At 61.4% G+C, this 44074-nt stretch carries 37 protein-coding genes, 1 tRNA gene and 3 pseudogenes (1 of these 41 only partly in view); 22 read left to right on the top strand and 19 right to left on the bottom strand.

Translation table 11 applies throughout. From position 1 onward, the window contains the following. Positions 1–26: 26 nt before the first annotated feature. From ABLE85_RS14900 to ABLE85_RS14880, 5 genes and pseudogenes are all read left to right on the top strand, one after another. The gene (locus ABLE85_RS14900; RefSeq protein ID WP_348793516.1) at positions 27–347 is read left to right on the top strand and encodes a cupredoxin family copper-binding protein; all 321 of its coding nucleotides are present in this window, start codon (positions 27–29) and stop codon (positions 345–347) included. 162 nt (positions 348–509) lie between these two features. After that, positions 510–620 (top strand): annotated as a pseudogene (locus ABLE85_RS14895) (IS5/IS1182 family transposase); the annotation flags it as partial. Between the two features lie 22 nt (positions 621–642). Beyond that, positions 643–1062 carry a hypothetical protein gene (locus ABLE85_RS14890; protein ID WP_348793503.1) on the top strand — a complete coding sequence of 140 codons (420 nt, stop codon included), beginning with the start codon at positions 643–645 and terminating at the stop codon, positions 1060–1062. 661 nt (positions 1063–1723) lie between these two features. Beyond that, positions 1724–2365 carry a helix-turn-helix domain-containing protein gene (locus tag ABLE85_RS14885; protein WP_348793502.1) on the top strand — a complete coding sequence of 214 codons (642 nt, stop codon included), beginning with the start codon at positions 1724–1726 and terminating at the stop codon, positions 2363–2365. After that, entirely contained in the window at positions 2355–2807 is a 453-nt protein-coding gene (locus ABLE85_RS14880; protein WP_348793501.1) for a cupin domain-containing protein, read from the top strand. The genes ABLE85_RS14885 and ABLE85_RS14880 overlap by 11 nt, the downstream gene beginning before the upstream one ends. A 416-nt stretch (positions 2808–3223) precedes the next feature. Here ABLE85_RS14880 and ABLE85_RS14875 read toward each other — a convergent pair. The 3 genes and pseudogenes from ABLE85_RS14875 to ABLE85_RS14865 all read right to left on the bottom strand — a co-directional run. Further along, positions 3224–3823: pseudogene (locus tag ABLE85_RS14875) on the bottom strand (IS3 family transposase); the annotation flags it as partial. Between the two features lie 157 nt (positions 3824–3980). Beyond that, a tRNA-Gln gene (locus ABLE85_RS14870) sits at positions 3981–4054 on the bottom strand. A 139-nt stretch (positions 4055–4193) separates the two neighbouring features. Further along, positions 4194–5123, bottom strand: a complete 930-nt coding sequence (locus ABLE85_RS14865; RefSeq protein ID WP_348793500.1) for a YbhN family protein — start codon at positions 5121–5123, stop codon at positions 4194–4196. Positions 5124–5376: 253 nt separating this feature from the next. Here ABLE85_RS14865 and ABLE85_RS14860 point away from each other — a divergent pair, with 253 nt between their 5' ends. Together ABLE85_RS14860 and ABLE85_RS14855 are read left to right on the top strand one after the other, a co-directional pair. Continuing rightward, the gene (locus ABLE85_RS14860; protein ID WP_348793499.1) at positions 5377–6744 is read left to right on the top strand and encodes a Ppx/GppA family phosphatase; all 1368 of its coding nucleotides are present in this window, start codon (positions 5377–5379) and stop codon (positions 6742–6744) included. Then, positions 6741–7457 (top strand): RlmE family RNA methyltransferase, encoded by a 717-nt coding sequence (locus tag ABLE85_RS14855; RefSeq protein WP_348793498.1) that lies wholly within the window; start codon positions 6741–6743, stop codon positions 7455–7457. The genes ABLE85_RS14860 and ABLE85_RS14855 overlap by 4 nt, the downstream gene beginning before the upstream one ends. Positions 7458–7471: 14 nt before the next feature. On the opposite strand, the gene ABLE85_RS14850 is transcribed toward ABLE85_RS14855, so the two are convergent. Continuing rightward, the gene (locus ABLE85_RS14850) at positions 7472–8884 is read right to left on the bottom strand and encodes an MFS transporter (RefSeq protein ID WP_348793497.1); all 1413 of its coding nucleotides are present in this window, start codon (positions 8882–8884) and stop codon (positions 7472–7474) included. A 229-nt stretch (positions 8885–9113) separates the two neighbouring features. Here ABLE85_RS14850 and ABLE85_RS14845 point away from each other — a divergent pair, with 229 nt between their 5' ends. After that, on the top strand, positions 9114–9518 hold the full coding sequence (locus ABLE85_RS14845; RefSeq protein WP_348793496.1) for a group II truncated hemoglobin: 405 nt from the start codon (positions 9114–9116) through the stop codon (positions 9516–9518). A 48-nt stretch (positions 9519–9566) separates the two neighbouring features. On the opposite strand, the gene ABLE85_RS14840 is transcribed toward ABLE85_RS14845, so the two are convergent. The 14 genes from ABLE85_RS14840 to ABLE85_RS14775 all read right to left on the bottom strand — a co-directional run bounded on the left by ABLE85_RS14840 (position 9567) and on the right by ABLE85_RS14775 (position 26122). Next, positions 9567–9758 (bottom strand): hypothetical protein, encoded by a 192-nt coding sequence (locus tag ABLE85_RS14840; RefSeq protein ID WP_348793495.1) that lies wholly within the window; start codon positions 9756–9758, stop codon positions 9567–9569. Positions 9759–9832: 74 nt separating this feature from the next. Next, positions 9833–10669, bottom strand: coding sequence for an XdhC family protein (locus ABLE85_RS14835; RefSeq protein WP_348793494.1), 837 nt, complete (start codon positions 10667–10669; stop codon positions 9833–9835). A gap of 11 nt (positions 10670–10680) precedes the next feature. Next, positions 10681–11883 carry a VWA domain-containing protein gene (locus ABLE85_RS14830; protein WP_348793493.1) on the bottom strand — a complete coding sequence of 401 codons (1203 nt, stop codon included), beginning with the start codon at positions 11881–11883 and terminating at the stop codon, positions 10681–10683. Next, a complete protein-coding gene (locus ABLE85_RS14825) occupies positions 11880–12755 on the bottom strand; it encodes a MoxR family ATPase (protein WP_348793492.1) in 876 nt (291 codons plus the stop codon). The genes ABLE85_RS14830 and ABLE85_RS14825 overlap by 4 nt, the downstream gene beginning before the upstream one ends. 9 nt (positions 12756–12764) lie before the next feature. Then, positions 12765–15185, bottom strand: coding sequence for an aerobic carbon-monoxide dehydrogenase large subunit (locus ABLE85_RS14820; protein ID WP_348793491.1), 2421 nt, complete (start codon positions 15183–15185; stop codon positions 12765–12767). Beyond that, complete coding sequence (locus ABLE85_RS14815) at positions 15182–15685, bottom strand: (2Fe-2S)-binding protein (protein ID WP_348793490.1); 504 nt, start codon at positions 15683–15685, stop codon at positions 15182–15184. The genes ABLE85_RS14820 and ABLE85_RS14815 overlap by 4 nt, the downstream gene beginning before the upstream one ends. Positions 15686–15698: 13 nt before the next feature. Beyond that, positions 15699–16562 (bottom strand): xanthine dehydrogenase family protein subunit M, encoded by an 864-nt coding sequence (locus ABLE85_RS14810; protein WP_348793489.1) that lies wholly within the window; start codon positions 16560–16562, stop codon positions 15699–15701. A gap of 232 nt (positions 16563–16794) precedes the next feature. Then, positions 16795–18036, bottom strand: a complete 1242-nt coding sequence (locus ABLE85_RS14805) for an MHYT domain-containing protein (RefSeq protein ID WP_348793488.1) — start codon at positions 18034–18036, stop codon at positions 16795–16797. 147 nt (positions 18037–18183) lie between these two features. Continuing rightward, positions 18184–19173, bottom strand: coding sequence for a GDP-L-fucose synthase (locus ABLE85_RS14800; protein WP_348793487.1), 990 nt, complete (start codon positions 19171–19173; stop codon positions 18184–18186). Between the two features lie 58 nt (positions 19174–19231). Continuing rightward, positions 19232–20758, bottom strand: a complete 1527-nt coding sequence (locus ABLE85_RS14795) for an oligosaccharide flippase family protein (protein WP_348793486.1) — start codon at positions 20756–20758, stop codon at positions 19232–19234. Further along, positions 20755–22683 (bottom strand): glycosyltransferase, encoded by a 1929-nt coding sequence (locus tag ABLE85_RS14790; RefSeq protein WP_348793485.1) that lies wholly within the window; start codon positions 22681–22683, stop codon positions 20755–20757. The genes ABLE85_RS14795 and ABLE85_RS14790 overlap by 4 nt, the downstream gene beginning before the upstream one ends. Beyond that, positions 22676–23725 (bottom strand): UDP-glucuronic acid decarboxylase family protein, encoded by a 1050-nt coding sequence (locus ABLE85_RS14785; RefSeq protein WP_348793484.1) that lies wholly within the window; start codon positions 23723–23725, stop codon positions 22676–22678. Before ABLE85_RS14785 ends, ABLE85_RS14790 begins: the two co-directional genes overlap by 8 nt. Positions 23726–23772: 47 nt before the next feature. Next, on the bottom strand, positions 23773–25260 hold the full coding sequence (locus tag ABLE85_RS14780; protein ID WP_348793483.1) for a sugar transferase: 1488 nt from the start codon (positions 25258–25260) through the stop codon (positions 23773–23775). 22 nt (positions 25261–25282) lie between these two features. Beyond that, on the bottom strand, positions 25283–26122 hold the full coding sequence (locus ABLE85_RS14775) for a WecB/TagA/CpsF family glycosyltransferase (RefSeq protein WP_348793482.1): 840 nt from the start codon (positions 26120–26122) through the stop codon (positions 25283–25285). 271 nt (positions 26123–26393) lie between these two features. Here ABLE85_RS14775 and ABLE85_RS14770 point away from each other — a divergent pair, with 271 nt between their 5' ends. From ABLE85_RS14770 to ABLE85_RS14760, 3 genes are read left to right on the top strand one after another with little or no spacing between them, the layout of a single operon-like run. Further along, positions 26394–27320, top strand: coding sequence for a phytanoyl-CoA dioxygenase family protein (locus ABLE85_RS14770; protein ID WP_348793481.1), 927 nt, complete (start codon positions 26394–26396; stop codon positions 27318–27320). Next, complete coding sequence (locus ABLE85_RS14765) at positions 27320–28636, top strand: glycosyltransferase (protein ID WP_348793480.1); 1317 nt, start codon at positions 27320–27322, stop codon at positions 28634–28636. The genes ABLE85_RS14770 and ABLE85_RS14765 overlap by 1 nt, the downstream gene beginning before the upstream one ends. A 41-nt stretch (positions 28637–28677) precedes the next feature. Next, positions 28678–30033 (top strand): UDP-glucose/GDP-mannose dehydrogenase family protein, encoded by a 1356-nt coding sequence (locus ABLE85_RS14760; RefSeq protein WP_348793479.1) that lies wholly within the window; start codon positions 28678–28680, stop codon positions 30031–30033. Positions 30034–30043: 10 nt separating this feature from the next. Here ABLE85_RS14760 and ABLE85_RS14755 read toward each other — a convergent pair. Further along, positions 30044–30867, bottom strand: a pseudogene (locus tag ABLE85_RS14755) (right-handed parallel beta-helix repeat-containing protein); the annotation flags it as partial. 263 nt (positions 30868–31130) lie between these two features. Here ABLE85_RS14755 and ABLE85_RS14750 point away from each other — a divergent pair. From ABLE85_RS14750 to ABLE85_RS14700, 11 genes are all read left to right on the top strand, one after another. Next, positions 31131–32432, top strand: coding sequence for a polysaccharide biosynthesis/export family protein (locus ABLE85_RS14750; protein WP_348793478.1), 1302 nt, complete (start codon positions 31131–31133; stop codon positions 32430–32432). Between the two features lie 112 nt (positions 32433–32544). Next, entirely contained in the window at positions 32545–33495 is a 951-nt protein-coding gene (locus ABLE85_RS14745) for a glycosyltransferase family 2 protein (protein WP_348793477.1), read from the top strand. After that, entirely contained in the window at positions 33492–34595 is a 1104-nt protein-coding gene (locus ABLE85_RS14740; RefSeq protein ID WP_348793476.1) for a glycosyltransferase family 4 protein, read from the top strand. The genes ABLE85_RS14745 and ABLE85_RS14740 overlap by 4 nt, the downstream gene beginning before the upstream one ends. Further along, positions 34586–35728 (top strand): glycosyltransferase family 4 protein, encoded by a 1143-nt coding sequence (locus tag ABLE85_RS14735; protein ID WP_348793475.1) that lies wholly within the window; start codon positions 34586–34588, stop codon positions 35726–35728. Before ABLE85_RS14740 ends, ABLE85_RS14735 begins: the two co-directional genes overlap by 10 nt. Beyond that, entirely contained in the window at positions 35725–37935 is a 2211-nt protein-coding gene (locus ABLE85_RS14730) for an AAA family ATPase (RefSeq protein WP_348793474.1), read from the top strand. Before ABLE85_RS14735 ends, ABLE85_RS14730 begins: the two co-directional genes overlap by 4 nt. 60 nt (positions 37936–37995) lie before the next feature. Next, positions 37996–39087, top strand: coding sequence for a GDP-mannose 4,6-dehydratase (gene gmd / locus ABLE85_RS14725; protein ID WP_348793473.1), 1092 nt, complete (start codon positions 37996–37998; stop codon positions 39085–39087). Positions 39088–39227: 140 nt separating this feature from the next. Continuing rightward, positions 39228–39737 carry an acyltransferase gene (locus ABLE85_RS14720; protein WP_348793472.1) on the top strand — a complete coding sequence of 170 codons (510 nt, stop codon included), beginning with the start codon at positions 39228–39230 and terminating at the stop codon, positions 39735–39737. A gap of 39 nt (positions 39738–39776) precedes the next feature. Then, the gene (locus ABLE85_RS14715; RefSeq protein ID WP_348793471.1) at positions 39777–40805 is read left to right on the top strand and encodes a Gfo/Idh/MocA family oxidoreductase; all 1029 of its coding nucleotides are present in this window, start codon (positions 39777–39779) and stop codon (positions 40803–40805) included. Continuing rightward, a complete protein-coding gene (locus ABLE85_RS14710) occupies positions 40802–41917 on the top strand; it encodes a DegT/DnrJ/EryC1/StrS family aminotransferase (RefSeq protein ID WP_348793470.1) in 1116 nt (371 codons plus the stop codon). The genes ABLE85_RS14715 and ABLE85_RS14710 overlap by 4 nt, the downstream gene beginning before the upstream one ends. A 33-nt stretch (positions 41918–41950) precedes the next feature. Then, the gene (locus ABLE85_RS14705) at positions 41951–42943 is read left to right on the top strand and encodes an NAD-dependent epimerase/dehydratase family protein (protein ID WP_348793469.1); all 993 of its coding nucleotides are present in this window, start codon (positions 41951–41953) and stop codon (positions 42941–42943) included. Continuing rightward, positions 42940–44074: the 5' portion of a DegT/DnrJ/EryC1/StrS family aminotransferase gene (locus tag ABLE85_RS14700; protein WP_348793468.1), read on the top strand. Its footprint extends 35 nt past the window's final position; the window shows 1135 of its 1170 coding nt (coding positions 1–1135); its start codon is at positions 42940–42942; its stop codon lies beyond the right edge, outside the window. Before ABLE85_RS14705 ends, ABLE85_RS14700 begins: the two co-directional genes overlap by 4 nt.

Here is a 44074-nt window from a genome sequence, read left to right as displayed (position 1 = left end):
CGCTGAACTCAAGTAAGGATCAGATCATGTTGTCGATGCGGCATCTGTGGTTCGGCGCGATGCTGGTGCTAAGCATGAGTGCCGTTTCGGCCCATGCGGAAACCATTCAGGTCACGATCGCAGAGATGGCGTTCTCCCCGGCGGAGATCAGTGCCAGGGTCGGGGACACAATCGAATGGGTCAACAAGGACATCCTGGCTCACACCGCCACGGTGACGGGAGGTTGGGAGGTGATGATCCCGCCGAATAGGTCGGCAAGCATAGTGCTGGAGAAGGCGGGAGTGGTTGATTACTACTGCCGCTTTCACCCCAACATGAAGGGCCGCATCACCGCAGCCGTGCGGTAGGCCGCAACAGGAGCTAGAGTTTCCAGCTTTGAGACACTGTGCGCTTTAGACTTCCAGCATTGGTTCGACATGGCTGATCTCTCGGGCAACGTTGAGGTGATCTTCCTGCATTTGTCGGAAGGCCAGATGAGTGATCACAAGGGCACCGCCTTGCGTTAGAATCTTTTCGCAAAATTTAAGGACTGGCGCCGAATCGCGATTCGATATCACCGGTGTGCCCACACCTTCTTCTCGGCAGCCTGCATCGCAGCGGCCGTTATCTTCTGGCTGTGATCAATGAGTCCTGAGCATTGGCGTGGCATCCGTCTCGTCAACGCGATCCGCACCGTCGGCACCTTCATGGGCGATTGTCGGACTTCTCGGCTTCGTCTTCGGCGTGGTGCTTGGGGCGTCCGCCCTGAAGATCATGAGCGGGGGATCGGTTTCAGTGGAAAAAGTGATTGGCTGCGCTACTTCATTGAGCGCGCCCAGGGGCGTTTTCGAGGAGGCAATGATGATTAGCAAGATTGTGGTCGCGGCTTCACTCGTCGCCGCTTTCAGCATGCCCGCATTTGCCGCGACCGAGTATTGGGTCGCAAAGGATGCCGCGACGAAAAAGTGCCAGGTCGTCGACAAGAAACCTGACGGCAAGAAGATGACCGACGTCGGAACCAAGATGTACGCAAGCCAGGCGAATGCCGAAAGGGCGCTGAAGGAACTCGGCGCCTGCAAGTGAAAAAGCGACGGGCAATCGCCACGTCGTCTGCGTCGCTTATATCTCGAGGCGATGATCGGAATGAATTGATCGGCGGGCATTCGTCCGCCGGGGCAGTCAAAATGAAGGGGCAGAAGTCGGCATTGTTCTACAGCCCAAAGGTAGAGAGAACTGACGAGGAGAAAGCCAATCGAGGCGATCAAGAAAAATGAAGCCTTCTATGGAGATGCCGACATTCTCGGCAAGCCTTACGTCACGGGATATGACCCAATAAGGGATTCACAGGACCACGTGATCGGCATCTACTTTGTGGGCTGCTCGAAATAGTCCATTGGTTCGATCCCACCACGCCTGCTCAAGTTGCCGCCCGCTGCCTCACCTGAGGCGGCGGGCCATTTTCTGCGTTCGGCGAAGGCTGGGGTGGATGGCTTTAGCCGTCTGAGCGAAAAATGCTGCATTGGCAGAAGCCAGTCGCGCGTCACCCCCGATCTTGCCTGCCAGATGGAAGCCGATCTCGGCACGCCCCTCGACCCGGGCGCCGTCGATCACTGGAACGCCGACAACCCACATGTGCCCGGGCCGGAGCACCGGCCTGTGATATTTTGTGGCACCGGAAGTGACATCAATTGACGAGCGACGAATTTAATGTCATAAACAGTGACATTAAATCAGGAGGCCATCCATGGCAGACGCACGCAGCTACAACAGCCCGCTCCGGGAAGAGAAGTCGCGCGAGACCCGCGAGGCGATCCTCAAGGCCCTCTATCGGCTGATGAATGCCGCAAGCGTCCCGGACGAGATCAGCATGGAGGCGATCGCCAACGAGGCTGGCGTGCAGCGTCGCACGGTCTTCCGTCACTTCCCGGCAAAGGACGATCTCCTCACCGCCTTCTGGCCGTGGCTGAACGCCCATATGGGCGCGTCCACTGCACCGAAAAGCGTCAAGGATGTCGTCGCGGGCCCGAAGGAGGCCTTTCCACGTTTCGACGCGCATGAGGCCGCCGTCCGCGCCTCGCTGCATTCGCGCACCGGCCGCGAAATGCGCCTGGGCATGGTTGCCACCCGGCGCCTGCGCTTTGCGGGCGCGCTGGCGCCCGTCCTTTCCACTTTGTCACCCGCCGAGGCCCTCAGGGTCGAAGCGCTGGCGCACCTGCTCTATTCGGCCTCCGCCTGGGAGGTTCTGAAGGACTACGGCGGTCTCACCGGCGCCCAAGCCGGCGAGACCGCCTCTTGGGCGCTCGACACGATCCTGTCCGCGGTCGCTTCGGGTTCAGTCGCCGCGGACGTACCATCGACAGCCAAGGAGAATGGCAATGAGCATTGACGTCACCACCACGCAAAATGGCGAGACCCGCTGGGTCGTTGCCGATCGCATCCGCTTTCTGGGCGGCCTTGCGGGATCGAACCTCGAACTGGTCGAGGTGGAGGTCCCGCCGGGCTCCGGCACCCCGCCACACAGCCATGCCTCGCCCGAACTGTTTTATGTAATCGACGGCGAGATCACCATCCGGCATTTTGCAACCGATAGGCCGCCGACGACGGTCGCGGCAGGGGCCGGGACCTCGGTACGCATCGAACGCAACGCGCCGCACAACTATATGAACGAGAGCGGCAAGCCGGCGCGGATGCTGGTCATCGTCGAACCGTCGATGACCGCCTTCTTCCGGGAGATCGGGACAGCGGAACCGCAGGCGCACCCCGATTTCGCGCGCATCGGCGCGGCTATGCAGCGCCACGGTATCCAGACGCTGGAAATGGTTCCCTGACCCGCCCTCTCATCGCGCGGCGCCAGCCTCGGATCGCCGGCGCGGGCTGTTGCGCTTCAGGGGCAAACGGCACGTTAAGGGATTCTTGACCCAAGCCGGGTCACGATGCGGCGTCTACGGTTGAATATTGAGTACCGAGGCGTTGAGCGCCCAGGCAACAAGCCCGTCGCCGCACCCGAGGCGGCGGGCTCTTATTTGCTTTTGGCTTAGGCCACGCCTGCATTAGTCACCGTGATGCCCGCACCCTTTGATGGGAATCTCAGTTTCGAACCAAGTTCGCTTCGGCGGAGCCGTTGTACTTCGACCGATATGATGCGTATGCCGTGTTTTTGCCCGTCATCGTCAAGGAAATGCGATAATCCGAACCGAAAACAAGCGCCTTCCCAGTACGTTTGGTTGCTCCGACGCTCTGAGGGCTATGAACCGCACCGGGTTTGCCGGAGGCTGTTTGGTTTAAGTTGTGCGGCCAGAGCCGGTTCGTCCAGCATGGCGTAATGCTGCTCTTCAGCCTCGGCTGGCGGGATGTTTCCGATGGGCTCCAGAAGCCGTCGATGGTTGAACCCGTCGACCCATTCCAGGGTGGCGAATTCCACCGCTTCGAAGCTCCTCCATGGCCCACGCCGATGGATGACCTCGGCCTTGTAGAGGCCGTTGATCGTTTCGGCGAGGGCGTTGTCGTGGCTGTCACCGACACTCCCGACGGACGGCTCGATGCCTGCCTCCGCCAGGCGTTCGGAATACCTGATGGACACGTATTGAACGCCCCTGTCTGAGTGATGCACGAGGCCGCCGCCATGAACGGGACGCCGCTCATGAAGTGCCTGCTCCAGGACATCGAGGGCGAACCCGGCGTGTGCTGTCCGGCTCACCCGCCAGCCGACGATGCGGCGAGCGAAGGCGTCGATCACGAAGGCCATATAGACTAAACCCTGCCAGGTGGCGACGTAGGTAAAATCCGAAACCCAGAGCCTGTCCGGCGCGGGAGCCTTGAACTGTCGGTTCACGCGGTCGAGTGGGAGCTCCCGCTGGCCCAAATACGGGGAGCACTTCAGATGGACACCACCTGTGGGCATCAGTTGTGGGCACCACTGGGGCAAGGCCGATTCGGCATGGAACGGAGGCGCTCCCAAGAGACCGGAATTCCGCGGATTTCAACGATTTCTGGGAAGCGTTTGGCTGGGGAACCTGGATTCGAACCAGGACTAACGGAGTCAGAGTCCGCTGGTCTACCGTTAACCTATTCCCCAACAGCGACGACAAAAATCGGTCCGTCGCGTGTGGCCCCGAAGCGATGGAAGTTGTCCGGTGCGGGGTGCGTTTTAGCCATGGCGGGGAAATAGTCAAGGGCCCAACGCATTTCAATTCACGTTTGATTGGCGGTGCCGTTCAGCTGCGGCGCGAGAACTGCGTTTTCTCGAACACCAGCACCACCACCAGGGCCAGGGCCAGTGGCACGATCAGGTAGAGCAGGCGGAAAACCAGCAGCGCCGCCAGCACCGCGGCCTGGTCCATGTCGGACAGGCCGGCGAGGAAAACTACTTCAAGAACGCCCAGGCCGCCCGGCGCATGCGACAGCAGCGCCACCGAAAACGAGATGACGAACACGCCGAGGACGATGAAATAGCCCGGATTGCCCGTGGCGGGCAGGGCGAAATAGATGATTCCCGCCGCCGCCATCAGCTCGATCGGCCCGATGATCAGCTGCCGGAACACGATCGGCAGGCGCGGATAGACGATTTGCAGGCTGCCGAACTGCAGCGGTGCCAGCCTGAGCCAGCTGCCGAAGATGTAGAGGCCGATCAGCGCGAGAATCACCATGCCGGTGGTGCGCGATGCCGAGATCGGCAGCACGTCGACGAATCGGTCCAGCACCTGCGGCTCGGCAATGAGCAGGATCGCCCCCAGAAGCAGCGCGCCAAGCACGAAGGTGAAGGAGCACAGCGCCACCAATATGCCCACTTCCTGCGCGGTCAGGCCCTTGGTGGCATAGGCCCGATAGCGGATCACCGCGCCGGAAAGCACCGAGCCGCCGATATTGTGCGACAGCGCATAGGTCGTGAAGGAGCAGGCGGTGATGAAGGCGAAGGAGATCTTCTTGCCAAGATGGCTCAGCGCGATGTGGTCGTAGCCGGCCAGCGCCATGTAGGCGACGAAGGAACTCAGCACCGCCAGGACCCATCCGCGGATGGGGATAGCCGCCAGGCCGTCGCCGACATCCTCGATCGAGATGCCGCGCAATTCGTGATAGAGCAGCCAGACCGAGAAGCCGACCGCGCAGAGCCCGACGACGGGCCAGATGTAGCTCTTCCACTTCATCGCGTCGCGGCCATGCCTGCGAGGCTCCTTTCGGTCCGTCGGGGGGAGCGAGACCGGAGTCGGCCCGCAGCGCGCTACTGCATCAGGAATGCCTGATTGAAGCCGGCTGTTCAACCGTCATGGAAGCCACGCGGCTATTTTTCGCCGGCGGCCCTTGGTGAACTGCCGCAGCACTGCTATCCTCCGCGCAACTCACAAATCAGGCGTACGCGGCGTCCGGTTCCGGTTCGCGCGACGCAGAAGGACATTGCAGGTGGAAGACCCCGAAACCGGCGCAAGAACGTCGGATGCGGGTGCGTCCAGGGGGAGCCGGCCGCCGCGTGGCGGAGCAGGGAACCCCAAGGCGAACCCGAAGAAGCGGGCGCCTGGCCATCGATCCGCCGGCGGGCAGTCGAGGGCCGATGCACCGCAACCGGCGCAGAAGGGCAAGAAGCGGCGCAAGCGCAAGCGTGGTCGCAAGGTATTCGCGCATGGCGCGAACCCGCAGGCCGGGCAGTCGGCAGGGCAGGGCGCCAGCCAATCGGCACCTGTTCGCCGAGCCGGGCCGGAGCCCGCCCGTGGTGGTGGCGTTGCGCAAAAGCGCCAGGAAACCATCCGGCGCAGCGATGCCGCAGACCAGCCGGTCTTTGCCGCACTCGATCTGGGCACCAACAACTGCCGCCTTCTCGTGGCCGTGCCGGGTCGTCCCGGTCAGTTCCGGGTTATCGACGCCTTCTCGCGAATCGTTCGACTCGGCGAAGGTCTGTCCGGCAGCGGCAGGCTCTCCCAGGCGGCGATGGACCGCGCGGTGGAGGCTCTCAAGATCTGCGGCGACAAGCTGCGCAGCCGTTCCATCAGGCGCGCCCGGCTGATCGCGACGGAAGCCTGCCGCTCGGCCGAGAACGGGGCCGAGTTCCTCGAGCGCGTCGAAGTCGAGGCAGGGCTGAAGCTGGAGATCATCGACCGCCAGACGGAGGCGCGACTGGCCGTTTCCGGCTGCGGCTCCCTGGTGGAGCGCGACACCGAAGGCGTCGTCCTGTTCGACATCGGCGGTGGCTCGTCCGAAATCGCGCTGATCGACATTTCCGGCCAGAGGTCGCCGCGCCTTGCCAACCACATCGTGTCGTGGACCTCGTTGCCGGTCGGCGTCGTGTCGCTGGCCGAGCGCTTCGGCGGTCGCCACGTCACCCAGGAAACCTTCGCCGCGATGGTGACGGATGTGGCCAACATGCTGTCACGCTTCGACGGCCGCAACCGCATCGACCATCTGATGGACGGTTCGCGTTTCCATCTGCTCGGCACCTCGGGCACGGTCACCACGCTTGCCGGCGTGCATCTGGGGCTGGAGCGCTATGATCGCCGCCGGGTCGACGGGCTGTGGATGGACAACGCCAGCGTAGACCGCATGATCGAAAAACTGCTCGGCTGGGATTTCCAGGCGCGCGTGGCCAATGCCTGCATTGGCGCGGACCGGGCGGACCTTGTGCTGGCGGGCTGCGCCATTCTTGAGGCGATCCGGCGGGTCTGGCCCTCGGAGCGCCTACGCGTGGCAGACCGCGGCCTGCGCGAGGGCATATTGAGCGAATTGATGGCCGAAGACGGCGTGTGGCGCCGCAGCGGGCGAAGCGGATTACGCACATGACCAAGAAACCTGAAAAACTGGGCGGCACGCGCGTCCTCAAGACGCGAATCAAGAAAAAGAGCGGGCTGAAGGAATCGTCTCGCCGCTGGCTCGAGCGGCACATGAACGACCCCTATGTGCAGCGTTCCAAGGCGGACGGCTATCGCTCGCGCGCGGCCTACAAGCTCATCGAGATCGACGACCGCCACCACCTCCTGAAGCCGGGACTGCGGGTCATCGACCTTGGTGCGGCCCCCGGCGGCTGGTGCCAGGTGGCTGCGGCGCGCACGAAATCCACGCCCGAAAACCCGCATGTCGTCGGCATCGACTATCTGGGCATGGACGCGGTGCCCGGCGCGCAGGTGCTTGAGATGGACTTCCTCGACGACGAGGCGCCGGCGCGGCTGATCGAGGCATTGGGCGGCGAGCCGGATCTGGTGCTGTCGGACATGGCGGCGCCCACGACGGGCCACCGCCGCACCGATCATCTGCGCACCATGCATCTGTGCGAGGTGGCTGCCGATTTCGCTATCTCGGTGCTGAGGCCCGGCGGTCATTTCCTGACCAAGACTTTTCAGGGTGGCACGGAAGCGGAACTGCTCACGAGGTTGAAGCACAATTTCCGCAGCGTGCACCACGTCAAGCCGCCGGCCTCGCGCGAGGAATCGGTCGAGCTTTACCTGCTGGCCAAGGATTTCAAGGGCCGCGCGGCTCCGGAGGAGCCGTCGCACTGACGCGCCCGGGGCGGTTACCCTCGCGGGGTGGCCTCGACCGTGCGGGCGCTGCGTCCGCCATGGCCCGACACCGCACTGCCGGCGTCGGCGGCAAGGCCCATGAAGAAGAACGACGCCGTCGCCGAGATCGCCGCCACCAGGAAGAAGGCGGTGTGGAAGTCGGCTAGCATTAGCGGCCCGCCATGCAACTGCGTGCACACCTCCAGGATGCCGCCGGCCACTGCGACGCCGAGCGCGATGCTGATCTGCTGGAACACGGCGGTGATCGGGGTGGCCTTGCTGGTGTCGGCGTCCGAGACCTCGGCATAGGCCAGCGCATTGACGCCGGTGAAGAACATCGAGCGGATGAACCCGCCGCTCAGCAGGATCGCCAGCATCAGCAGGTAGGGCGTCTCCGGCGTGAAGAAGCCGTAGACGGCGATCGTCGCCCCGGAAACCAGCGAGCCCAGGATCAGCACGCGGCGGAAGCCAGCCGTCCTGAACAGCCAGGCCGTCACCAGCTTCATGCCGATGGCGCCGAGGGCCGAGACGAAGGTGAACATGCCCGACTGGAACGGCGTCAGGCCGAAGCCGATCTGCAGCATCAGCGGCAGCAGGAAGGGCACTGCGCCGATGCCGATGCGGAACAGGCTGCCGCCGAGAACGGAAGCGCGGAACACCTGGTTGCGAAACAGGCTCAGCGCCAGAAGCGGGTTGGCCGCCCGGCGCGCGTGCACGAGATAGATCACGCCTGACACCAGCCCGACGACGAGCGTGGCGATGCCGATGCTGGGCGGCAGGGCCGGCAGGCTGACCACCGACAGGCCAAAGACGATGCCGGACGCCGCCACGCCGCTCAGGATGAAGCCGGGCACGTCGAGCGGCGGCACGCTGGAGGAGGGAGTTCTGGGCAGGAAGCGTGTTGCCAGCCACATGCCGGCGACGCCGATCGGCACGTTGATGAGGAAGATCCAGTGCCAGGTGAAGTAGGTGGTGATGAAGCCGCCCACCGGCGGCCCGACCAGCGGCCCCACCAGTGCAGGAACGGTCAGCCACGACATCGCCGCCACCAGCTCGTTCTTGGGCGTGGCGCGAACCAGCACCAGCCTTCCCACCGGCGTCATCATCGCTCCGCCCATGCCTTGCAGGAAGCGCGAGATCACGAATTCGGGCAGCGACCCCGAGACGGCGCAGGCCACAGAGCCGATGACGAAGACCGCGATCGCTGCGCGGAACACGTTTTTCGGGCCGAACCGGTCTGCCATCCAGCCGCTCACCGGAATGAATACGGCGAGCGCGACCAGATAGGCCGTCAGCGCCAGCTTGAGTGCGATGGGGCTGGTGCCGATGTCGGCCGCGATTGCCGGCAGCGAGGTCGCGATGACCGTGGAGTCCATGTTCTCCATGAAGAGGGCGACCGCGAGAATGAGCGGAAGGGTGCGATTCACGAAATCTATCCGGTGCATCCTGGCCAGACCGGCGCGAACGCACCAGCCGACCGGCAATTAACATGGGTGGCCGAGCATGTCGTCGCTTTTCCAACCCGACCATTGGGCCACGACGGGCTAATGGCTTTTACCGAAGGAAACATTCTTAACTTGTGAGAAAGTATCACTGTCAGCCCTCACGCTTATCCTATAATATGGCTTTTCTGTTTCCTGCGGGAGGACCGTCGCAATGGATAATGCCGCGACGAAGAAGCAGTCGCTCTATCAGCAGCTCGGGGAGGAGCCCGGCATCCGCGCGCTGGTCGAAGCCTTTTATGACATCATCGAGCAGGATGAGGATACAAGGCAGCTCCATCTCCTGCATCTGCGGGGGCATGGCGTCGCCCATTCGCGCGAGGAGCAGTTCAACTACCTGTCCGGCTTTTTCGGCGGTCCCAGCCGCTACGTGCAGAAGCACGGCCATTCCCGGCTAAGGGAAATCCACGAGCATGTGCCCATCGGGCGGGAGATGCGCGACCTCTGGCTGAAATGCATGGCCCGCGCCATCGATCGCGTGAACATCCCGGACGCCTTGCGGGAGCCGCTCATGCGCCATTTCACCCGGGCGGCCGAAACCGCCCGAAACCTGGATTAGGCCGCAGGCCGCGCTCCGTTTTCAGGGTAAGGGCGGGACATATAAGGCTCAGCGCGGGGCCGACGCCCTGTGCGGGAAAATCAGCACCTTGCCCTTCGGCACCGTGTATTCTGCCGTCAGCGCAACTTCGACGAGGAGGTCCAGAGCCTGACGGAGCTTACGGCTGGCCGCGTCGTCGCCCTTCAGGCATTGCTGCGCGTTTTCCAGATGCAGCCGTACGGCGGCGAAGTCCGATCTCAATTGAGCCTCCATCCGCCCCCGCGCGACAACTAGCAAGTGACGCTTGCCAAAGGATCAATGAAAAGAATCGGATTTTACCGATCTCGCGCTGGAGCCTCTCCGCGCTGGCCGCGCCGGAGCCGGGCCGTGACCTCCGCCAGGATCGAAAGCGCGATCTCCTCGGGCGTGATTGCGCCGATGTCGAGGCCGGCCGGCGCCTTGACCCGGTCCAGGTTGGCGGCATCAAAACCCTCGGCCAGGAGTTTTTGGCGAAGTGCGGCCATCTTGCGCCGGCTGCCGACGAATCCGTGATACTCGGCCTCGATGCGCAATGCGGCCCGAAGCGCCGCTTCGTCGCCCTTGCCCTGCGTCGAGACGATGACGAAGCGACGGGCTTTGCCGAGCGAACCAATCTCGAACCCGTCCACCAGAACGTCGGCCTCCGGCGTCGTCGCAAACTCGGCCAAAGGCGCTGCAAGGGTCACATGGTAGCCCAGCGGCCTTGCCTCCTCGGCCAGCGCCACCGCCACCGGGCTGGAGCCGAGAACCAGCAACGACGGCCTCGGCAACACGGGCTCGATGAAGATGTCCATGGTGCCCTGGCTGGGGCACATGTTCTTGGCGAATTTTATCCCCTCGCGGTTCTCCCCCGGTTTCACTCCAAGCTCGGCCAGCAGGTTTTCCGGCTGGATCGAAACCAGCCGCGAGCGGCCGTCGGCCAGCGCCTCGCGCGCCGCCGCCAGCGTCGCGCCGCGGGCGCAGCCGCCGCCGATCCACCCGGCCACGATGGTCCCGTCGGGCCGGATGACGGCCTTGGCGCCGGCTTTGGCCGCCGTCACCGAAACGGTGCGCACCACGGTGGCCAGCACGAAAGCCTCGTCGGCCGCCTTGAGCCGGGAAACCAGATCCAGCACGTCAACATGGGCAGTCATCATCGGCTCCCTCACAGCTTGGCCAGATAGGGTTCGAGGTCCGCCAGGCTCTGCAACGTATGAGCCGGCGCCAGCAGGTCGATATGCGGCAGGGCCGCCTTCATTCCGGCGGCCTCCGGCGCATAGTCCTGCCACCCCATCATCGGGTTGAGCCAGGCGATGCGGCGGCAGCGCTTGGAAAGCCGCTCCATCTCGCGGGCGAGCAGGGCAGCATCGCCGGTCTCATAGCCGTCGGAAACGATCATGACGCAGCTGCGCGAATGCAGCACCCGCGCCGCGTGCCAGCGGTTGAAGGTCTCCAGGCATTCGCCGATCTTGGTGCCGCCGCCCGCACCCTGCGCCATGATCGACAGCCGGTCGAGCGCGCGTGCCGGGTTCCTGTCGCGCATGGCGTCGGAAATGTGGGCAAGGCGGGTGTGGAACAGGAAGGCTTCCGCTTCTCCGAAGGCGTCGAGCACGCCGTGGATGAAGCGCAGGAAGACGGCCGTGTACATGCTCATCGAGCCCGAGGCGTCGAGCAGCACCACGAGCCGCAGCGGCTTCTGCTTGCGCTGCCGCATGACGAGATTGATCGGCACGCCGCCATGGCTGATGTTGCGGTGGATCGTGCGGCGCATGTCCAGCCGATAGCCGCGCCGCCGCGCCTGGTCGCGGCGCATCAGGCGCATGCGCATGGCCTTCGCCAGTCGCGCCGCCACGGCATGGGCCTCCTGCAACAGGACAGGGTCGGCGATCTTGCGGAAATCGGTCTCGGCAAGATTCTCGGCGCGCGAGGCGCCTTCCATCCGCCCTTCGCCCGCGCCTTCGCGGCCGGCGCCGTCAGCCGCGGGCATCTGGTCGGGAAGGGCGGCCCGGTCACCGGCTTCACCGGTGTTGTCGCCCAACAGCCTCATCGCGGAGGCCGACTTGGCAAACTCGCCGGCCACCAGCGCGCGAGTGCGCACGTTCCGCCCCAGCCAGAAGGCGTCGAACAGCCGGTCGAATTTCTCCCATTCCGACTTGCGGGCCGAGAACAGGTGCTTGAAGGCGGAGCGCAGCAGCTCCGGCCTCTCGGCATAGCCGGCGACGACCAGCGCCAGCGCGTCCTGCCCCTCGCGCGGGCCCACCGCAAAGGCATTCTCGCGCAGGGTCCTGAGGAAGCCCACGATCCTGCCGGAGACGAGGCGCGTCACCTCGTCCAGTTCGGCGATCGCCTGCGTGTCGTGCCGCGTCATGCCACCCTCCCCAGCAGGCGGTCGGTCACCTCGCGGGTCATGCGCACCTTGTCCTCATGCGTCTTGAGCAGGCACATCAGCGTGGCAAAGGTGATGTCGGGGCGCTCGTGCAGGTCGGTGACCTCGAGCCCGACCAGGGCGGCCGCCCAATCCAGCGTCTCGGCCACGCCCGGCACCTTGCGTAGGTCCTCCTTGCGGATCTTTTCCACCATGCGCGCCACCTGCAGCGCAAGCGAGGTGCTGGCGCCGGCAATGCGCGCCAGGATGATCCGCGTCTCCCGATCCACGTCGGGATAGTCGACATAGTGGTAGAGGCAGCGCCGCCGCAGCGCGTCCGACAGCTCCCGCGTGCCGTTCGAGGTCAGTACCACATGCGGGATCGAGGTGGCAGCGACGGTTCCAAGCTCCGGGATCGAGACCTGGAAGTCCGAAAGCAGCTCCAGCAGGAACGCCTCGAACTCCTCGTCGGCCCGGTCGATCTCGTCGATCAGCAGAACGGGCGGCTGCTTCTGCCTGATCGCGGCGAGCAGCGGCCGCTCCAGCAGGTATTTTTCCGAAAAAATGCGGTCCTCGATGTCGGAAACGTCCTTGCCCTGCCGCGCCTGGATGGCGAGCAGCTGGCGCTGATAGTTCCATTCGTAGAGCGCGGCCGACTGGTCGAGCCCCTCATAACACTGCAGGCGGATGAGTTTCGTGGCGTAGAGCGAGGCAAGCGCCTTCGCCACCTCGGTCTTGCCCACGCCCGCTTCGCCTTCCAGCAGAAGCGGGCGCTTGAGCAATTGCATGATCGCGATGGCAGTCGCCAGTTCCTCGTCGGCGATGTAGCCAGCCTGGACGAGCCGCTCGGCGATCTGGTCGCGAGATAGCTTCATGGCCCGCCTTCAACCCACCACCCCCAGCCGTTTCGCCGCCTGCCAGTTGCGCCAGAAATCGTGCGGCATCTGGATATGGGTGGAGCCGAGGAACGAGAAGGCGTCGTTGACAGCGTTGGAGAAGGCCGGCACGCCGCCGACATTCGGGCTTTCGCCCACGCCCTTGGCGCCGATCGGGTGGTGCGGCGAGGGCGTGACGGTGAAGTCCGTCTCCCAATGTGGCGTCTCCACGGCCGTGGGCATGAAGAAGTCCATGAAGGAGCCGGTCAGCACGTTGCCGGTGTCGTCGTAGCGGATCTCCTGGCCCATCGCGATGGCGAAGGCTTCGGTGAGGCCGCCATGCACCTGGCCCTCGATGATCATCGGGTTGATGCGCGTGCCGCAGTCGTCGAGCGCGTAGAAGCGGCGCACCTTGTAGACGCCCGTGTCGACGTCGATGTCCATGACGCAGACATAGGCGCCGAACGGGTAGGTCATGTTGGGCGGGTCGTAGTAGCTCACCGCCTCCAGGCCCGGCTCCATGCCCGGCGGCACGGAGTTGTAGGCCGCCCAGCAGATGTCCTTCATCGACATGAATTTTTCCGGCAGGCCCTTCACCCGGAAGCCGTCGACGTCCCATTCGAGGTCGTCTTCATGCACCTCCAGCTTGTAGGCGGTGATCATCTGCGCCTTGGCCTTGATCTTGCGCGCGGCCGAGGCGATCGCTGCGCCACCCACCGGCGTCGAGCGCGAGCCGTAGGTGCCGAGCCCGTAGGGCGCAGTGTCGGTATTGCCTTCCTCCACCGTGATGTCGTCGGCAGGAATGCCGATCTCGGAAGCAATGATCTGCGCATAGGTCGTTTCGTGGCCCTGGCCCTGGCTCTTGGTGCCCATGCGCGCGATGCCTGCGCCGGTCGGGTGCAGCCTGATCTCGCAGCTGTCGAACATGGCGATGCCGAGGATGTCGCAGTTCTTCGACGGCCCGGCGCCGACGATCTCGGTGAAGAAGGCGACGCCGATGCCCATGATCTCGCGCGTCTCGCCGCGCTTGAAGGCCTCGCGCTTGGCGGCCTGCTCCTTGCGCAGCTCCTCATACTTCACTGTTTCCAGCGCCTTCTTCATGGCGGTGTGGTAGTCGCCGGAATCGTATTCCCAGCCCAGCGCCGAGTGGTACGGAAACTGCTCGGGCCGGATAAAATTCTTCAGCCGCAGCTCGGCAGGGTCCATGCCCAGCTTCTGCGCCAGAATGTCCATCGCCCGCTCGATGCAGTAGGCGGCTTCCGTCACGCGGAAGGAGCAGCGATAGGCCACGCCGCCCGGCGCCTTGTTGGTGTAGATGCCGTCGACCACGACATGGGCGTTGGGGATGTCATACGAGCCGGTGACGATGTTGAAGAAGCCGGCCGGCCATTTGGACGGGTCGGCGCAGGCGTCGAAGGCGCCGTGGTCGGCAAGAACGTGCACGCGCAGGCCCGTCAGCTTGCCGTCCTTGGTGGCGGCCAGCTCGGCCGTCATGTGGTAGTCGCGGGCGAAGGCGGTCGAGGTCAGGTTCTCGATGCGGTCCTCCACCCACTTCACCGGGTGGCCGGTGACGATCGAGGCCACGGCCGAGCAGATATAGCCCGGATAGGCGCCGACCTTGTTGCCGAAGCCGCCGCCGATGTCGGGCGAGATTACGTGGATCTTCTGCTCGGGGATCTTGGCGATGAGCGAAACCACCGTGCGGATGACATGCGGCGCCTGGAAGGTGCCCCATACCGTCAGTTCGCCCTTGATCTTGTCGAAGGAGCATACGCACTGGCAGGTTTCCAGCGGCGAGGGGTGCACCCGCTGGTAGGTGATCAGCTCCTTGATCGTCACGTCCGCCTTGCGGAAGGCGGCATCGGCGAGGTCCTTGTCGCCGACGGACCATTCGAAGATGTGGTTGGGGTGCCGGCGCGGACCATGCGCCCCGTCCTTCTTGTCCCTGATGTCCTCGCGCAGCACCGGCGCGTCCGGCTTGAGCGCCTTGAACGGGTCTACCAGCACCGGCAGCGCCTCATATTCCACTTCCACCGCCGCCACGCCGTCGTCGGCCGCATAGCGGTCGGTGGCGACCACGAAGGCCACTTCCTGCTCCTGGAACAGCACCTTGCCGTCGGCAAGTACCATCTGCACGTCGCCGGCCAGCGTCGGCATCCAGGCCAGGTTGACGCCCTTCAGGTCCTCCGCCGTCAGCACCGCCAGAACGCCGGGCACCTTCAGCGCCGCGTCCTTGTTGATCGACTTTACTCGCGCATGCGCATAGGGCGAGCGCACGAAGTCGCCATGCAGCATGCCCGGCAGCTTCAGGTCGTCGACATAGTTTCCCTTGCCCTGGGTGAAGCGGATGTCCTCGACACGCTTCCTCCTGCAGCCCAGGCCTTCCAGTTTCGCTTCGCGCTGCTCGCGCGTGAGGACTACGTCGTTCATTCCGCGGCCTCCTTGAATTCGACGCCGTTCATCTTGGCGGCGGCGTATTGGATCGCCTTGACGATGTTCTGGTAGCCGGTGCAGCGGCACAGGTTGCCGGAGATGCCGAAGCGGATCTGCTCCTCGGTCGGATTGCGGTTTTCCTGAAGCAGGCGGTGGGCGCGCATGATCATGCCCGGCGTGCAGAAGCCGCACTGCAGGCCATGCATCATGCGAAAGCCTTCCTGCAGCGCCGACAGCGTGCCGTCCGGGTTGGCCATGCCCTCGATGGTGAGGATATTGGCGCCCTCAGCCTGCACTGCAAACATCGTGCAGCTCTTCACCGACATGCCATCGAGATCGACCGTGCAGGCGCCGCAATGCGTCGTCTCGCAGCCGATGTGGGTACCGGTCAGCTGCAGGTTTTCACGGATGAAGTGCACCAGCAGCGTGCGGGGCTCGACCAGCCCTTCCACCTGCTGGCCGTTCACGGTCATCGTCACGTGGACTTTCTTTGCCATCTCGATGCCTCCCTCAGCCGGCGCGGCTCGCCGCGCGCTTCAGGGCGCGGGCGACCATCACGCCACCGGCGTGTTTCCTGTATTCGACCGGGCCGCGCCCGTCGGCGGCGGGCGACATGATCGCCTCGGCGGCGGCAGCAGCCCTCTTCAGCGTTTCGTCGTCCAGCGTCGTGCCGACGACCAGTTGCGCGGCCGCCTCCGCCAAAAGCGGCGTTTCGGAAAGATTGGTGAGCCCGATCGAGCAGCTGGCCACCTTGCCGCCGGACATGGTCAGCACCACCGCCGCGGCTGCCGTGGCGTAGTCGCCTATCTTGCGTTTCAGCTTCTCATAAGCGTAGCCGTGCCCGGCCGGCGGGATTGGAATTGCGATGCCGGTCAGCATCTCGCCCGGCTCAAGTGCCGTGAAATACGCTCCTTGATAGAATTCGCGCGCAGGCACCTCGCGGCCTTCTTCCATGCCTTCCAGCCGGTAGATCGCACCCAGCGTCATCATCAGCGCCGGCATGTCGTTGCCGGGGTCGCCATTGGCGACGTTGCCGCCGATGGTGCCGCAATAGCGTACCTGCGGGTCGGACACCGTCAGCGCGGTCTCCTGCAATATGGGCAGGGACTTGGCGATGAGGTCGGACATCAGCAGCTCGTGCTGGGTGGTCATCGGGCCGATGACGATATGGTCGCCCTCCTGGCTGACGCCCTTCAGTTCCTTCACGTCGCGCAAATCCACCAGATGTTCCGGCGTGGCGAGCCGCAGCTTCATCATCGGAATCAGGCTCTGGCCGCCGGCAAGCGCGCGCGCGTCGTCACCATATGTCGAAAGGAGTTTCACGGCGTCGGCGACGGTCGTCGGCCGGTGGTATTCGAACGGGCCTGGAATCATCTCGTCTCCTCCTCCTTGCGTCCACGCGTCTGGATTCGAGACGGAGCGATTCGAGCTTCATGGGCGCGCAGCGGGCAGCGCGGCGAACGCAGGATTATGGTTCTCTCGAAGCCGACTTCTGGACCACTTTGCAGCCTGTTCCCGGCTGCGGGGAGTGGCAACAGTGTGCGTCAGGGCTACTCACCAGAAACGACATTTCGCATGAAACGCCTTATTTTCCGCACCAATTGCGTCAGCTGTCCTTACCTGTCGGCTCGTCATGGCTTTGCGGCGTTCGCCGCGCCAAACCCAGCCGGACCCGCAATTCCGAGATCTTGGCACGGCTGACAGGAACGAGATGCGGCTGCGGCCCGTCCAGTTCGACCACCGCGCCGTCGCCTTCCTTGCGCATGAAGGTCACATGCGGCACGGCCACGATGTGGCTGCGATGGACGCGCAGGAATACGGCCGGATCGAGCCTGGCTTCCACCTCCGAGATCGACCAGGGACACATGCGCTCGCGCGCGCCGTCATGCACCTGCGTATAGTGCGCATCGGCGCGCACGCTCCTGATCTCGCCGATGTCGATGAAATGCGTGCCTGCCGCGCTCTCGACCGGCAGGCGTGGCACGGCCGCAATGCGCGGCTGCCCCAGTCCGCCCAGCGGCGAAGCGGCGAGATGGAGCGAAGGGGTGGCCGTTTCGCGCTTCGGCCCGCCCGCAAACTCTTCGGACCACTCCTGCGAGAGGTGAGGGGCCGGCACCGGGGCTTTCGCTTGGGCCTCGCGCCGACGGTGCGGTTCCGGCACGAGGAAAAGCAGGAAGCCGGCGGCGACCAGGAAGCACAGCAGCGCCACCACCAGGGCCAGCGCCTGCGGCGACAACGTCGGCCCGGCGCCGCCGCGCTGCGCGGCGGGCAGGAAATGCATGCCGTGCATGGCGATGTAGTGCATGCCCGACACGGCGATGCCGAAGGCGATGGCGCTGAGCGCAAGCTTGTGGCCACCTTGCCGCGCCAAAAATATGAGTAGGCCCCCATAGGCGGTGCCGACGGCGATCACCGCGGCCAGCACCATCATCGCGAGATCGTGCTCGATGCGGAACGGACCCTCCAGGCTCTCGATGCCGACATAGTGCATGGACACGATGCCGGCGCCGAGCAGCAGCGCCGAGAGGCCGACCCGCAGGCCTGAGGGCGCGCCGATGCTGACGAAGAACAGCGATACCCCCACCACCAGCGCACAGATAAGGAATGACACCACCGTCGGCAGGAGGAGATAGACGGTGCCTGCCGGGATGGGGGCGGCCAGCATGCCGATGAAATGCATGGTCCAGATGCCGACCGCGAGGAAGCCGGCAGCCCCTGCCAGAAGCAGCCGCCGGGTCAGGCCCGCCGTGCCGCGCACGCGGGCGGCAAGGCCGAATCCGGTATAGCCGCCGAGGATCGCCACGGCGACTGACAGCGCCACGAGATATGGATCGTGTCCTTCGAACATCTCGGCACCGGCGGCGTGCCGGACCTCTTGCGCCGCGCACGCATTCTCCCGCGCGAAGTCTACATGCGCGGCGGTCTCATGGACAGGCGTTGCGGCTGTTCAGTGGCCTGCACCGCACCCGGCCTTGGTAGTCGTGGACATGGGCGCTCATGCTGACGCAACGGTGCCAGTCGCTTCGTTGGCAACGTTTGCCAGGAACCAGTCATAAGTCGATGCAAGCCCTTCACCGAGCCCTATGCGGGGTCGCCACCCCATGCCTTCAAGCTTCGAAATATCGGCCAGCTTGCGCGGGGTGCCGTCGGGTTTCGAGGCATCGAAAATGAGGTCGCCCTGATATCCGACTACGTCTCGAATGGCGTTGGCGAGACCTCGGATCGAAATTTCCGCCCCCGAGCCCACGTTGATGGGCGCCTCGTCACTGAAATTCCTCGTCAGGAAAACCAATGCGTCGGCGAGATCGTCGACATGCAGGAATTCGCGCAACGGCGTGCCGGTTCCCCACACAGACATGGCTGACGCGCCTTCTCGCTTTGCGTCGTGCGCCTTTCTCATGAGGGCGGGAAGCACATGGCTCGTTTCCAGGTCGAAATTGTCGCCAGGGCCGTAAAGGTTGGTCGGCTGGGCGGATATGAAATCGCAGCCATGCTGCCGCCTGTAAGCCTGCACAAGCTTGATGCCGGCAATCTTTGCGACGGCATACCATTCGTTCGTCGCCTCGAGCGGCCCCGTCAGCAGCGCTTCCTCCGGAATCGGCTGAGGCGCCAGTTTCGGATAGATGCAGGTTGAACCGAGGAGCACCAGCTTTTCGACGCCATACCGGAAGGCGGCGTGGATGACGTTGGCCTCGATCATGAGGTTGTCGTAGATGAAATCCGCCGGACGAGTGCTGTTGGCGCGGATGCCGCCGACCTTTGCCGCCGCCACGAAGACGACCTCCGGCTTCTCCCGTTTCACCCAATCTTCAACGTCCTGCTGCCGGCGCAGGTCGAGTACGTTCTTGCCGGCCGTCAATAGCTCGACGTTTTCTCGCGAGAGCCTTCTTAACAGTGCCGATCCGACCAAGCCTCGATGACCGGCAACCCAGACCCGCTTGTCCGAAAGGTTGTAAGCCGCAGTCGCTTTGTTGCCGTTGACCATGTCTTCAATCCCCCAAGCGCAAATGTTCCGTGTCTCTCCAGTGAGCACGAGCAAATTTTCATGCAGAAGCCCTGCGGACAGCCTTGCCGCAGCTACTTTCGCTATCGGTCTTGCTGGTGACACGGCGAGCGGTTGCGGAAATGGATGCCTTTTCGGAAAGGAAGCTCCAGATTTCGATGACTTCGCTTTTCACTGGATGGTCGACCAAGACCAAAGTGGCCAGCCAGCCCGCGGCGCCGCCAACCAACGCCACTATCGTCCGTATCCAATCAAAATCGAAACCGGTCGGGGAACCGAGTATGACCAGGATCGGAACCAACGCCGTCCCCAGGGCCAGCAAAGCGCTATGGCGCGCTGCCCGGAGCAATTCCGTCCACTGCAGATCGATGGCCCGGCGGATGAAGGGGTATACGACGAACATTTGCAGCGGAGCTACGACAAGCAGGCTGGCAGCAACGGCATCCAGCCCGATGAAAGCTGCGCCTATAATAATCAAGAAGGACGGCGGCAGGCTGATGACGCTTGACCACAGTGCGTCTTTGATCCGACCCGCCGATACCAATACAGGAAAGGTCAGCACCGCCGGCGCAAGGGCCATGTTTGCAAGCGCCATGATGCGCACCAGTGGCGGAACCCCACCCCATTGCTGCCCCAGCAGGATGCTGACGACTGGATCGGCCAATAGCGAAAGCATGATCAGGGCGGGCCATTGAACCGCTGTCATGAGGCTGAGCCCATGGAGATAGCCCTTTTTCAAAGAATCACCAGCCCGCGCCTGCGCTGCAAAAGCGGGCAGGATGACCGGGTGAAGGGCCGAAATCACAACTCGATCTGGCAATTGGCAGATCGTGACGGCGCGCGAGTAGAGGCCTACAGCATCTAATCCGAGGAATTTGCCGAAGGCCAATCGCGGCAAGAGTTCGTAGGCCATGTTGGAGACAGTGATGAGCGAAGAAACGACGCCGAAGGACAGAAGTGGGCCTATGCGGGCGAAGGACAGGCGGAATATCCAGAATTTCGGACGCGCGACGAGTGCCAACACAACCGTCACCAAACTGGCGCCCAAAGAGCCCCAGACATAACTCACCGGCCCCAGCCCCGCCAAGCCAAGCGTGATCGTGATGACGAATGCTACCAGGGCCGCGGCGACATTGATGCAGGCAACTGCCCTGAACGCCATCTCGCGCTGAAGGAGCGCCATGATCGGGCTGCTGAAGGGTATGGTGAAGAAGCCGAGAGCCGCCACAAGGAGCAGAGCCTTCAAGTCCGGTGATGCATAGAAGGATGCTATGGAGCCTGCCCCCAGATAAATGGCCGCACCGGCCACGACGGATAGCGTCAGCATGATTGTGAATGCAGACTGCACCATAGCTCGGCTGAGCTGCTTTTCCTGAACGATGTAGATCCCGACACCAAAGGAGCGAAAATTGTCCGCCAGCAGGATCACCGCGTTGGCCGTCATGTAAAGGCCGGTTTCGGCTGGTGTCAGAATGCGTGCCATTACCGCCGTCGTCGTAATGAGCAAGATCTGCGACAGGTATTTATCTATGGTTGAAAATGCAATCGATTGTCTCACCGCCTTCATCGGGGCACGTCCGTAGGTATTGATCGTCTGGATGACGTGCGACGCACAACAAAACAGTAGAATTCCTTGCGCCAACCGCGCTTGGTAGTCGGTGCGCGCAAAAATGATCTCGAAAGCAATAGTTGGACCCTGCGCAAACGGCGTCTTTGCGAAGGGGGGACCATGCCTCGTGCGAGATGCCAAAGGTATCGGAACTCTGGCAGAGGTGGCACGTTCGGCCTTAAGCCATCCAAGCGTAGGCTGATCATTAGGCGATCTACGCCTGCGTAAAATCGCAGCCGCCAGCCAACAACGAGATCGAAGTGTGGGGATGATGCTGTCTCGCCAGTTGCAGTCACCGCAAGGGGATTGCGACGAAGAGCGTTTGCAAGGTCTGGTTGCCCGCAACGCTTAAGAATATCGGCGAACCACGCGAGCCATTCCGGATCACTCCTCTCGGGAAGCTGGTGAATACTTTTTCGATCCTTGCCGTGACGTCCAGAGGCAAGGCGATCGCCATTGCGACCTGCTCGCTCGAGGACGAGGCGCGCACGTCTGAGTTCGTCGTTGGATAGGCGAGGATAGAAATTTTGCAGCCTCCGCGCCTGCTCCAAACTGCCTTGGCAGACCAAAGCAAGGAGGAAGTATGCCCATTCTACAGGATCCGGGTCAGCCGCCCCATAGTCGGTCGTGGTTACCTTGATTAGGTCGACCAGAAGATCGCAGGCGCGATCAGCATTCCCCTCTCGGAGTGCGCAGATGGCAAGACGGAATTTCGCTTCAGGCAGGTAGGACACATATTCCAGGCATCGGGCGTAGCGCAGCTTGGCCTCCTCCACCCTGTCTTGCTCAAGGAGCAAATCACCCTCTTTCAGCAAGGCGCGATCGAGTGCCGCCCCAACGACATGGATGCTCCCTCGTTCTGAGATGCGCTCGACCTTTGTAAGATCACCAAAAGGTCCAAGCTGGACGATCTTTTCGCCGGATCGCAAGCCTTTGTTCAGCATGAACCATTGATATATTTGAGGCCTGTGGTTCAGCGTATGACGCGAGTGGACCAAATCGTAGCCGGCTTTCGCAATACGCTGCATTTCATCAGGATGAGCAAAGAGGTATTCCAGTCGCTCGAGCACGTTGCCGTGATCGGCAAAGACACAGTTCTCCATATCTACAAAGCCAGCTGCCTCCACTGCTGCGGTGCGTTCGGTGACCAGGCAGGCGTTTGCCCCGGGAATCTCAAAGTGTTTCCGCACGACCTCGCCGGCGACAGTTCCGCATGTGGGGACGACGAAGCTCGCGTTGAGGACGCGCGCATAGGCCTCCCCCGACAGCAGTCGAGAGGCAAGCTTGCTCTCGTAGGTGCTTTGCGGTGATACCAGGCAGGGATAGCGGTCTCGGATCAGTGGAAATACCTCCTGCCGCCATGGGTAGAGACCATAGACCTGACCTGTAAGCGTGATCGGTATGGTCTTGTGCTGGCCATAGTCGCGGTAGATTTCGGGATCGATGAAGTTCGGCCAGACGAATAGGTTTTCCTTCAAGTCCGGCATGTATTCCGGCGTCATCGTTCCGATCGAGAAATATGTCTCGATGCCCCATTGCTCCATATCGGAAAGGAAGCCGGCGCGCCGGTCGCACCACGCATCGGCGTTGTGAAGGCCTAGCTTTGGAATTCCGTTGTAGGCATCGGTACTGGTGATTTTCACCCGCTGTGACCCATGTGACCGATAGCCACTTTCAAACACCGCCAGATCCGGTTCGTGCCTGTCGCATATCTCTGCGTAGTCGCAGTCGCGATTTATGACGACAACATCGAAGTGAATTTGAAGGCATTTTACCTGCTGCTGCATATGCAGCAGCAGGTAACTGGCCGCGCTCGCGTTGGGTTGATGGTCCCATTGAAAGAAAAGGAGCTTCGGCTTGCGCGGAATTCGGCTGCTATTCATGTGCCTGTCGCATGGCTTGCGGAACGGCTAGGTTCGGAATCGAAGTCATCAGGTATGGAAAACCCTCTCTCCACGACTTGCCGAGCAGCTTTCCGTCCCCAACAGAAAGCTTCGCGTCGTAATAGGCGATTGTCTGCGCAAGCCCCTCGCGGAGCTGTACCGCGGGTTGCCATCCGAGCAGCTCTTTCGCCTGGCTGATATCCGGTTTCCGTTGGGTCGGGTCATCAGCGGGAAGAGGCTTGAAGACGATCGGTGACCTCGATCCAGTCAGCTCGATCACCATTTCGGCCAGTTCACGGATCTGGAATTCGCCGGGATTGCCCAGGTTGATCGGGCCCGTAACTCCGGGCGCGCGCATCAGGCGGGAAAAGCCTTCGATCAGGTCGTCCACGTAGCAGAACGATCGCGTCTGCGTGCCGTCCCCGAAGATGGTGATCGGCTCGTTCTGCAGCGCCTGCACGATGAAATTCGAGACGACGCGGCCGTCATTCGGATGCATGCGCGGTCCGTAGGTGTTGAAGATCCGCGCTACCCGCATATCGATGCCATATTGGCGGTGATAGTCGAAGAACAGCGTTTCGGCGCATCGCTTGCCCTCGTCGTAGCATGCCCGCGGGCCTATGGGATTGACGCTTCCTCGATATCCCTCCGGCTGAGGGTGGACGGCCGGGTCGCCATAGACTTCGCTCGTGGATGCCTGGAAGATCTTCGCCTTGGTGCGCTTGGCAAGACCGAGCATGTTGATGGCGCCGTGCACATTGGTCTTGATGGTCTGCACGGGATCGAACTGGTAGTGGACCGGAGATGCCGGGCAGGCAAGATTGTAGATCTCGTCGACTTCCACATAGAGGGGGAAGGTGATGTCGTGGCGAATTATCTCGAAGTGGGGATCGTCGAGAAGATGCAGCACGGTATCGCGCGAACCGGTGTAGTAGTTGTCGACGCAGAGGACGTCGTTGTTCTCCGCCAAAAGCCGTTCGCACAGGAATGACCCCAGGAACCCGGCGCCACCGGTTACCAGAACTCGCTTGCGTTCGTGCATTGATATGCTCCCCTTGTTGATGGCTGCGCGCAAAGGCAAGCAACAGGTCAGAAAGCTCCGCTGCGCTTGAAGACCGCAGGAATAGTACGCAGAAGAATGTGCCAGTCGAACCAAATGGATTTGTTGTCGATGTAGAATTCGTCGAGCTGTTGCTGCAGGTTAAGGTCGGCGTTGCTCCGTTCGGATATTTGCCACAAGCCGGTGAGTCCCGGGGTTACCGAGTGTCGCTTGTGACGAAAATCGCCATCCATTGCCCGAAGGTGGTACTCCGGAAAGGGGCGCGGCCCCACGAGAGCCATTTCCCCGGTGATGACGTTCACCAGTTGCGGGAGTTCGTCGAAGCTCGTCGAGCGAAGAATGTGCCCGATCACGGGCAAAATGCGCGGGTCGTGCCTTAGCTTGAAGTGGGTCAACCACTCGGTCCGTATCGCCGGATTTTCCCGGATCAAGGCGTCGAGCCGCTGTTCCGCATCTCTGTACATTGTCCTGAGCTTCAGGACGTGCACCGGCTTGCCAGCCAATCCTTCCCTGGCCTGCCTGAAGAAAACGGGGCCTGGATCGATGGCATAGATGGCGGCTGCAGCGATCAAAATGAAGGGAGCAAACAGCAGCATCGCAGGGATAGCGATCGCAAGATCAAGGGCCCGGCGAACCAAGTTCAAGTCCACCGGGTTCTCCCCAACAGCTAGGCGAACACCAATCTCTCCACCGACGTCTGCAGGTTGCAGTCCTGTTATCTTGAAGTTCGGCATGTCTGAAAGGAGAATGACCTCGGCGAACTCTCGACGCATGGTCGTAATTTCGTCGAGCAGCGAGCCCGTGTCGCCAGCAATCAAGGCGATACGCGGCTTGTTTTCGGGTGAGATCCCAAGCGTATCGGGCGAATAGGGCTCTGGTCGAATGCCATACTGCCAGCGATAGGTGAAATGCGCCATCAGGGCGGGAATGCGATTGCGTCCCGCTACGATTGCTGCGCGTTCTCCCCAGATCCCAAGCCTCCAGCACAGGCCTCGCGCAGCCCAATGAGTGACAGGCTGAAGCACCAGCCCGACACCGAGGAAGCCGATGGTAGCAAGCAGCAGTCCCGGCCCTGCTGACAGCAGGATCGCAGCTAGTGCGGCGAGGGCAGCCACCTTTATCGACGCTGTGGCGCGGCGGCGCAGATGTTCGTGGTCGTGAAGCCGATATCCTGGATAGAGCGATGCCGATGCATAAAGAAGGATCGCCGCCAATGCTGCGAGAGTGAAAGCGGGCTCCAATGCCACGCCCTTCGAATCGCCCGGAAGGAACGGCAGGAAAAGGAGATAGGCGACTAGGTAGGCACCGATGTCGCCGGCAACCAGAAGCAACAATGTAGCCATCCAGGGGAGTGCACGCTTTAGTGGAACAGGTTTTCTAAGGCCCGTCTGTTCGCAGATTTCAGCTGGCGTCGTGTCCGTCAACGGTGGGGGATTGCTTGTCGAAATCGCCCGATCAAGCATGGCGGTCGCCTTCGACAGGCCAGATGACGATGCTGATGAGGCTAACGAAGACATGCCGGTGCCACTCCTGCCTTTGTCACGAAGCGCTTGATCCAGAGTCTTCGATCGGAAATTGCCTGAACCCAAGTCTCTGCAATGCTGTCAATGAGATGAAGGTCGGCACGACGAGCGCATAGCGCCGCCACAATCTTCGAGGCTCGCATAGGAGGCGAAACGCCCATTCGAAGCCACTTCTTTGGATCATCCTCGGAGCCTGGCGCTTGAGGCCGGCGTGGAAATCGAATGCGGCCCCGACACCAATGAGCATGGGAGCCTCTAGACGATCGCGCATGCGCGCCATCCAGAGTTCCTGCTTGGGGCTGCCAATTCCGACCCAAACGATATCGGCGCCTGAGCGGTTGATCCGATCGGCAAAATCCGCTTCGTCTTGTGGCGACAGTTCATGAAACGGCGGCGCACAGGAACCGGCCACCTGCGCTTCCGGGAATCTTTTGAGAAGTCGCGCCTGCAGGAGCTCGAGCGTGTTGGGCGTCGCGCCATAAAGGAAATGGCGAAAGCCTTTCGATCGGCCTGCCTCGAAAACCGACAACATGAGGTCGGGCCCATAGACCCTGCTGCTTTGCGAATGACCAGCATGCTTCAATGCCCATACCAATGGCATGCCATCGGGGGTCACGAGAAACGCGCGGTTATGTACGGACCGAAGTTCGGCATCCGTTTGACATCGGACCACGCCGTGTGCGTCGCGGACACACACATATTCCTTCTTGCCGTCTGCAACCGCCGCTTGAATAAGTTCAGTCGCGCTTTTGAGATTGACTGCCGAAACGCGAACGCCAAGGACATTGGTCCATTCCAGGAAGCTTTTCGGATCGGGAACCTGAGTTTGGCTGCTGCCTGCTGGTGGCTTCTTCATAATTTGCGCTTTCGCAATCTCAACCGAAACCAGAATATGTCGGCAGGCCGATTGCCTCCATACTTACCATTCCGACTATTGGACGTAGAGGAGACCTCATGCTTATCCTTCCGGAGCCGGTATGACTTAGGATATTTGGAGTAAGGTAATATTCCCCCTTGCTTGCCACCCTGCTCCTTTTGGCGAGCATTACCCCGAAAGAGCGGTTTGACCGCTGCCGAGCCGCAGCAGGATAGTCGGTTTTGCCCGAACAGAGCCGGGGGAGAGGGAATTGCTGAACCAAACAGGCGAGATGGGGGCTTCAACTGACGGGCTTTCAGAGCTGCCCGGCGGGATCGCCAGGCAGCAGAACGCGTTGAGCTCTGATGGCTATATTGTCATCAGGGAAGTTCTGACCCCTGATCAGGTGGAAAGCTTACGGGCGGCTGTCAAAAAGTATTTTAGGTCAGGTGGTCCGTATAAATATGGCGACAAGTTCCAGCTTCATGCAATGTATGAAGTAGAGGATGTCGCAAAGCTTCTGACTTCCGATACGATCCTCGATCGGCTTAGGGAAATCACGTACCCGCTAAACGTCGTTCGTACAGGCGAATGCGATCTGATGATCAGCACGACGTCCTCGTGGCATAACGACGTTCCGCACCATCCCGCGTGCCTTGATGGGAGTATTTTCTCGGACGAGAGTTTCAGGGTCTACAAGATAGCGTTCTACCTGCAGGATCAGGACGAAAATTCGCAAGGGGCACTGAAGGTTCGGCCTAGGTCTCATCTCAAGGGCCAAGCTCCCACCGACGATATGCTAGAGAAGAGTATTGCCGTACGGGCGGGCGACGCCATCCTCTTCGACGTGCGTATCGAACATGCCGGGCAAATGTCGACGCTGGTCGAGAGGGGCTTGCGTAAGCTCTGTGATTGGATCGGCTCGCGGCTGCGGCCGGACGCTCAAAAGGCTTTCACCTCGACACGATCGATCCTGCGCTGGATCGGCAGGACCCCCGAGCGCGTCGCGGTTTTCATGACCTTTGGTCCGTCTGATGCATGGACCTATTCCAATGTCGAGAAAGGCCGGAATCGTCACCCCGCGGCTCGGGGCACGCTCAGCGCAGAGGTGCTGACACGGCTCGCTGTCCACAACATTGCCCCCCCTCTGATTGGGACGTCGCTTTTGCCCAGTCAAATCGCGGGGGGCGAGGTTTGATGCGCATACTCGCCTCAGCCTATGCCTGCGAGCCTAATCCGGGATCCGAATTGGGCAAGGGTTGGAATTTTGCTTCGGAGTTGGCCCGCCAGGGTCACGACGTCACTGTTCTCACCTGCGGAAGTCATCATCGTTCGGCGATCGAGCGCTACTGCGAAAAGCAACAGCTGCCGGATCGGCTAAGCTTTGTCTGGCACGATGTTCCAGGTTGGCCGGGACCTGGATACGAGAACGCCCATCGAATTCGTCAGCACTACTACATGTGGCAGATGACGGCCCGCAGAACGGTCGCCAGGTTGCATGCCGAAAACCCCTACGACGTAATCCACCACCTTACGTGGACGGTTCTACGGTGGCCTTCGTTTCTGGGCGGTCTGGGGCCACGCTTCGTGTTTGGTCCGGTCGGCGGAGGGCAAGGCACGCCATGGCGACTGCGGCGGGGATTTCCGAACCGCGGATGGAGATTCGAGATAAAGAGGGATCTCCTCAACATATGCAGCCGGGTCGATCCGATGGTGCTGCGGAGCCTCGCTCGGGCCGACGCGATTCTGGTGGCCGACGAGGCGACCGGCCGCCACGTGCCTGCATGGTGGCGAGACAAGACGTTTCTGGTGGCAGACATCTATGCGCCGCCCATTTGCGTCGGCGATGCGCGCCCATCGCCCGATCTTGCGACAGGGCCGTCGATACTGTTTGCCGGTCGACTGGAATATTGGAAGGGAGTGCAGTTCGCGCTTGGAGCCGTTGCGCGGTTGCGTGAGCAGATAGCGGGGCTTTCGTTCACGATTGCAGGTGAGGGGCCAGAGGAGGGCTACCTCCGCTCTATCGCTGAGGAACTGGGCATAAGGGACATGGTGAGGTTCGTCGGGAAAATACCCCATGTCGAAATGCACAGTATCTACGCAGCACATGACGTCTTGTTGTTTCCGAGCCTGCACGACACGGCAGGACAAGTAGTCGGAGAAGCGATGGCGCACGGACTGCCTGTGGTGTGCCTTGATCTCGGAGGTCCGGGCCTGGCGGTCGACGCAAGCTGCGGTGTGGTCGTGTCGACAAGGGCAAGGCACCGGGCAGCTGTCGAGCAGGACCTGGCCGATGCACTGGCGCGGATCGTCACGGACGCAGGGCGTCTGGCAACGTTGAAAGACGGGGCGCTGAAACGCGCCTGCCGATACAGCTACCAGCAACGTGTGAACGACATTGTCGAGCGGTTTTACAAGTCGCCATCACCGAAGGCGTCACGCCTGGCTGTACGCTGCGAGCACGTCGTCGACCGTCACGATTGTAATGAGCCTGACATGCTGATGCCCGAGTAAGGCAGGGCAGCGGCCGGCAGTCACCATGTGGAGAAACGTCAATGAAGATCGCAGTGATCGGATCCGGTTACGTCGGCCTCGTCAGCGGTGCCTGCTTGGCCGATTTCGGGCACCTGGTTACCTGCGTCGATCTCGACAAGGACAAGATCGACGCGTTGCGAAATGCCAGTATCCCTATTTTCGAGCCGAACCTCGACACCCTCGTTGCGCGCAATCTTGCCGCAGGCCGCTTGTCGTTTACAACGGATCTGCCCGAGGCTGTCGCTGGCGCCGATGTGGTCTTCATAGCCGTCGGCACACCGGCGCGGCGAGGGGACGGCCACGCCGACCTTTCCTACGTTTACGCAGCCGCAGTCTCGATCGCCAAGGCGGCTCGGGGCTTCACGGTTGTCGTGACGAAATCCACTGTCCCGGTGGGCACCGGCGAGGAAGTTGAACGCATCGTCCGAGAGGTCAATCCACTGGCGGATATAGCCGTGGTCTCGAATCCGGAGTTTTTGCGCGAGGGGGTTGCGATCGAGGATTTCAAACGGCCTGATCGGATCGTGATCGGCACGGAAGATGCGCGCGCCCGGTCTGTGATGGCGGAAGTCTATCGTCCGATTTGCCTCAACAATGTGCCGATCCAGTTCACGTCACGCCAAAGCGCGGAGATCATCAAATACGCGGCCAATGCCTTTCTCGCGATGAAGATCACCTTCATCAACGAGATCGCCGACCTTTGCGAAGCAGCCGGAGCCGATGTTCAGGATGTGGCGCATGGCCTGGGGCTCGACAATCGCATCGGTCAAAGATTCCTGCATGCCGGGCCAGGCTATGGCGGATCATGCTTCCCGAAAGATACGATGGCTTTCGCCCGGACCGCACAGGATTTGGGCTCTCCCCTTCGGCTCGTCGAAACGACGGTAGCCGTCAACGACCAGCGCAAGCGCGGCATGGCGCGCCGGATCATAGCGGCTTGTGGCGGGAGCATTCGCGGTAGGCGGGTCGCAATTCTCGGCCTCACCTTCAAGCCCAACACGGACGATATGCGTGAGGCTCCATCGCTGTCGATCGTTCAAGCACTTGTCGATGCGGGAGCAATAGTTCGCGCCTATGATCCGCAGGGTATGGCGGCGGCCAGGCTGCTTCTGCCGCCGATAGCCTACGCAGAGGATGCCTACGCGGCGGCCGACGCGGCCGACTGCATCGTCATCACTACGGAATGGAACGAGTTTCGGTCACTGGATCTCGAGCGACTTAAAGCCGTGATGAAGACGCCCGTTCTCGTCGACCTCCGCAATATTTACGAACCGGCCGAGGTCGCCGAACACGGCTTTGTCTACAGATGCGTCGGGCGCAATGTGGCATTCCGGGAAGAAGAGCCGCAGCGCCGGGTCATTCGCTTGTCGGCTTGAGCCTGCAGGATCATTGCCCGGTGCTGGTCCTCTGATTATCCAACCTGGAACGCGCGACCACGCTGCCTGTGTCCACCCCTGCCTGCTGGAAATCGCTCAGGCTGCCGAATTCTCCCGAGGGCATGATCTCCGGATCCATCCGGAAGCTCTTATCGTTCAGATTGCCGCTGTAGCGGTTGCGCGCGAACTGCACGTATCTAGGCCCATGGTCAGGCGCGTAGACATAGGCGGCAAGCCCGTTGCTGCTGTCGATCGACACGATATTGTCCTCGATCCGATTTGGGTTCGCCCGTGGCGGACGCCATCCCCTACCGGTACCGTCATCGATGCGAAAGGCCGCGCCCGATCCGTGTGCAATCACGTTTCCCGTCACCACGTTGCTCCAGCCGCCGTTGATGCCGATCGCCGATATGTTGCCTGACAGGGTGTTTCCTTCGATGCGCACCCCGCTGGCCTTGCCGTCGGTGTAGATCGCGCCCAGCTGATAGGGGTCGGCCACTCGCTGGTGTTTTCATATCCGGAGGGCCAAAATGTGCCATCGACCCTATTCATGAGATGACCCGTGCCGGAGATCAGATTGTAGCGGATGCTGGTGTTCAGCGGGTCAGCCTGCTCGCCCATCAGCTTGATGGCGCCGCCATCCGCCGTCTGCTGATTGGCGTTGCGGATCTCGTTGTGTTCGATGATTGCGTCATGCACGGCGTCTTCACGCCCCCACAGCGAGCCGCCGGCGATGCCGAACTGAGCGGTGTTTTCGATCAGATTCCGGGCGATCCTGACACCGTCGGTCGCCTGGAACCATATCCCGGCGGTTTCGAAATAAACCCGGCCGACTTGCCTGCTGCCGGCTTTTTCGGAAAGACGGACGTCGTCTTCCGTGGCTTGGACGTTGCGCCAGCGAACAATCATCTGGCCACATCCCCAGTGCAACAAACACAAACGACGCGGGGCTTACCCCTAACGCGCATGTCCACCGCCGAATGACGGTGATGCGCCTAAGCCTTAGGGAGGCACTTCGCCCAAGGGCTGACGGCAGGGGCTAGCGGATTGACCATAAGAGCAGGTCCTGCGCGTGTCCGTTCGCCGGTAGTCTGCCCGTGAACGCATGGAGCCAGGCAGTCGCGCCGGGAAATCAGACATTGGTTCCGGCGCAGCCTGACTATCCGCAGTTGACGCTTTGGGGCACGCTTCCGATGGTTCCAATTCATCGTGCAAGTTTCGCACGCTTCGTGGCGGGCACGTTATTCGTCGCGGCATTGCTGGCGGCTATCTCACCAGCTCGAGGCGAGATCCTGATCGAGCGAGGGGACACTTTGCATGTCTTGATCGCGGAGGCTCCGAAGCTCGGTGGCGATAGCAAGGTCGACCTCGAGGGCAATATCGTGCTGCCGCAGCTTGGCAACATTCGGGTTGCTGGAATGCGGCTCGACGACGTTCGAGCGCGCCTCCAGGAAGAGCTTGTCAAACGCGAGATCCTCAAGTCGCCGACGGTTCTGGTTGAAATCGCGAAGTACCGGCCTTTCTATGTTGGTGGAAATGTGAGGCGGCCAGGTGCTGTAGAGTACGAGCCCGGCCTGACGGTTCGCCATGCGCTCATACTTGCCGGAGGGGCGGGCCTGGCCGAGCAAGACCATCAGCTATCTCTCGACATTCCGAGCCTAAGAGCGAAGTGGAAAACCGGCTCCTACCAGCTTTTCCAGATCAACAGCCGCATTGCCCGACTGGAAGCCGAATTGTCCCGGGACGAGCGCGCCAAACCCGAGGTGGCTAGCGGTTCGGTGGCACCTCAGGATGCAGAGGCGCTCTTGTCTTTGGACCAGAAGATCCTGCGAGATCGATTGGGGACGTGGTCCGGCAACCAGGCGCATCTGCGCGAGGGTATGGCGTTGCTCGACCTCGAAATCGATGTGCTTAAGCAGCAGGGCGGCCTTCAAGAAAAGGAACGGGACCTCGGTCGGGCTCAAGTCGAGGCCGCGCGGACCCTGGTGGCAAAGGGGCTCATGCCTCTACCGCGTCTCCTGGAACTCGAACGTGAGGATTCCAAGGCTTCGCGCGATCTGTTGGAAAACCAGGCCTACACCGCCCGGGCTCGCCAGAACCGCGCAACCGTTGAAAACGAGCTCAGCACGGCGGATTTCACATGGCGTATCGATATCCATCAGCAGTTGCGGGATGCAATGCTTGATCGGGTCCGGCTGAAGGCCGAAATGGACGCTCTCTCGGCCCAGATTCTGGATGCCGGCACCGCCGTTGAGACGGACGTCAGGCAGGCTGAGACGATTGTCGTGATCTACCGATCGATGGCGGGCCACCAAGAGACGGTAAAAGCGCGCATGGATACCGAGATCCTGCCCGGAGATATCCTCGATGTGTCGCTCTCAATGGGCGCCGCAGGATGATGTGGGGCTTGGTGTGGTTCCCTTCGACCATCTCGCAGCCGGCAATTGTGCGCGCGCTCGCGATTCTGCCGCGCAGAAGCGTAGCGCAGCAACAATCCGCTTGAGAGGTGACATGGAGCGACCGGCCATCAGCGTTCTCATCAACAACTACAATTACGGTCGCTTCGTCGGCCGTGCGATTGAGAGCGCTTTGGCCCAGAACACGACCGACACCGACATAATCGTGGTCGACGATGGGTCCAGCGACCAGTCGCGCTCCATTCTGGAATCCTATGGCGACCGGGTGAAAGTTCTTTTCCAGGACAACCGGGGGCAGGCCGCTGCGATAAATGCCGCCGTGCATAAGAGTAGGGGGGACATCCTCTGTTTCCTGGACGCCGATGACTGGTGGGCGCCGGGCAAGCTGTCGGCGACGGCAGCGGCTTTCCGTGACGATCCTCGATTGTCGCTCGTCTACCACCGGCTTCAGCCAACGCTGATTGATGGCGCGCCGATCCTCAAGCCGGTCCCTCGGACCCTATGTTCGGGAGACTTGTCGCAGCAACTGACGAAATCGGCGGGTTGGTGGCCGTTTCCGATGACGTCCGCCATCGCCGTCCGACGCAGGGCCTGGGACGCTGCAGGAGACATTCCCGAGCAATTCCGCATATCTGCCGATGCGTGGCTCGTAGGGATATATCCGTTTCTGGGGCGCGTTGCTGCCTTGTCGGGTTCGCTCGGGTTCTACCGTATCCACAATAACAACTGGTATCGGCCGGTCAATGATGCCGCCACGCTGCGAAAGCGGATGGCACATTGGCAGGCCACCATTGAAGCAACGAACCGCTTCCTTGCAGCCCGCGAATTGTCGGCAAGGCTGCGTCTGAGCGATCACTATCCTTACCAGGTGGCGTCAGCAAAACTGGATGGAGCCGACATGCTCGCCCGGCTCAAACTCGCTGCAGAAGGGCTCTCTTTTGCCGGAGAGCCAAACCTGCTTAGGCGCGCGCGCGATGCGCTGCGCGCAGCCCGCGATCTTCCGAGGCGCGGACGGGATGCCAGCTTGTCGGAGGCAGCAAAATGAAGGCGCTGCTGCTGGTTTCCGAATTGGAGGACTACACCATCGCTTTCGCCAGCGGCGTTGCGCGACACCTGCAGGTCGTCCTTGGAGTTCCGCGTCGGCGCTACGCGCATCTTGCCCCCTGTTTTGATCCGGCTGTCGATCTGCACCTGCTGGACTGGCCGCGGCACCGATCGCTCTCCAATCCCTGGTTCCTGCGCCAGCTCACACGTCTTATCCGACGCGAGCGGCCGAGCCTTATTCACCTTCTGAGCAACTCTACGCTCTGGTTGAATCTCGCCGCTCCGTTTTGGCGGCCGATCCCGCTTGTGACCACCGTGCATGATGTGGAACTGCACCCCGGCGACGCCGATACCCGCGTATTGCCGGGCTGGGCCACCGATTTGATGGCAAGACAGTCAAGACATCTCGTGGTGCATGGCGAGGGGCTGAAGCGGATGGCTCTCGACCGATATTCAAAGTCCCCCGACTGCGTCCACGTCCTGTCGCATCCCGCCATTGATCGCTACGCAGAACTCGCTCGCCGGCGTCAAATGACGCGGTGTCCCGAAGATGGGACCCTGCGCGTCCTGCTCTTCGGGCGGATTTTCGTCTACAAGGGCCTGGAGCAATTGGTCCGTGCCGAGTCAATGCTCAGGGACCTGCTCCCCAATCTACGCATAACGGTAGCAGGCCGCGGCGACGATCCCTGGATCTTCCGGCCGCTGATGGGGGATGCCGGCCGGTACGATATTCGCAGCCGCTTTATCGAGGATGCGGAGGTCGCCCAGCTCTTCTTGGACGCCGACATAGTCGTCCTTCCCTACACGGAGGCTTCCCAAAGCGGTGTGCTCAACCTTGCCGCTGCCTTCGGCAAGCCGGTTGTCGTGACGGATGTTGGTGAATTGCGAGCCACCGTTCAGCCCAACGGCCTGGGAATGGTGGTTCAGCCTGGCGATCCGGTACAGCTTGCCAGAGCCATCCGGATACTGGCCGAAAGCAAAGCGCTCAGAACCGAATTTGGGACCAACGCGCTCGCATGGGCGACGGGGCCGAATTCGCCTGAACGGGTCGGCGCACAAGCCGCGGCCGTTTATCGAGAGGTGGTCCGGGCATGCGTATGAAGGCGTTAACGGATAGCCAGATTGTGGCGGCGCGGAGCGCAGCGCCCGTCCGCCACTATGTGCCGGGCGGTTGCGAGAACGGTGGCGGCATCGGCAGGCTGGTCGGCTACATAGCAAGCGCCGCCAGGGAGGCCGGCAGAGCGCACCTCGTTACCGACACCAGAGGGCCTCGGTGGTTCGCGCCGACGTCACTCCCGCGCCTGCTCGGGGCCATCTTGATCATGGCGAGGGATCGGATCGTCGCTCCAGAACGGATTCACCATATCCATGTCGCTGGGCGCGGCAGCACATCACGGAAGCTGATCTTGACGCAGGCTGCCCGTTTCCTTGGATGCCTGCACGTATTGCACCTCCACGACTACGACTACTCGACCGACTTCGCCGCACGCTCGCTGCATCGACAATTGCTCATACGGCGGATGTTTCAGCATGCGCACTATGTCGTCGCGCTGGGCCAGCGCGATCGTGCGACGCTGGTGAGGCTTCTGGGCGTAGACGAGCGTCGCATCGTCGTTGCCCACAACTGTGTTCCTGATCCCGGACCACGTTCGGCTCGGACCGCCGAGACACCGCTGATCGTGTTTCTCGGTCGCTTGAGCGAGCGCAAGGGCGTGACCGAGCTTTTGTTCGCTTTGAGCCATCCGGTCATGAAAGAGCTTCGGTGGCGAGCTGTGCTGGCAGGCGACGGACCTGTGGAGGATTACCGACGCCGGGCTACAGCCATGGCGCTTTCCAACCGGGTGGAGATGCCGGGCTGGCTCGGCGTCGACGACACGCGAGCCTTATGCGCGCGTGCCGACATCCTGGTCTTACCTTCGCATGCCGAAGGCATGGCTATGGCGGTTATCGAAGGACTTGCCCACGGGCTTGCGGTCGTCACGACCCGCGTCGGTGCGCATGAGGAAGCCATCTCGGACGGCAAAACCGGCCTTTTCGTGCCGGTCGGAGACAGCGATGCTTTGGCTGCAGCGCTGGCGAAACTGGTCAGCGACCCGGAAGCCCGCAAGCATCTCTCGGCTAAGGGCCGCGCCCACTTTCTCCGCCATTTCAGCATGAAGGCATATCTGCAGTCGCTGGAAAGGCTCTACGAAGCCGTCTCGGCGCAACCTCAATCAAAGGTTGGTGCACCATGACAATTGCGACAGTGCCGCCAGACGGCAATCTCTCGTTTCCCTCGATGCGCTATGCGCCCCGAATCCCGACAGAGGCTAAATCGGATGACTTCGACCTGACGTCAGGCTTGCGGCTTATCCGGCGAAGGATCGTCATGATATTGGTCCTGAGCACGCTACTCATGATTGTTGCCGTTGCGCAGATCTCAGGACTGAAGCCGACCTATCACGCCGAGTCCCGGCTGATGATCCACAGGCCGCTTGTGACAACACTTGGAGCGGAGGATACCGCCCCCAATGAGCGCCTAGACCTCACATCGGAAACGGAGCGGCTTCTCTCGAGAAGCATCGCAGAGCGGGTCATCCGGGACTTGCATCTCGACGAGCGAGCAGAATTCAATCCGGCATTGCGGAACGCCTCGTTTGTCGACAGGGCCCGGAAGTTGCTGCGCAACCTGACCGATGGGAAAACAACGGATTCTGCGATGCCAAACGGCATCGAGTCCACAATCCCGGCGTATTACAAGTCGCTCAGCGTACGGCGTGACAGTCCCGCTGATGTTATCCGCATAGGCTTCGATGCGGGCGATCCAGAATTGGCAGCTGCGGTGCCAAATCGGCTCATCGGCATTTACCTCCAAGAGCGGCAGGACAGTCTCCGCAATCGACTCGACGAGGCGGAAGAATGGATTCATCAGCGCATTGCCGAGCAGCAGGATCGCGTAAACGCAGCGCGTGGTGCCGCCGGAAAATACGGCGAGACGATGGGCATTGCCTCGAACGACGAGGCGCGAAGTGAACAGATCAAGGCTGTAATGGAGTTGAGTGATCGGCTGACTAAAGTCGAACAAAGTCGCACCGAATTGAAAGCAACGATTTCGACCTTGGAAGGGGCTCCCGACCCCTCGCTTGCCCTGCAGAGCATTGTCGTTCCTGACCGCATTGGCGCGATGCAGCGCGACCTTCGCGTGCAGCAGCAAGATCTCGATCGTCTCCTTGAGACGTATGGCAACAATGCCGCAGAAGTGGTCGATTTGCGTGCAAAGATTCTCAAGTCCAGCAGCGATCTCGGCCTGGAGGTCGATCGATATCTCCAATCACAGCGCAGCAAGCTTGCGGCTCTTGATCGCGAAGAGGGCGCCGTCCAGTCCGCATTGGCGCTCGCCCGCGGACAGTCTTCTCGACTGACTCTGGCGCAAACCGAACTGCTGCGCCTCGAGCGCATTGCTGACAAGGAGCAAACAGCGCTGGACAAGCTTGAGGAGCAGCGCCGGGCTTTGGCTGCACAGGCCATGCTGCCAGTTGCGGAAGTGGAGGTTTTGTCACCGCCAGAAGTGCCGCTCCAACCCCAGGGCCGCGGCCGACTTTTTTATCTGGTCGGCGCCCTACTGGCCTCGATCTCGGTCGCTGTAACGGCAGCTTTCGTGCGCGAGATGTTGGACAAGACGGTGCGTAGCCACGACCAGTTGGGCGGCATCGCAGGCGCGGTGCCCGCCGGATTCATACCGGGCCTAAGAAGGAAAGATCGGAAAAGTCTGGAGACACTCAGCGGGCATATTCAAGACGGTATGTTTGCTGAGACGATCCGAGCGCTGTTGCTTTCGCTCAAGCAATCTACCGGCGGAAAGTTGCCCGGCAGTATTGTCGTGACGTCCGCGCATAGCGGAGAAGGGAAGTCGCTTGTTGCCAGAGCGTTGGCAGTCGAGATCGCCGCTAGCGGAAACCGCGTGCTGCTCGTCGATGGCGATCTTCGGCGCGGAAATCTCAGCTCATTCTTCGACGCCGGACCGAAGCACGGGTTGAACGAGTTTCTGAGTGGGCAGGCCGGCGTGTGGGACGTGATCGGTCACCATGTTCAAAGCGGAATAGATTTCATTCCGAGCGGCGATCCCGGCCTGCATCAGCGCCCGCGCCTGACCGACGTGGCAGAAATCATCGAGGTAGCCCGGTCGAACGGCCATGTCGTGATCTTCGACAGCGCGCCCGTACTCGCCTCGACCGACACCATGTACCTGACAGCGCTGGCAGAGCGAACGGTGATGGTGGTGCAATGGGCAAGGACAAGCCAGAGCGCCATCGAATACGCGCTGCAGCGGTTGAAAAGCATTCGAAAAGCAGAAATTCTCGTAATTATAAATAGGGTTAACCCGGATAAACATGCGTTGTACAGCTTCAGAGACTCTGAATTATTCATAAGATCTCTTATGAAGTACCACAATTCGAAATAAAGTACCTAAAAATCCAAAAAATACTGTGTGTTTGGCCGTCACTGTAGCCGGAGATTGCAAATGAGTCGACCAAAGGCCTTGATTACCGGCATCACAGGTCAGGACGGAGCCTACCTGTCCGAACTTCTGCTTGCCAAAGGCTATGAGGTTCACGGGATCAAGAGGCGATCTTCCTCTTTCAATACAGGTCGCATCGATCACCTCTATCAGGACCCGCACGAAAGCGACGTGCGTCTGAGTTTGCATTACGGCGACATGACGGATGCGACAAACCTGATCCGCATCGTTCAAGAGGTTCAGCCCGACGAGATTTACAACCTTGCTGCACAGAGCCACGTCCAGGTGAGCTTCGAGACAGCCGAATACACGGCGAATGCCGATGCGCTGGGCACTTTGCGCCTGCTCGAGGCCATTCGCCTCCTGAATCTGAAAGAAAAAACCCGCTTCTACCAGGCTTCCACCTCTGAGCTTTACGGGAAGGTGCAGGAGGTTCCGCAGTCGGAAAGCACGCCCTTCTATCCACGCTCACCCTACGCGGCGGCCAAGCTCTACGCGTATTGGATCGTTGTGAACTATCGGGAGGCTCATGGCCTGCACGCGTCCAATGGGATTCTTTTCAATCATGAGAGTCCGATCCGCGGGGAAACCTTCGTGACTCGCAAGATTACGCGGGCTGCGGCGGCAATTTCCCTTGGTCTGCAGGACTCTCTCTATCTCGGCAATCTGGACGCGGAGCGCGACTGGGGGCACGCACGCGACTATGTCGAAGGCATGTGGCGCATGCTTCAGCAGGAGCGTCCCGACGACTACGTGCTGGCGACCGGCCGGAAACATACCGTTCGCTCATTCGTCGAAGTGGCCTTCTCAGAAGTCGGCATAAAGATCGAATGGAGAGGCAAGGGCCTCGAAGAAAAAGGTCGCGACGCGAAGTCGGGAAAGATCGTGGTGGCGATCGATCCACGCTACTTTCGGCCGACGGAAGTCGATCTTTTGATCGGCGATCCGAGCAAGGCGCGACGTGTTCTGGGCTGGTCCGCATCCGTGAGTTTCCAGGAAATGGTGCGCGAAATGATGCGAGCCGACGTCGAAGGGATCGCTCGGGAGGCTACCTACCGGCACCTTGATGAGGACGTGTGGCAAGCAGTAGTTTAGGGTAGGTGACCCCGCTTCCTTCTTAAGGTGTAGCGCGCATCGCCCATTTTGGTCTCATCAAATTGTCGCGGAAAGTTGTTATTTGAATTGTGTTGATCAAGTGCAGTCGAATATATTTCGAGTTATGGAGAATTTAACTGATGCCTATCACCACGAGCAATATTTCAGATGGGGCATTTATTGCATATCCTGAATTGGTAAATATTTACGGTTGTACCATAGGTGCAGAGACGAGGGTTGGCCCCTTTGTTGAGATTCAAAAGAACAGTTTTATCGGCCAGCGCTGCAAAATTTCCTCGCATTCCTTCATCTGCGAAGGCGTCACGATTGAAGACGAAGTGATGGTGGCGCATGGCGTCATGTTCACGAACGGGCTTTATCCGCGCGCTACCAACCCTGATGGCTCCCTTCAACGCGACGGCGATTGGGAGTGTGCCTCGACGTTAGTCAAGCGGGGTTCTTCCCTGGGATCGAACTCCACGATCATTTGCGGTGTGACCATCGGCGAGAACGCTCTGGTCGGTGCTGGCGCAGTGGTGACGAGGGACGTGCCGGATTTCGCGATCGTTGCCGGTGTGCCGGCGCGCGTCGTCGGGGATGTCAGACGTAAGCTGCCGGAGCTGACGTCAGCCAACAATTCAACTGTCTGAGCAACAGCGCATCGAATTATCAACCGAGGCGAAAGAAAGATGCCGGGCGTAGGTATCATTGGATACGGCTACTGGGGGCCAAATCTTGCCAGGGCGGTGGTTGAAGTCGACGCAACCGCGCTGCGCGCGATCGCGGATTTCTCTGTCGCCGCCCTCGAAAGAGCGGGGCGGCGTCATCCCTCGGCGCGTCTTCTTACCGATTGGCGGGACCTCATCGCCGATCCGGCAATCGACGCTGTCATCATAGCCACGCCGGTTTCCACCCATTTCGATATTGCCCTGGCCGCACTGAGGGCCGGAAAGCACGTGCTTGTTGAAAAGCCCATGGCTGACAGCGTCGCCAAGGCGTCGGTCCTCGTCGATGAAGCTGCCCGCCGCTCTCTCATTCTGATGGTTGATCACACCTTCATTTATACCGGGGCGATCCGCAGTATTCATGATCTCATTGAAAGCGGAAAATTGGGCGATATTTATTACTACGATTCTGTTCGAGTAAACCTTGGTTTATTTCAAAGAGACGTAAATGTCATTTGGGATTTGGCGGCACATGATTTCGCAATACTCGATTTTCTTGTGAAGTCACGGCCGGTGGCGATCTCGGCAAGCGCCGCAGCATTCCTGCCAAACAGTCCCGAGAACATGGCGCATCTGTCTGTCTATTTCGACAATGGCGCCATGGCGCATCTCAACGTGAACTGGATGGCCCCGGTCAAAGTCAGGCAGACGCTGATCGGTGGCAGCCGGCGCATGGTCATCTATGACGACATGCAAACCAGCGAGAAGGTCAAGGTTTACGACCGGGGCGTTGAACTCGGCGAGGGTGGGGAGAGCTTGCGCGAGCGGCTTATCTCTTATCGGATCGGCGAAATGTGGGCGCCCGCGATATCCGGCAAAGAAGCGCTCCTCACCGAAATAGAACAATTCTTCCACAGCATCGAAAACGCCAGCCAGCCTCCCTCCGGTGGAGAAAGCGGATTGCGAGTGGTCGAAATGCTGGCTGCTGCCACGCGCTCGACTTCGCTGCGTGGCCAGCCAATGGAACTCGGTCATCTGAGGAACGTGTCATGATCCCATTCCTCGATCTGCGTGCCCAGTATCAGTCGATAGGCCCGCAACTGGAGCAAGCCGTGGTCGCCGCCATGCGCGACTGCAATTTCGTATTGGGCGACAGTGTCGACAGTTTCGAAAGCGGCTTCGCCGCCTACTGCGGTACCGAATTCTCGGTTGCCGTCAATACCGGCACGTCCGCAATTCATCTGGCGCTGCTTGCAGCCGGTATCGGGCCGGGCGACGAGGTCATCACGGCGCCGATGACCTTCGTGGCCACCGCTGCTGCCATCCTCTACACCGGCGCGACCCCGGTTTTCGTCGACATCGACCCTGTCACCTGGACCATGAATCCCGACCTCATCGCGGAGAAGGTGACCAGCCGCACCAAGGCAATCTTGCCAGTGCACCTTCACGGGCGGCTCGCGGACATGAACTCGATCTGCGCAGTGGCCCGTCGTTATGGGTTGCTTGTGATCGAGGACGCCGCGCAGGCGCATGGCGCGGAACGCGACGGAGCCCGTGCAGGCGCCTTGGGCGATATCGGCTGCTTCAGCTTCTATCCGGGCAAGAACCTCGGCGCATGCGGCGAAGGCGGTGCCGTCACCACCAATCGCCCCGACTTTGCCGCGGCCGTGTGCTCGCTGCGCGACTGGGGGCAGGAGGGCAAATACAACCACGTCCGGCACGGATTCAATTTTCGCATGGATGCCGTCCAGGGAGCGGCGCTCGGGATCAAGCTTCCCTTCCTCGATACCTGGAACAGTCAGCGGCGACGTATTGCCAACATATACAATGACGGTCTGTTTGGGTCGCTGGGATTGGCCGCCGGACCGTTCGGCCTCGACCACGCCTGCCATGTCTATGCAGTGCGCGTGGAAGATCGTCAGCGTGTGCGCGCTGAACTCCACGACGCCGGCGTCGCGACGAACATCCATTATCCGGTGCCGGTGCACCTCCAGCCAGCCTATGCAGGGCTCGGCTATAAGGCGGGCGATTTCCCCGTTTCAGAGTCCTTGGCGTCTCAAACTCTCTCTCTGCCCTTGTTTCCCGAACTCTCGGACAGCGACGTCGCGACGGTGATGGACGCGCTGAACGCGGCAACGGCGCAACGCCTCGCCAAATCCGCCTGAAGGAAACCAGAGGCACTCGAAAAGGGGGCATCATTGAACATTCTTCGCGGAAAGCGCGTTCTGGTCACGGGCGGCGCCGGATTCGTCGGATCCCACATCGTCGATCTGCTTGTGGCGGCGCAATGTTCCAAAGTGGTCGTCGTGGACAATATGGTCCGTGGCAGGATCGCAAACCTCGCACGCGCCCTGGCATCCGGGCGGGTGGAAGTTGTCGAGGGTGATATTCGCGACAGCGCGCTGATGAAGGCACTGTTGGCCGACACCGACACGGTGTTCCACCAGGCCGCGCTCCGCATCACCCATTGCGCCGCCGAGCCTGACGAGGCCATGCAGGTCATGGTCGACGCCACCTATCGGCTGCTGAGACTTTGTGTCCAAAACAACGTTCGCAAGGTCGTCATGGCCTCGTCGGCGTCGATCTACGGAATGGCTGAAGAGTTCCCGACCCGCGAGACCCATCACCCCTACGCTAACCGAACGCTGTATGGCGCCGCCAAATCTTTCGGCGAAGGATTATTGCGCTCCTTCAACGACATGTATGGCCTCGATTATGTGGCGTTGCGCTACTTCAACGTCTATGGGCCGCGCATGGACATCCATGGCCGCTATACCGAGGTGATGGTCCGCTGGATGCAACGCATAGAGGCAGGAGAGCCGCCGCTGATCTTCGGTGACGGTTTGCAGACGATGGATCTTGTCCACGTCACCGATGTGGCACGGGCCAACATTCTCGCCGCGGCGTCCGGCGTCACTGATGTGGCGCTCAATGTCGGTTCAGGAGCTCAAACATCGCTGCTTGAACTCGCCCGCATGTTCGCCCGGGTAATGGGGCGGCCGGACTTGCAGCCGGTTCACACCGAGGCCCGAGCAATCAACCCCGTCCCAGAACGCCTGGCATGGACCGCTGCCGCGCAGGAGATGCTCGGATTTCGCGCAACGGTCCCGCTGCAGGAGGGGCTCGCCGATCTTGTCGCCTGGTGGCGAAACGAGATGAAGCCGGCACCGCTGGAGGAGGCCGCCTCGTGATCCCCGTGACAAAACCCCTGGTCGGGCAGGAGGAAGCTGATGCTGCCGCCCGGACCATCCTGTCGGGCTGGCTTACGCAGGGGCCACAGGTAGCTGCGTTCGAAAGGGAGTTTGCTGCTCTAGTCGGCGTCGACCATGCCTGTGCCGTGTCCAACTGCACTGTTGCGCTCCACCTCGCACTCATGGCGCTCGGTGTCGGCGAAGGCGATGAGATCGTCACGGTCAGTCATACCTTCATCGCTTCCGCAAATGCCATACGCCAGTGCGGGGCGACGCCAGTATTCGTGGATATCGAGGCGGACGGTTTCAACATAGATCCGGCCCTCATCAGCAAGGCGATCACGTCGCGCACGCGCGCGATCCTTTGTGTGCATCAAATGGGCATGCCCTGCGACATGCCCGCCATTATGCGCATTGCGCGGGCGCATGGCATCGCCGTTATCGAAGATGCGGCCTGCGCCATCGGGTCGGAAATATGCGACGGCGACGAGTGGAGGCCGATCGGTCTGCCCATGGGGGACATCGTCTGCTTCTCGTTTCACCCTCGGAAAGTGCTGACAGTCGGTGATGGCGGGATGCTGACGACCCGCAACGCCGAGTGGGATGCGCTGTTCCGGCTGTGGCGTCAGCATGGAATGTCCGTCTCCGACACCATGCGCCATGGCAGCCGCGAGGTGATGTTCGAATCCTACCCCGTGCAGGGCTTCAACTACCGGATGACCGACATGCAGGCGGCCGTCGGTCGCGAGCAACTCAAGCGGCTCCCCGCCGTGATTTCCTGCCGGCGCAGCCTTGCAGGAATCTATGCCTCCGCTATCGAGGGCATCGAGGGAGTGACGGCACCGGCAGAGCCGCACTGGGCACGGTCCAACTGGCAAAGCTACTGCGTGAGGCTCGCGCCGGACATTGATCAGTCAGGCGTTATGCAGGACATGCTCGATCACGGCATTTCCACGCGGCGCGGCATAATGTGCATTCATATGGAACGGGCCCATGGCGACCTGCCCCGGCCGCACTCGTTGCGCCGCTCGGAGGCGGCACGCGACCATTCCATCATCCTGCCGCTCTATCCTCAGATGTCCAACGACGACCAGATGCAAGTGATCGATGTCCTGGCTGGCGCCGTTTCCA

Source organism: Mesorhizobium sp. KR1-2, from assembly GCF_040045035.1.
In the GTDB taxonomy this organism is placed as follows: domain Bacteria; phylum Pseudomonadota; class Alphaproteobacteria; order Rhizobiales; family Rhizobiaceae; genus Pseudaminobacter.
Note: the sequence above shows the minus strand (reverse complement) of the source record. Positions and strands in the feature narration are given on the sequence as shown.

Excerpts from the sequence above, each read along its gene's own strand:
- ABLE85_RS14900 (WP_348793516.1), top strand. The coding sequence starts at position 27 with ATGTTGTCGATGCGGCATCTGTGGTTCGGCGCGATGCTGGTGCTAAGC.
- ABLE85_RS14885 (WP_348793502.1), top strand. The coding sequence starts at position 1,724 with ATGGCAGACGCACGCAGCTACAACAGCCCGCTCCGGGAAGAGAAGTCG.
- ABLE85_RS14880 (WP_348793501.1), top strand. The coding sequence starts at position 2,355 with ATGAGCATTGACGTCACCACCACGCAAAATGGCGAGACCCGCTGGGTC.
- ABLE85_RS14865 (WP_348793500.1), bottom strand. The coding sequence starts at position 5,123 with ATGAAGTGGAAGAGCTACATCTGGCCCGTCGTCGGGCTCTGCGCGGTC.
- ABLE85_RS14855 (WP_348793498.1), top strand. The coding sequence starts at position 6,741 with ATGACCAAGAAACCTGAAAAACTGGGCGGCACGCGCGTCCTCAAGACG.
- ABLE85_RS14845 (WP_348793496.1), top strand. The coding sequence starts at position 9,114 with ATGGATAATGCCGCGACGAAGAAGCAGTCGCTCTATCAGCAGCTCGGG.
- ABLE85_RS14835 (WP_348793494.1), bottom strand. The coding sequence starts at position 10,669 with ATGACTGCCCATGTTGACGTGCTGGATCTGGTTTCCCGGCTCAAGGCG.
- ABLE85_RS14830 (WP_348793493.1), bottom strand. The coding sequence starts at position 11,883 with ATGACGCGGCACGACACGCAGGCGATCGCCGAACTGGACGAGGTGACG.
- ABLE85_RS14825 (WP_348793492.1), bottom strand. The coding sequence starts at position 12,755 with ATGAAGCTATCTCGCGACCAGATCGCCGAGCGGCTCGTCCAGGCTGGC.
- ABLE85_RS14820 (WP_348793491.1), bottom strand. The coding sequence starts at position 15,185 with ATGAACGACGTAGTCCTCACGCGCGAGCAGCGCGAAGCGAAACTGGAA.
- ABLE85_RS14815 (WP_348793490.1), bottom strand. The coding sequence starts at position 15,685 with ATGGCAAAGAAAGTCCACGTGACGATGACCGTGAACGGCCAGCAGGTG.
- ABLE85_RS14810 (WP_348793489.1), bottom strand. The coding sequence starts at position 16,562 with ATGATTCCAGGCCCGTTCGAATACCACCGGCCGACGACCGTCGCCGAC.
- ABLE85_RS14805 (WP_348793488.1), bottom strand. The coding sequence starts at position 18,036 with ATGTTCGAAGGACACGATCCATATCTCGTGGCGCTGTCAGTCGCCGTG.
- ABLE85_RS14800 (WP_348793487.1), bottom strand. The coding sequence starts at position 19,173 with ATGGTCAACGGCAACAAAGCGACTGCGGCTTACAACCTTTCGGACAAG.
- ABLE85_RS14795 (WP_348793486.1), bottom strand. The coding sequence starts at position 20,758 with ATGAAGGCGGTGAGACAATCGATTGCATTTTCAACCATAGATAAATAC.
- ABLE85_RS14790 (WP_348793485.1), bottom strand. The coding sequence starts at position 22,683 with ATGAATAGCAGCCGAATTCCGCGCAAGCCGAAGCTCCTTTTCTTTCAA.
- ABLE85_RS14785 (WP_348793484.1), bottom strand. The coding sequence starts at position 23,725 with ATGCACGAACGCAAGCGAGTTCTGGTAACCGGTGGCGCCGGGTTCCTG.
- ABLE85_RS14780 (WP_348793483.1), bottom strand. The coding sequence starts at position 25,260 with ATGTCTTCGTTAGCCTCATCAGCATCGTCATCTGGCCTGTCGAAGGCG.
- ABLE85_RS14775 (WP_348793482.1), bottom strand. The coding sequence starts at position 26,122 with ATGAAGAAGCCACCAGCAGGCAGCAGCCAAACTCAGGTTCCCGATCCG.
- ABLE85_RS14765 (WP_348793480.1), top strand. The coding sequence starts at position 27,320 with ATGCGCATACTCGCCTCAGCCTATGCCTGCGAGCCTAATCCGGGATCC.
- ABLE85_RS14760 (WP_348793479.1), top strand. The coding sequence starts at position 28,678 with ATGAAGATCGCAGTGATCGGATCCGGTTACGTCGGCCTCGTCAGCGGT.
- ABLE85_RS14745 (WP_348793477.1), top strand. The coding sequence starts at position 32,545 with ATGGAGCGACCGGCCATCAGCGTTCTCATCAACAACTACAATTACGGT.
- ABLE85_RS14740 (WP_348793476.1), top strand. The coding sequence starts at position 33,492 with ATGAAGGCGCTGCTGCTGGTTTCCGAATTGGAGGACTACACCATCGCT.
- ABLE85_RS14735 (WP_348793475.1), top strand. The coding sequence starts at position 34,586 with ATGCGTATGAAGGCGTTAACGGATAGCCAGATTGTGGCGGCGCGGAGC.
- ABLE85_RS14730 (WP_348793474.1), top strand. The coding sequence starts at position 35,725 with ATGACAATTGCGACAGTGCCGCCAGACGGCAATCTCTCGTTTCCCTCG.
- gmd (WP_348793473.1), top strand. The coding sequence starts at position 37,996 with ATGAGTCGACCAAAGGCCTTGATTACCGGCATCACAGGTCAGGACGGA.
- ABLE85_RS14720 (WP_348793472.1), top strand. The coding sequence starts at position 39,228 with ATGCCTATCACCACGAGCAATATTTCAGATGGGGCATTTATTGCATAT.
- ABLE85_RS14715 (WP_348793471.1), top strand. The coding sequence starts at position 39,777 with ATGCCGGGCGTAGGTATCATTGGATACGGCTACTGGGGGCCAAATCTT.
- ABLE85_RS14710 (WP_348793470.1), top strand. The coding sequence starts at position 40,802 with ATGATCCCATTCCTCGATCTGCGTGCCCAGTATCAGTCGATAGGCCCG.